Source organism: Pseudomonas nitroreducens (assembly GCF_014204515.1).
GTDB classification, from domain to species: domain Bacteria; phylum Pseudomonadota; class Gammaproteobacteria; order Pseudomonadales; family Pseudomonadaceae; genus Pseudomonas; species Pseudomonas nitritireducens_A.
In genome coordinates this window covers 55997-113175 of sequence record NZ_JACHLI010000011.1, presented here as the reverse complement: position 1 = coordinate 113175, position 57179 = coordinate 55997, and the positions used below count along the sequence as shown (strand labels likewise).

The window sequence follows — 57179 nt, the reverse complement described above, 5'->3', positions numbered from 1 at the left end:
TTTCCAGGTCGGCGCGCATAGTACTCCTTAAAAGGCGATCCTTATACGATGATGCGGTGCATGTAACCGCCAAAGGCTTGCAGGTAGCGCGGAATCGGCATCAGGAAGGCGTCGTGGCCCTGCGGTGCGTCGATTTCCAGGTAGCTGACGTTCTTCTTCGCCGCCAGCAGCGCGTCGACGATCTCCCGCGAGCGCGCCGGGGAGAAGCGCCAGTCGGTGGTGAAGGACATCAGGCAGAAGTCCGCCTTGACGTCGGCCAGGGTGCGCGCCAGATCGTCGCCGTTGGCGGCGGCCGGGTCGAAGTAGTCCAGCGCCTTGGTCATCAGCAGGTAGGTGTTGGCGTCGAAGCGGGTGGAGAATTCCTCGCCCTGGTAACGCAGGTAGCTTTCCACCTGGAACTCGACGCTGTGCAGGTCGTAGTTGAGCTTCTCCGACTTCATGTCGCGGCCGAACTTGGCGCCCATGGCGTCATCGGAGAGGTAGGTGATGTGTCCGACCATCCGCGCCAGGCGCAGGCCGCGCTTGGGAATCACGTCGTGATCCTGGAAGTGGCCGCCGTAGAACTCCGGGTCGGAGAGGATCGCCTGGCGCGCCACTTCGTTGAAGGCGATGTTCTGCGCCGACAGCTTGGGGGCGCTGGCGATGCACAGGCAATGGCGCACGCGCTCGGGGTAGCTGATGGTCCACTGCAGCGCCTGCATGCCGCCCAGGCTGCCGCCGACGATGGCGGCCCAGCTGTGGATGCCCAGGCGATCGGCCAGGCGCGCCTGGCTGTTGACCCAGTCTTCCACGGTGACCACGGGGAAGTCCGCGCCGTAGGTCTTGCCGGTTTCCGGGTTGAGGCTGGTGGGGCCGGTGGAGCCGTTGCAGCCGCCGAGGTTGTTCAGCGCGACGACGAAGAACTTGCGGGTGTCGATGGGCTTGCCCGGACCGATGCAGCTGTCCCACCAGCCCGGCTTGCGCTCATCTTCGCTGTGGTAGCCGGCGGCGTGGTGGTGGCCGGAGAGCGCGTGGCAGATCAGCACGGCGTTGCTCGCCGTGGCATTGAGCTCGCCGTAGGTCTCGATCACCAGCTGGTATTCGGGCAGGGTCTTGCCGCAGGCCAGGGGCAGCGGTTCGTTGAACTGCAGCGTCTGGGGCGAGACCAGACCGACGGAATCTTCGGGGAAGACTGTTGGCATCGACCCGGCTCATGAATAAAAAAGGACGGCCAGTCTAAAGAGCGCCGCCCCCTGCGGCAAGCGCACTCGGCAGGGGGTGGGGCAGGGGCAGGGCGGGCGTGGCGCGGGGTTCAGGCGCGCTGGGAGGTGGGCAGGGTGACGACCTTGGCCTGGCGCTGCTGCGGAGCCGGGCGGCGCAGCAGGCGGAGGATGTCGGTGGCCTCGGCGAGCTGCTGTTCCAGCTCTTCGGTGTAGCGTCCCAGCAGCAGCGAGCGCTGCCGTGCCTGCTGGGTTTCCTGGGCCAGGGCCTTGAGGCGCAGCATGTGGGTTTCCAGCATCTGCTTGTGTTCCAGGCTGTACTGCATCAGCGGCATCAGCGCATCGGCGGCCCACTGCTCGGCTTCCTCGCGCAGACGCTGGTGCAGGCCGATGACTTCCTGGGCGACGGTGGCGAAGAAGCGCCGGGTCAGCAGGCGCTGCTCGGTGAGCAGGGTCTTCAGGTGCAGGCGGAAGCGGTCGGCCTTGGCCTGCAGCTTGGCCAGCTCGCGCAGGTAGCGCTCGACGCGCAGCTGCGGGGCGTCCAGGGCGTTGAGCGGGTTTTCCTGGTTGTGCCGCTGGTAGATGGCCGCGACCATGCGGTTGGCGGTTTCCGACTCGTGCATCAGGCCGACCAGGTCGGTCTCCACGGTGCGGAAGAACTGCAGGATGGCCTGGTTGATGCCGACCGTGGTCCAGCTGCCGCGCAGCTTTTCGTGGACCTTGCGCAGGTGCTGTTCCAGACGCTCCGGGCGCACCGCATCGCGCAGCTGCTCGCCCTGGTGGCGCAGCAGGCGCTGGTTGGTCTTCAGGCTGAGCAGGCGCTTGTGGTGCAGGTTGTGGTCGTCTTTGGTGCGAGCGGTCAGCTCGAACAGCAGCTGGCCGCTGTCCTGCTGCTGGTCGTTGAGCAGCGCCTGCTGCTCCTTCACCTTCTCCAGGCGGACGCGCAGGCTGTGCTGGCTGTTGTTGACCAGGGCCAGCACGCGGCCGACCACGGCGTCCTCCAGCAGGCGCTCCTTCTGCGCGACGATGCGTTCGCAGAGCAGCGCCTCCAGCGCTTCCATCTGGCTGCGGGCGAGCAGCTCGCGGTCGCCGCGGACCTTGGCCAGCAGCGCCTGCTTGGCCGACAGCGGCAGCACGTCCTCGGGGGCGATGCCCAACTGGCGGGCGGTGGTTTCCTGGATCCGGTGGATGGCGTTCTGCACGAAGGCCTCGCCGGCCAGGTCGTCCCAGAGCACGTCGATCTTGTTCAGCACGGCGTAGAGCGAGGTGTGGCCGTCTTCGCCGAGCTGGCGCACGTGGTCCTGCCAGATGGCCATGTCGGAAGCGGTGACGCCGGTGTCGGCAGCCAGCAGGAAGAGGATCGACTGCGCGCTGGGCAGCATCGACAGGGTCAGTTCCGGCTCGCTGCCCAGGGCGTTCAGGCCGGGGGTGTCGAGGATGCGCAGGCCCTGGCGCAGCAGCGGGTGGTCGAAGTTGACCAGCGCATGGCGCCACGCCGGCACCAGCACGATACCGGGCTTGTCGGTGGCTTCGAGCATGTCCGGGTGGAAGCCCAGCTGGATCGCCTGCTCCACCGGCAGCGGCTTGGTCTTGGCGACCTGGGCGAAGGCCAGCGCCATGTTGGCCGGGTCGGAGGTGTCCAGCGGGATGTTCACCCAGTGCCGCGGAATGCGCTTGAACTGCGCCACGCTGGCCTCGGCGACGCGGGTCTCGATGGGCAGCAGGCGGATGTAGGGGCGTTCCGAGCGCGGGTCGAAGAACAGTTCGGTCGGGCACATGGTGGTGCGCCCGGCCTGGGACGGCAGCATGCGCCGGCCGTAGCCGGAGAAGAACAGGCTGTTGATCAGCTCGGTCTTGCCGCGCGAGTACTCGCCGACGAAGGCCAGGGTGATGTGGTCGACCCGCAGCAGGCGCAGGGTGCGTTCCAGGCGCTCGTCGATCTCCGGCGAATTCAGCCGGGCGCGCTCCAGCCAGCTGCGATAGCGGGTGATCTCGCGGACCAGCTCGCGCTTCCAGGTGACATAGGCATCGATCTGCTGACTGAGACGTTCCATGCTCATCCGGGCGTTCCTTGGGCTGGCGCGTCCTGCGCGGGGAATGGATGGCGTGGATTATGCGGTGGACTGTAGGAATAGCAATTGGCCTACAGCACATTCCTACATGTAAGGTCGGCCAAGGTTACCGAGCGGCTATCCCGAGGTCTGGCGGAAGTTTCGTCGGCCGGGGAATGCGCACGCGCTTCTGCCGGTTCAGTTCGCCGCTTTCCAGCTTCACCGTGCTTTTCGGCACGCCGAAGGCCTTGCCGAGGAAGGCCAGCAGGTGGGCGTTGGCCTTGCCTTCGACGGGCGGCGCGGTGAGGCGGATTTTCAGGCGCTCACCGTGCAGCCCGGCGAACTCGTCGCGGCTCGCCTTGGGCTGCAGGTGAACGTCGAGGAGCAGGTCCTCGCCGTCCCAGTGGTAGAACGGCATGCCGGTTACATGAACGGCGAGAGAATCTGCGGCATCCCGGTCATGGCGGCGAGGTTGCCGATCACCAGCATGTCGATCAGTTTCAGCGCGATGAACGCGAAGATCGGCGAGATATCCAGGCCGCCGAGGTTCGGCAGCAGCTTGCGGAACGGCGCCAGGAACGGCTCGCAGATCTGGTTCACCAGCTGGGCGCCGGGGTTGTAGCTGCCCGGAGCGACCCAGGAGAGGATCACGCTGATGATCAGGGCGAAGAAGAAGATCTTCAGGAACAGCGAGGTCACCGCGATGATCGACCACACCAGCAGCTGCAGAATGTAGCCGCCGACGCCGTAGCCCATCAGGGTCAGGGTGACGACCATGAGCAGCAGCTGGACCAGGATGGCCAGCACCAGCGAGGCGAAGTCGATGCCGCCAAAGCCGGGGATGACCCGACGCAGCGGGTTCAGCAGCGGCTTGGTGGCGCGCACGATGAACTGGCTGAGCGGGTTGTAGAAGTCGGCGCGGACCAGTTGCAGGATGAAGCGCAGCAGCACGATCAGCAGATACAGGCTGCCAAGGGTCTGGATCACATAGATGGCGGCTGTGGAAAGTCCGGTCATTGGGCGGTCCTTGGTGAACGTTGGGCGCCGGCGCGCAGGGCCGGGCGAATCGGGCGGTCGGTCAACGACGGCGCTGTAACGCCATACTGTAGGGAATTCATCGTCGCCGGTCGCCTGTAAGTGTGTTTCCTCACGTGCAAATTCAACCCCGCCTGGCCATCAGGTCGGGGCCGTTGCACGCCGGGTCGGCGCTGCGGCCAAGGCCGAGCAGGGTGAAACCGTTGCTTTGCTGGCGGATGCTGACGAAGCGCTGGTTGCCTTCGGCCAGCGGCTGCGGGCTGTCCAGCTCGATGTCCACCTGGAAGCGAGCGGGATCGGCCTTGCAGCCGCGCACCGCGGTATAGGCCAGGGTCACGCCGCTGCGCTTGTTGAGGCCGAGCAGTTCCTCGCGGGCTGCCAGGCTGGCGTCGGCGCTGGCCGGGTCGGCCCAGGCGCGGGCAAGGTCGGCGTCCACCCGCAGCCACTCATCGACGAAGCCGCGGCCATTGGACGCGGCGGGCTGGATGCGCTGGAAGCTTTCACCGTCCTGGCGATAGCGGAAGATGCCGGGCCGGGTCAGCAGGTCGCCGTCCAGGCTGCCGACCTCGGCGCGCCACTCGAAGCCGTCGGAGCGGGCCTTGAGCTGCACTTCCTGCTCGTCGCGCACGTAATCGTGCTCGGTGTGCAGCAGGGTGCGCTGGGCCTGGTCGGCGCTGGCCGGGCGCACCACTTCCACTGCCAGGTGGCTCCAGCGCGAGGTGCACCAGGGCGTGCCGTGCATCAGTGCGATGTCGCCGTTGGCCAGGCGCTGGTACCGATACAGGTCGCCGTAGGCGCCGGAGATGTCTTTGTAGGGACCGCTCTGCCAGTCCAGTGCACGGACCCAGGTGTCGCCTTCGCGGCGATAGCCGCGCAGGACGTTGTCGGTGCCGCAGGGGATGGCGAAGCCGCCGCTGACCAGCAGCAGCGGAGTAGGGCTGTCGCTCAGGCTGACGACTATCTCGTCCTGCTCGGTCGGCGGGCCGTCGCTGGCCGGCTGTGCGGCAGGCAGCAACTGCTGGCGCAGGTCGGCCTGCAGGGCCGCTGCGTCCGGCGTCGCCGGGGCGCAGGCGAGATGGGCATCGAAGGCCTCGGCCAGCGTCTGTTTATAGTGCTCGATGGCCTGGCTCAGCACCGGCGCGACGGTGTTGTCCGCATCGTTGTCGAAGCCGCTGCTCATGGCCTGCTGCAGCGTCTGGCGAGCCGCGAGTGTCGCCTCGCCGATGGTGGCGGGCACCGGGCATTGCGCGGCCTGGACGACGGCGCTGGCCAGTAGTAGGCAGGCCGCGAGGGGCAGTGCGACCTTCCCTGGTCGCGAAGTGGCGAGGGACATCGCGGTCAGCGGCCCAGCTGCTCGGCCAGTTCGGCGGAACGGTGGTCGGCAGCGCCGACTGCTTTCTCCACCAGCGCCTCGAAGCCGTTGGCCTGGAAGGTGGTGATGGCCGCTTCGGTGGTGCCCTTGGGCGAAGTCACGCGGCGGCGCAGTTCGGCCGGATCGACATCGCTGCTGATGGCCATCTGCGCCGCGCCCAGGGCGGTCTGGCGGGCCAGCTGGCCGGCGACTTCGCGGGACAGGCCGAGCTTCTCGCCGGCGGCGGTCATGGCTTCCATCAGCAGGAAGAAATAGGCCGGGCCGCTGCCGGAGACGGCGGTGACCGCCTCGATCTGGCGCTCCTCGTCCAGCCACAGGGCAATGCCCACGGCGCTCAGCAGTTGCTGCGCCTGCTCGCGCTGGGCGGCGCTGACGCTGGCGTTGGGGAACAGGCCGCTGGCGCCCAGGCCGACCAGCGCCGGGGTGTTGGGCATGCAGCGGACGATGGCGCGCGGCTGGCCGTTCACCGCGCCGAGCCAGCGTTCGAGGCTGGCGCAGGGAATGCCCGCGGCGATGGAGACGATCAGGGCGTTCTCGCTCAGGGCCGGCGCCAGGGCCAGGCAGACGTCCTTCATGACCTGCGGCTTCACCGCCAGGACCACCACGTCAGCGCCGGCCACGGCATCGGCGTTGTCGCCGACCACTTCGATGCCATGCTCGGCGGCGATCTTCACGCGCTGCTCGGCGCCCGGATCGCTGGCGCGGATGTCGCCCGCGGCGACGCCCTTGGCGCGCAGGCCGCCGATGAGACTGGCGGCCATGTTGCCGGCGCCGATGAAGGCAATGCGGGTGCTGCTCATGGGGTCTCTTCCTTTATTCATTCAGTGCGTCAGTGCGAGGCGCCGTAGTCACGGGCGCCGAACAGGGCGGTACCGATCCGCACCCAGGTGGCGCCTTCGCCGATGGCGGCTTCGAGGTCGTGGCTCATGCCCATGGACAGGGTGTCCAGGCCAAGATTCAGGGCGTGCATCAGCTCGCGCAGGCGGGCGAAGGCGGCGTGCTGCGCGGCGACGTCGTCGGTGGGCTCGGGGATCGCCATCAGGCCGCGCAGCTTCAGGTGCGGCAGTTGCGCCACCGCCTGGGCGAGGGCGGGCAGCTCCGCGGGGGAGCAGCCGGACTTGCTGTCCTCGCCGCTGACGTTCACCTGCAGCAGCACGTTGAGCGGCGGCATGGTCGCCGGGCGCTGTTCGGAGAGGCGCTGGGCGACCTTCAGCCGGTCCACCGAGTGCACCCAGTGGAAGTGCTCGGCGATCGGCCGGGTCTTGTTCGACTGGATAGGCCCGATGAAGTGCCAGGTCAGCGGCAGGTCGGCCAGCTCGACCTGCTTGAGCAGCGCTTCCTGCAGGTAGTTCTCGCCGAAATCGCTCAAGCCTTCGGCATACGCTTCGCGGATGGCGGCGGCGGGTTTGGTCTTGCTCACGGCAAGCAACTGCACCGACCCAGGCGTGCGATTTTTCGCTTGTTCCGCCTCACGGATTCGTACGCGAACCTTTGCAATATTCTCTGCTATCGTGGACATTACCGTCGCTTTTCCGCCCGGCTGCTGCGTGTTCTGCGGCATTCTACCTGCTTGCTCTTGATTGGGGAGTCCCATGGATATTACCGAGCTGCTCGCCTTCAGCGCCAAGCAGGGCGCTTCGGACCTGCACCTCTCGGCCGGCCTGCCGCCGATGATCCGCGTCGATGGCGATGTTCGCCGCATCAACCTGCCGCCGCTGGAGCACAAGCAGGTTCACGCGCTGATCTACGACATCATGAACGACAAGCAGCGCAAGGATTACGAAGAATTCCTGGAGACCGACTTCTCCTTCGAAGTCCCGGGGGTGGCGCGTTTCCGGGTCAACGCCTTCAACCAGAACCGCGGCGCCGGCGCCGTGTTCCGGACCATTCCCTCCAAGGTCCTGACCATGGAAGACCTGGGCATGGGCGAGGTGTTCAAGCGCGTCTCCGACGTGCCGCGCGGCCTGGTGCTGGTCACCGGCCCCACCGGTTCGGGCAAGTCCACCTCGCTGGCGGCGATGCTCGACTACCTGAACAACACCAAGTACAGCCACATCCTCACTGTCGAGGACCCGATCGAATTCGTCCACGAATCGAAGAAGTGCCTGGTCAACCAGCGCGAGGTGCACCGCGACACCCTGGGCTTCAACGAGGCGCTGCGCTCGGCCCTGCGTGAAGACCCGGACATCATCCTGGTCGGCGAGATGCGCGACCTGGAGACCATCCGCCTGGCGCTGACCGCCGCGGAAACCGGCCACCTGGTGTTCGGCACCCTGCACACCACCTCCGCGGCCAAGACCATCGACCGGATCGTCGACGTGTTCCCCGCCGAGGAGAAATCCATGGTCCGCTCGATGCTCTCCGAATCGCTGCAGGCGGTGATTTCCCAGACCCTGCTGAAGAAGATCGGCGGCGGCCGGGTGGCGGCCCACGAGATCATGATCGGCACCCCGGCGATCCGTAACCTGATCCGCGAGGACAAGGTGGCGCAGATGTACTCGGCGATCCAGACCGGCGGCGCGATCGGCATGCAGACCCTCGACATGTGCCTCAAGGGCCTGGTCGCCAAGGGCCTGGTGACCCGCGACTCGGCCAAGGAAAAGGCCAAGATCCCGGAAAACTTCTAACTCCACCGGGCCACCGCGGCCCGGCGCATGGAACGCGCCACACGCACTCGTTCCGTGCTTCGACAGCATCGTCGCAGTCAGCGTGAAACCCCGCGAGAACGAGCATGGAATTCGAGAAGCTGTTGCGCCTGATGGTGGAAAAGGGTGCCTCCGACCTCTTCGTCACGGCGGGCGTGCCGCCGTCGATGAAGGTCAATGGCAAGGTGCTGCCGGTGACCAAGACCGCGCTGTCGCCGGAGCAGACCCGCGAGACGGTGCTCTCGGTGATGAACGAACAGCAGCGCCGCGACTTCGCCGAGAACCACGAGTGTAACTTCGCCATCAGCGCCCGCGGCATCGGCCGTTTCCGCGTCAGCGCCTTCTACCAGCGCAACCTGGTGGGCATGGTGCTGCGTCGCATCGAGACCCACATCCCGACCATCGAAGACCTCAAGCTGCCGGAAGTCCTCAAGAAGCTGGCGATGACCAAGCGCGGCCTGGTGATCTTCGTTGGCGCCACCGGCACCGGTAAATCCACCTCGCTGGCGGCGATGATCGGCTACCGCAACAAGAACTCCACCGGCCACATCATCTCCATCGAAGACCCCATCGAGTACATCCACCAGCACCAGGGCTGCATCGTCACCCAGCGCGAGGTGGGCCTGGATACCGACAGCTTCGAAGTGGCGCTGAAGAACACTCTGCGCCAGGCGCCTGACGTGATCATGATTGGCGAGGTGCGCTCGCGCGAGACCATGGACCACGCCGTGGCCTTCGCCGAAACCGGCCACCTGTGCCTGGCGACCCTGCACGCCAACAATGCCAACCAGGCGCTGGAGCGGATCATCCACTTCTTCCCCGCCGACCGGCACGGCCAGGTGTGGATGGACCTGTCGCTCAACCTCAAGGCCATCGTCGCCCAGCAGCTGGTGCCGACCCCGGACGGCAAGGGTCGCCGCGCGGTGATCGAGGTGCTGCTGAACACCCCGCTGGCTGCCGACCTGATCCGCAAGGGCGAGGTCCACGAGCTCAAGCCGCTGATGAAGCGCTCCACCGAGCAGGGCATGCAGACCTTCGACCAGGCGCTGTACCAGCTCTACACCCAGGGCGAGATCACCTACGAAGATGCGCTGGCCTACGCCGACTCGGCGAACGACCTGCGCCTGATGATCAAGCTGGGCTCGGAAACCGACGCCGACCACCTGACCACCATGACCCAGGGCCTGACCCTGGAGCTGAGCGACGACGATCCCAACCGCCGCTTCCGCTGATCCGCGACGTCCGAGAAGCCCGCCCCGTGCGGGCTTTTCGTTTATGCTGGCTGCCACGCAACGCAACGGGAGAAAGGCATGTCCGCCAACCCTGATACCCACAGCAAGGTCATCGGCTACCTGCTGTGGATCTTCGGCTTCACCGGCTCGCACCGCTTCTATTACGGCAAGCCGATCACCGGCACCATCTGGTTCTTCACCCTCGGCCTGTTCTTCATCGGCTGGATCATCGACCTGTTCCTCATCCCCTCCATGGACGATGCCGCGGACCAGCGCTTCCGCGCCGGCGGCGTGGACTACAACGTCGCCTGGATCCTGCTGACCTTCCTCGGCGTGTTCGGCGTGCATCGCCTGTACATGGGCAAGTGGATCACCGGGCTGATCTACCTGTGCACCGGCGGACTGTTCTTCCTCGGCGTGCTCTATGACTTCTGGACGCTGAACAGCCAGATCTCCGAGCGCAACGGGCCGCAGCGGATCTGACACCCATGCATTCCCCGTAGGAGCGGACTCTGTCCGCGATGGTCTCCGGCGCGATGCGGACCTATCGCGGACGGAGTCCGCTCCTACGGCGCTCCTTCACTTCGCGCCGAATCCTCACACTCTACGAAAAGCCAAAGCCGCCGTCTTTCGTCGCGCCGCCTGGCGCGAGCTGTGCCTCGCGCCTAAGGTCAGGAGGACAGTAGCAGGCGCCGCCGGGCGATCCCCAGGGCGCCCCGAAGGAGTGGCTGCCATGAGCAACGAATCCCGCCCCGCCGTACTCGACCTGATCGGCAATACCCCCATGGTCCGCGTGACGCGCTTCGATACCGGACCCTGCACCCTGTTCCTCAAGCTCGAATCGCAGAACCCCGGCGGCTCCATCAAGGACCGCATCGGCGTCGCCATGATCGAGGCCGCCGAGCGTGACGGCCGGCTGAAACCCGGCGGCGTAATCGTCGAAGCCACCGCCGGCAACACCGGCCTGGGCCTGGCTCTGGTGGGCCGTGCCAAGGGCTACCGGGTGGTGCTGGTGGTGCCGGACAAGATGTCCACCGAGAAGGTCCTGCACCTGCGCGCCATGGGCGCCGAGGTGCACATCACCCGTTCCGACGTCGGCAAGGGCCACCCCGAGTATTACCAGGACGTCGCCGCCCGGCTGGCGAAGGACCTGCCCAACGCCTTCTTCGCCGACCAGTTCAACAACCCCGCCAACCCGCTGGCCCACGAGACCGGCACCGCCCCGGAAATCTGGGCGCAGACCGGCCATGACCTCGACGCCGTGGTGGTCGGCGTCGGCTCCGCTGGCACGCTCACTGGCCTCACGCGCTTCTTCCAGAAGGTGCAACCCGAGCTGGAGATGGTCCTCGCCGACCCGATGGGCTCGATCATGGCCGAGTACTCGCGCTCCGGCGCCATCGGCACGCCCGGTTCCTGGGCAGTGGAAGGCATCGGCGAGGACTTCGTACCGTCGATTGCCGATCTCTCCAGCGTGCGCCATGCCTATTCGATCAGTGACGAAGAGAGCTTCGCCACTGCCCGCGAACTGCTGCGCAACGAAGGCATCGCCGCCGGTTCCTCCACCGGCACCCTGCTGGCCGCCGCGCTGCGCTATTGCCGCGAGCAGACCGAACCCAAACGCGTGGTCAGCCTGGTCTGCGACACCGGCACGCGCTACCTGTCGAAGATCTACAACGACCAGTGGATGACCGACCAGGGCCTGCTGCAGCGCAAGCGCTACGACGACCTGCGCGACATCATCGCGCGGCGTTTCGAGGAGGGCCGGGTGGTCAGCGTCGGCCCCGGCGACACCCTGCTCACCGCCTTCCAGCGCATGCGTCTGGCGGACATCTCCCAGCTGCCGGTGCTCGACGGCCAGCGCCTGGTCGGGGTGATCGACGAATCCGACATCCTGCTGGGCGTGCACGACGACCCCGAACATTTCCGCCGTGAAGTCGCCAGCGCCATGAGCACCGCGCCAGAGACGCTGGCGCCGGGCGCCACTCTCAAGGAACTGGAAGCCGTGCTGGCGCGCGGCCTGGTGGCCATCATCGCTGATGCCTCGGGCTTCCATGGCCTGATCACAAGATTCGACCTGCTCAACCATTTGCGGAGGACCCTCCCATGAGCCAGCACGACGACCGCCTCGGTTTCGCCACCCGCGTGATTCACGCCGGGCAGGAACCGGACCCCTCCACCGGGGCGATCATGCCGCCGATCTACGCCAACTCCACCTACCGCCAGGACAGCCCCGGCGTACACAAGGGCCTCGACTACGGCCGCTCGCACAACCCCACGCGCTGGGCGCTGGAGCGCTGCGTGGCGGACCTCGAAGGCGGCAGCAAGGCGTTCGCCTTCGCCTCGGGCCTGGCGGCCATCTCGGCGGTGCTGGAACTGCTCGACGCCGGCTCGCACATCGTCTCCGGCAATGACCTCTACGGCGGCACCTTCCGCCTGTTCGAGCGGGTGCGCCGGCGCAGCGCCGGGCATGATTTCCACTTCGCCGACCTGGCCCAGCCCGGTGCGCTGGAGGCAGCGCTCACTGACAAGACGCGGATGGTCTGGGTGGAAACCCCGAGCAACCCGCTGCTGCGCCTGACCGACCTGGCCGCCATCGCCCGCACCTGCCGCGAGCGCGGCATCCTCTGCGTGGCCGACAACACCTTCGCCAGCCCCTACGTGCAGCGCCCGCTGGACCAGGGCTTCGACATCGTCGTGCACTCCACCACCAAGTACCTCAACGGCCACTCGGACGTCATCGGCGGCATCGCCATCGTCGGCGACAACCCCGACCTCGCCGAGCGCCTGGGCTTCCTGCAGAACTCGGTGGGCGCCATCGCCGGCCCGTTCGACGCCTTCCTCACCCTGCGCGGCGTGAAGACCCTGGCGCTGCGCATGGAGCGGCACTGCGCCAATGCCCTGGAGCTGGCGAAATGGCTGGAACAGCAGCCGCAAGTGAAGCGCGTCTATTACCCCGGTCTGCCGTCGCACCCGCAGCACGAGCTGGCGCGCACGCAGATGAAAGGCTTCGGCGGGATGATCTCGCTGGACCTGGACACCGACCTCGCCGGTTCGCGGCGCTTCCTGGAGAACGTCCAGCTGTTCGCCCTGGCCGAGAGCCTGGGCGGCGTGGAAAGCCTGATCGAACACCCGGCGATCATGACCCACGCCAGCATCCCGCCGGAAAACCGCGCAGCGCTGGGCATCGGCGATTCGCTGATTCGCCTGTCGGTGGGGGTGGAAGACGTGGAGGACCTGCGCGCTGACCTGGCCAAGGCCCTGGCGATGATCTGAGGCTGGTCCTACAAGAGTCGAAGTCGCGGCGCGGGCCTGGCAGCCGTGACTTCGTAGGATGGCGTGGAGCGAAGCGATACCCATCAATCGCGGCACCGACAGCATGGGTATCGCTGCGCTCCACCCATCCTACGTTGAAGCTCCCGGTAGGAGCGGACCTTGTTCGCGAAGTCTTGCCGACACAGCGGAGTTATCCGGCGGGCGTTAGAGGGGCTGGCGCAGGCTCCGGAGGTTGGGGCGTCCGCCGCGAAGGATTTCGCGGACAAGGTCCGCTCCTACGCTGGCCGGTTGGAGATGAAGTTCGCTGTGGGGCGATAGGAAAAGAAAAAGCCCGCCAATCGGCGGGCTTTTTCATGGGGCGGTTGAGCGTTACACCGCGTGAACGATATGCCCGTCCACCAGGGTGCAGCGCACCACGCCCGGCAGGCAGTGGCCGAGGAACGGGCAGTTCTGGCCGCGGGAGAGCCAGGTCTCGCCGGCCAGGGTCTGGCCGTCGGCTTCGAACAGCACCACGTCGGCGGCGGCGCCCACCGCCAGCTTGCCGGCCGGCAGGCGCAGGGCGGCGGCCGGGCCGCTGGAGAGGCGTGCCAGCAGGGTCGGCAGGTCGAGCAGACCGTCCTGTACCAGGGTCATGGCCAGCGGCAGCAGCAACTCGACGCTGCTGATACCCGGGTCGGTGGCGGCGAACGGGGCGTTCTTGGCGTCCTGCTCATGGGGCTGGTGGTGGCTGGCGATGGCCTGGACCACGCCGCTCTTCACCGCTTCGCGCAGGGCCTCGCGGTCCTTGTGCGAGCGCAGCGGCGGCTGCACGTGGTAGAGGCTGGAGAAGTCCGCCAGCGCTTCGTCGGTGAGGATCAGCTGGTACAGCGCTACATCGGCGGTGACCGGCAGGCCACGGGCCTGGGCCTGGGCGATCATCTCGACGCCGCGGGCGCTGGTCAGCTGGCTGAAGTGCGCGCGCACGCCGGATTGCTCGACCAGCAGCAGGTTGCGCGCCAGGGCCACGGTCTCGGCGGTTTCCGGGATGCCGGCGAGGCCGCGGAAGCTGGCGGTCGGGCCTTCGTGGGCGATGCCGCCCTCGGCGAGGTCCTGGTCCTGGGAGGTGAAGATCACGGTCAGGTCGAAGGTCGCCGCGTATTCCAGCGAGCGCAGCAGCACGCGGTTGCTCGCCATCGGCGCCAGGCCGTTGGTGAAGGCCACGCAGCCGGCATCGCGCAGGGCGACCAGTTCGGACAGCTGCTCGCCGCCCAGGCCCCTGGTCAGTGCGCCGATGGGAAAGACCTTGGCGTTGCCGGCCTCGCGGGCGCGGTCGAGGATCAGCTCGGCGACGGCGGAGGTGTCCAGCACCGGCTTGGTCTGCGGCGGGAAGCACAGGCTGGTGACGCCGCCGGCAGCGGCGGCGCGGGTTTCGCTCTCGATGCTGCCCTTGCGGCTGTAGCCCGGTTCGCGCAGGGCGACGCTCAGGTCCACCAGGCCGGGCGCGGCGATCAGGCCGGCGGCGTCGATTTCCTGGGCGGCGTGGAAGCCTTCGGGGGCCTCGCCGATGGCGATGATGCGGCCGGCCTCGATGTGCAGGTCGCAGACCTGGTCCAGGCCGCTGGCCGGGTCGATCAGGTGGGCGCCACGAATACTGACGGTCATTGCGCGTCCTCCTGTTCCAGCTGGCGTTGGGCGTTCTGGCCGCTCATGGCCATGGACAGCACGGCCATGCGGATGGCGATGCCATAGGTGACCTGGTTGAGGATCACCGACTGTTCGCCGTCGGCCACCGCGGACTCGATCTCCACGCCGCGGTTGATCGGGCCGGGGTGCATGACGATGGCGTCGGGCCTGGCCAGCTGCAGGCGCTTCTGGGTCAGGCCGTAGAGCTTGAAGAACTCGCCTTCGCTGGGCAGCAGGCCGCCGGCCATGCGCTCGCGCTGCAGGCGCAGCATGATCACCACGTCGACGTCCTTCAGGCCTTCGTTGGCGTCGGTGAACACCTTCACCCCGTACTGCTCTTCCAGGCCCACCGGCAGCAGGGTGCGCGGGGCGATGACGCGGATGTCCGGGCAACCCAGGGTCTTCAGCGCCAGCATGTCCGAGCGCGCGACCCGCGAGTGCAGGATGTCGCCGACGATGGCCACCGAGAGATTCTCGAAGCTGCCCTTGTGACGGCGGATGGTGAGCATGTCGAGCATGCCCTGGGTCGGGTGGCCGTGGCGGCCGTCGCCGCCGTTGATCACGGCGACGTTGGGGCTGACGTGCTCGGCGATGAAGTGCGCCGCGCCGGAGTCGCTGTGGCGCACGACGAACATGTCGGCGGCCATGGCCTCGAGGTTGCGCAGGGTGTCGGTGAGCGTCTCGCCCTTGCTGGTCGAGGAGGTCGACACGTTCAGCGAGATGACGTCGGCGGACAGGCGCTGGGCGGCCAGTTCGAAGGTGGTGCGGGTGCGTGTGGAGTTCTCGAAGAACACGTTGCACACGGTCTTGCCGCGCAGCAGCGGGACTTTCTTCACCGCGCGGGCGCCGACTTCGAGGAAGGAGTCGGCGGTATCGAGGATTTCAGTCAGCAGTTCGCGGGACAACCCGTCGAGCGAGAGGAAGTGGCGCAGCTGGCCCAGGTCGTTGAGCTGCAGCGGGCGCTTGGCGTCGGTCGGCATGTGGCAGGCCCTGAAAGTTGGGAGTGGAGGTCCGGGCGCGCGGGGTCACAGCGCGGTGCTGAGAAGCGTGCGCTCGAGGACGAGTGGTGCGGGACCGCGCAATTTTACCCGCTCGTTGGGTGCCAGGGACAGGGTTTCGCCGACGATATCCGGGCGAATGGGCAGCTCGCGCTTGTTCAGGTCGACCAGGCTGACCAGGGTCACGCTGGCCGGGCGGCCGTAGTCGAACAGCTCGTTGAGCGCCGCGCGTATAGTGCGTCCGCTCATCAGCACGTCGTCCACCAGGACCAAATGCTGGCCGTCGATCTCGAACGGCAGTTCCGACGGACGGACCTGCGGGTGCAGGCCGCTGCGGCTGAAATCGTCGCGGTAGAAGGAGACGTCGAGGATGCCGAGGATCTCGTCGCTGCCCAGTGCCTTGAGCAGTTCCTGGGCGACCCAGATGCCGCCGGTGTGGATGCCGACGAAGCGTGGCGCGTCGATCCCGCGCTGCGCCAGGTAGCTGCGCAGGTCGGTGGCCATGCGGGGGATGAGTTCGGCGGGGCTGGGCAGGGTCATGACGTCTCCGGTTCGGTTGGCGAAGCCACCCGGCGCGGGCGGCCATCGGGGCGGACCGTCCGCGTGGGAGTGGTCCGGCAAGCTTAGCGGCTTTGCCCGGCAGGGCTCTGCCTCAGGTCAAGCGGGGGCGTGCTCGGCCAGCCAGCCCTCCAGCAGCAGGGCGGCGGCCAGGGCGTCCACCGGGCGCTCGCGGTAACCATCGCGCTGGCCCTGGGCCAGGCGCTCGCCCTTGGCGGCGTAAGTGGTCAGGCGTTCGTCGTGGGTGTGCACCGGCAGGTTGTAGCGGCCATTGAGGCGGCGGGCGAATTTCTCGGCGCGTTCGCTCATCTCGCTGGGGGTGCCGTCCATGTTCAGCGGCAGGCCGACGACGATGGCGTCGGGCTGCCATTCCTTGATCAGGGCTTCGACGCGGTTCCAGTCCGGCACGCCGTTCTGCGCCTTGAGCACGCAGAGTTCGCGGGCCTGGCCGGTGATGGCCTGGCCGACGGCGACGCCGATCTGCTTGGTGCCGTAGTCGAATCCCAGGAGCAGGCGCAGGGGTTTGCTGCTGCTCATCAGGCGTGCCCGGCCTGGGCGGTGAGCAGGCTGAGGTTGACCCCCAGGCGCTCGGCGGCGGCCGACAGGCGCTGCTCGGCCGGCACCTCGAAGAGCACCGCCGGGTCGGCGGGGCAGGTCAGCCAGGCGTTGTCGGCCAGCTCGGCTTCCAGCTGGCCGGCTTCCCAGCCGGCGTAGCCGAGGGTGATCAGGTGCTGGGCCGGGCCGCTGCCCTCGGCGATGGCGAACAGCACGTCCTGGGAGGTGGACAGCGACAGCTCGCCCAGCTCCAGGGTGGCCTGGTAACTGCGCCCGGCGGGGTGCAGGACGAAGCCGCGGTCGGTCTGCACCGGGCCGCCGTTATAGATGGTCATGCCCTGGCAGCGTACCGGCGGCAGTTCGTCCGGGCGCAGCTGTTCGAGCACGTCGGCCAGGCTCAGGCCGCTGGGGCGGTTGATGATCAGGCCCATGGCGCCCTGCTCGTTGTGTTCCACGAGGTAGGTCACCGTCTGGGCAAAGTTGGAGTCCGCCATGTGCGGCATGGCGATCAGGAAATGGTGCTTGAGGTAGCTGGCGGCTGTGCTTTTCATGCCGGCTAGTGTCAGGCCTGGGGCGCAAAGGGACAAGACTTGAAAGTGTCACCTGACGCCACAGGCGCGCCGGCTTACTTGCTGGACAGGCGGTCGCCGCGCTCGAAGCGCCAGGTGCGGATGATTTCCAGGCGGTCGATGTCGTTCAGATCGCCGGAGAACGGCGCGAAGGGCGCGGCCAGGCGCACGATGCGCTGGGCGGCCTGGTCGAGCAGGGGCTGGCCGGAGGATTCGAGGACCTGCACTTCATACAGCGAGCCGTCGCGGTTGATCGACACCAGCAGCCGCAGGTTGCCGTAGATGCGCTGGCGACGGGCCTCGTCGGGGTAGTTGAGGTTGCCGATGCGCTCGATCTTCTTGCGCCACTCCTCTTTATACCAGGCGCCCTTGTCGCGCATGGTCGAAGCGGCGCTCAGGCGGTGGATGCGCGGGCGCTTGGCGTAGGCCTGCTGGTCGCGGGCGAGGTCGGCTTCCAGGCTGGAGATTTCCGCCGAGAGCTGGGCCGAGTCGAACTGCGGCGCCGGCTTGGCGACGGTCTCGGCCTTGGGCGTCTGCTGCTTGGTCTGCACCTTGTCCGGGCGCGGAGTGCGGGTGGCGACGGCGGCCTTGGGCGCTTCCGGGCTCTTGGCCTGGCGCGGGGTGGCCGGCGGGGCGACCTTCTTCACCTCGGTGTCCTGGAACGGCGCCTGCTCGGTGGTCTTGGGGATCGCCTTGTGTTCCAGGGTGCCGCTGCCCTGCTGGTTCATCTGCGCGAGGTAGTCGGCTTTTTCCGGCGCCTTGTCGCTCTTGAAGCTGGCCAGGGTGATTTCCAGCGTCTTGCTCAGCTGGCTGGGGCTGGGCATGGTGAAGCCCACGCCCAGCAGGAAGGCCACGTGCAGGATGGCCGCAACGAACAGGGTGAAACCCAGACGGTCCGCCGGGCGGACGCCGGAGGACACGGGGAAGTCTTGGTGGGTTGCAGCGTTCATTGCGGGTCACTGGGCCAAAGTGGGCGAGAGTCTGCCGACGAGGCTTATAAAAGTCTATGACGCACTGCGCGCCTTGAGCTTTTCATCGATGACTGCCATCAGCCTCTCACCGATGCGGGTGTCGTAGGCCGCATCGATCTCGCGGATGCAGGTCGGGCTGGTCACGTTGATCTCGGTGAGGTTCTCGCCGATCACGTCGAGGCCGACGAACAGCAGGCCGCGCTTGCGCAGCTCCGGGCCGACCTGGGCGGCGATCCAGCGGTCGCGCTCGGTCAGCGGCTGGGCCACGCCACGGCCGCCGGCGGCGAGGTTGCCGCGGGTCTCGCCCTGCGCCGGGATGCGCGCCAGGCAGTATTCCACCGGCTCGCCGTCGATCATCAGGATGCGCTTGTCGCCGTCCTTGATGGCCGGCAGGTAGCGCTGCGCCATGACCTGTTCCTGGCCGTGGCGGGTCAGGGTTTCGAGGATCACCGAGAGGTTCGGGTCGCCTTCACGGTGGCGGAAGATCATCGATCCGCCCATGCCATCCAGGGGTTTGAGAATGATGTCACGATGCTGTGATGCAAACTCGCGCAGAATGTCGGACCGGCGGCTCACCACCGTCGGCGGCGCGCATTGCGGGAACAGCGTGGCGAAGTATTTCTCGTTGCAGTCACGCAGGCTCTGCGGCTTGTTGACCACGAGGGTACCGGCGGCTTCGGCCTGCTCCAGCAGGTAGGTGGAGTAGACGAACTCGTTGTCGAAGGGCGGGTCCTTGCGCATCAGGATCACGTCCAGCTCCGACAGCGGCTGGTCGACTTCGTCCTCCAGCTCGAACCAGTGGGCCGGATCGTAGAACACCTTGAGCGGACGCATGCGGCCGCGGGCGACGTTCTCCTTCTGGTAAAGATCCTGCTGTTCCATATAGAACAGTTGCCAGCCACGGGCCTGGGCTGCCAGCAGCATCGCCAGCGAGCTGTCCTTCTTGAAGCTGATCTGCGCGATGGGGTCCATCACGATCCCGAGGCGTACGCTCATGGGATGTCCTCCTGGGGGAATCTCTGGGCTTGGGGCTGCGACGAGAAGCCGCGCCGCAAAGGCTGAAAATGGACGCTCAGGGTGGCGCTGGATGTGCGCTCGGTCAAGGAAAAAGCCTGCGCGTTCGGGGTCTTATGGCCTGATTTTGCTGGGCGTGGTAAAGATTCTGACGATTGTGGTAAAAGGTTCCCACGATTGGGTCGCAGCCCGACGGTGGCAGGGCGCTTGCGCACTGAAATAAAAAGCGGAAAAACGACTCACCGAGATGGTAAGGGCGAACATGGAACAGCATTCCGACGGTTTGAAAGTAATGGTGATCGACGATTCCAAGACGATTCGTCGCACGGCTGAAACCCTGCTGAAGAAAGTCGGCTGCGATGTCATCACGGCCATCGACGGCTTCGATGCGCTGGCCAAGATCGCCGATACCCATCCGAGCATCATCTTCGTCGACATCATGATGCCGCGCCTGGATGGCTATCAGACCTGCGCCCTGATCAAGAACAACAGTGCCTTCAAATCCACGCCGGTGATCATGCTGTCCTCCAAGGACGGTCTGTTCGACAAGGCCAAGGGTCGCATCGTCGGTTCCGATCAGTACCTCACCAAGCCTTTCAGCAAGGAAGAACTGCTCGGCGCGATCAAGACCCATGTGCCCGACTTCACCCCGGTGGAGCACGCTTCCTGAAGTCCGGCGCAAGCGCCGGTGACGCCTATTCCGTATGGGGACCACAATGGCTCGAATTCTGATTGTTGATGACTCGCCGACCGAGATGTACAAGCTGACCGCGATGCTGGAAAAGCACTCGCACCAGGTACTCAAGGCCGAAAACGGCGCCGATGGCGTGGCCCTGGCTCGCCAGGAGAAGCCCGACGTCGTCCTGATGGACATCGTCATGCCCGGCCTGAACGGCTTCCAGGCCACCCGCCAGCTGTCCAAGGACCCGGAAACCAGCGCGATTCCGGTGATCATCGTCACCACCAAGGACCAGGAGACCGACAAGGTCTGGGGCAAGCGCCAGGGCGCTCGCGACTACCTGACCAAGCCGGTGGACGAAGAGACGCTGCTCAAGACCATCCAATCGGTGCTGGCCGGCTGATCCAGCCCGACCACACGTACTGCACATAATTATTAGAGAAGGCCAGGGCCGGCATGGCGGAAGTCCAGAGTCCTTTCGAGGTTCTCGTCCAGATCGATCAGCGCTGTCGCCAGCTGGCCGCGGGTCTGCCCGCCCAGCGCGAGGTGGTGCAGAGCTGGAACGGCATCGGCTTTCGCATGGCTGGGCGCCTGTTCGTGGCACCCATGGGGGAGGTCGGCGAGGTTCTTCACGAGCCGCGCTACACACTGCTGCCCGGCGTCCGTGACTGGGTGAAGGGGGTAGCCAACGTGCGCGGCCGCCTGTTGCCGATCATGGACCTGTGCGGCTTCCTCGGCGCGGAGCTTTCGCCCCTGCGCAAACAGCGGCGCGTGCTCGTCGTGGAACACCAGGAAGTCTTCGCCGGCCTCATCGTCGATGAGGTATTCGGCATGCAGCACTTTCCGGTGGACACCTTCTCCGAGCAGCTGCCGCCGCTGGAAGCGGTCCTGCAACCCTTTATCCATGGCGTCTTCCACCGGGAGCAACCCTGGCTCGTGTTCAGCCCGCATGCGCTGGCTCAGCACCCCGGGCTCCTGGACGTCGCCAGCTAGAGTTTGACCGGTTGGGCCGGCATTGCCGGCCCTTGTTGTGACATGGAATTCGTAATCGTGGTGGGTCCAGGCGGGGGCCGAATATGAAAAATATAAAGGCAGGCAGTCTTTTCTCGGGTGCGCGTAGCAGCTCGCTGATCCTCGGACTCTTCGCAGTCCTGGTGGTGGCGATCGTTCTGCTGTTCGCCAACTTCGCATACCTGAACAAGCAGGCGGACCACGACAAACAGTACATCGGCCATGCCGGCGAACTGCGCGTGCTGTCCCAGCGTATCGCCAAGAACGCCACGGAAGCCGCGGCGGGCAAGGCGGAGGCGTTCAAGCTGCTGAAAGAGGCGCGCAACGACTTCGAGAAACGCTGGAACATCCTGACCAAGGGTGACGAAAGCACCGGCCTGCCGCCCAGCCCCGATTCGGTACAGCCGCAGATGGCGGACGTGCAGAAGGACTGGGACACCCTTCGCAAGAACGCCGACTCCATCCTCGCCAGCGAACAGACCGTCCTGTCCCTGCACCAGGTGGCCGCGACCCTCGCCGAGACCATCCCGCAGCTGCAGGTGGAGTACGAAGAGGTCGTCGACATCCTGCTGGAGAACGGCGCCCCGGCCGACCAGGTCGCGGTAGCCCAGCGCCAGTCGCTGCTGGCCGAACGTATCCTCGGCTCGGTGAACAAGGTGCTCGCCGGTGACGAGAACTCCGTGCAGGCCGCCGACAGCTTCGGCCGTGACGCCAGCCTGTTCGGCCGCGTGCTCAAGGGCATGAAGGACGGCAACGCGGCGATGAGCATCTCCAAGGTGACCAACGCCGAAGCGGTGGATCGCCTCAACGAGATCGCCGAGCTCTTCGAATTCGTCTCCGGCTCGGTGGACGAGATCCTCGAGACCTCGCCGGAACTGTTCCAGGTCCGGGAAGCCGCCAACACCATCTTCGGCGGTTCGCAGGTCCTGCTGGACAAGGCTTCCAGCCTCGCCGCCGGCTTCGAGAACCTGGCCGAGGGCCGGGTGTTCAACCAGGTCGCCAGCGTCGCCCTGGGTATCATCGTGCTGGGCGCGATCATCCTCATCGGTCTGGTGATGGTGCGTGAAACCAACCGCCGACTGGCCGAGACCGCCGAGAAGAACGAACGCAACCAGGCGGCGATTCTGCGACTGCTCGACGAGATCGCCGACCTCGCCGACGGTGACCTGACGGTGGCCGCGACGGTAACCGAGGACTTCACCGGTGCCATCGCCGACTCCATCAACTACTCCATCGACCAGCTCCGCGAGCTGGTGGAAACCATCAACCTGACCGCCGTGCAGGTGGCCGCCGCCGCCCAGGAAACCCAGGCCACCGCCATGCACCTGGCCGAGGCTTCCGAGCACCAGGCCCAGGAAATCGCCGGCGCCTCCGCGGCGATCAACGAAATGGCCGTGTCCATTGACCAGGTATCGGCGAACGCCTCCGAGTCCTCGGCGGTAGCGGAACGTTCCGTAGCCATCGCCAACAAGGGCAACGAAGTGGTGCACAACACCATCACCGGCATGGACAACATCCGTGAGCAGATCCAGGACACCTCCAAGCGGATCAAGCGCCTGGGTGAATCGTCCCAGGAGATCGGTGACATCGTAAGCCTGATCAACGACATTGCCGACCAGACCAACATCCTCGCCCTGAACGCCGCGATCCAGGCGTCCATGGCCGGTGATGCGGGCCGTGGCTTCGCCGTGGTAGCGGACGAAGTACAGCGCCTGGCGGAACGTTCCTCGGCGGCGACCAAGCAGATCGAGGCGCTGGTGAAGACCATTCAGACCGACACCAACGAAGCGGTGATCTCGATGGAACAGACCACCTCCGAGGTGGTGCGCGGTGCGCGCCTGGCGCAGGACGCCGGTGTGTCCCTGGAAGAGATCGAGAAGGTATCCAAGACCCTGGCTGCGTTGATCCAGAACATCTCCAACGCCGCCCGTCAGCAGGCCTCCTCCGCCGGCCACATTTCCAACACCATGAACGTGATCCAGGAGATCACCTCGCAGACCTCCGCCGGTACCACCGCCACCGCGCGCAGCATTGGCAACCTGGCCAAGATGGCCGGCGAGATGCGCCATTCCGTATCCGGCTTCAAACTGCCGGACACCGCCGAACAGGCCTGAGCAGAGGAGGTGCGCTGCTCTTAGCCGGGTAGCGCACGACAATCTTGAGCGAGGGGCGCGACATGCAGGCAAGTGGCGTCTGGTCGTTGCAGCCGTTGGCCGACATGTCGGCCGCGGACTTCCGCGACTGGCAGGCACTGTTGGAAGACCGCACCGGCGTCGTGGTCAACGAGCAACGCCGTGCCTTCCTGCAGACCAGCCTGGGCGCGCGGATGCGCGAACTGGGCATCGCCGACTACGGCACCTATTACCGCCAGGTCACCGATGGCCCGCGCGGCGCCGTGGAATGGTCGAACCTGCTGGACCGCCTCACCGTTCAGGAAACCCGTTTCTTTCGCCACAAGGCGTCCTTCGACGCGCTGGAGCGCTACCTGCGCCAGCGCCTGGAGGAGGTCGGCCCGAACCGGCCGCTGGCCTTGTGGAGCGTCGGCTGTTCCAGCGGCGAGGAGCCCTACTCCCTCGCCATGGTGACCGCCAGGGTACTGGAAGACGCAGGTCTGCCGCCGTTGTTCGGCGTGACCGGCACCGACATCAGCCTCAATGCCCTGAACCGGGCGCGCGAGGCGAGCTACGCGGCACGCAAGCTGGAAGACATCGCCCCGGAACTGGTCACGCGCTACTTCAGCGCGCAGGATGACGGTCGATACGCAGTGATACCCGATCTCGCCGGGCGCGTCTGTTGCACCCGGCTGAATGTGCTGGAACTGGCCAAGGCGCCAATGTCCGGCATGGACGTGATTTTTTGCCAGAACCTGCTGATCTATTTCCGCCGCTGGCGGCGGCGGGACATCCTCAACCGCCTGGCCGAACGCCTGGCGCCGGGGGGACTGCTGGTGATCGGCGTGGGCGAGGTGGCCGACTGGCAGCACCCGCTCCTCGAACCGGTCGCCGATGAGCGCGTTCTGGCTTTTACCCGGAAGGGATGACACAGACACATGAGTGGAGTGGCTATGGGTGATCGGCACGATTATGTCGCCCTGGAATGGGTAAAAGGCGAGATTGCCGAAACGCTCAAGCAGGCGCGGCAGGCCCTCGAATCCTACGTCGAGAATCCCCAGGACCCGACGCGGATGGGCTTTTGCCTGGCCTACGTCCACCAGGTGCGCGGCACCCTGCAGATGGTGGAGTTCTACGGCGCGGCCCTGCTCGCCGAGGAAATGGAGTACCTGGCCCAGGCGCTGATCGACGGCAAGGTCTCCAGCCAGAGCGAAGCGCTGGAAGTGCTGATGCAGGCCATCCTGCAGCTGCCGGCCTACCTGGAGCGCATCCAGAGCGCCCGCCGCGACCTGCCGCTGGTGGTGTTGCCGCTGCTCAATGACCTGCGTACCGCCCGCGGCGAGAAGCTGCTGTCGGAAACCAGCCTGTTCTCCCCCGACCTCTCCCAGACCTCCCCGGTGCTGCCGGTGGACGCCCTGGCGCGGCTGCGCACCGCCGAACTGCCGGCGCTGCTGCGCAAGTTGCGGCAGATGCTGCAGGTCGCCCTGGTCGGGGTCATCCGCAACCAGGACCTGCCGACCAACCTGGGCTACCTGGCGCGTGTCTTCGCCCGCCTGGAGTCGCTGTGCAAGGACGCCCCGCTGGGCCGTCTGTGGGTGATCGCCTCGGCGATGATCGAAGGCCTGGCCAACGGCAGCATCGCCAACGGCACCTCGGTGCGTAACCTGCTGCGCCAGGTCGACCGCGAGTTCAAGCGCCTGGTCGACGAAGGCGCCGACGCCATGAACCAGCCGGCGCCGGACGAACTGATCAAGAACCTGCTGTTCTACGTGGCCAAGGCCTCCGACCAGTCGCCGCGCGTGCGTGCGGTGAAGGACGAGTACCGCCTGGACGACGCCCTGCCGGGCGCCGCCCTGGTGGACGAGGAGCGCGCCCGTCTTGCCGGCCCCGATCGCGACGCCATGCGCTCGGTCGTCGGCGCGCTGTGCGAGGAACTGGTGCGGGTCAAGGACAGCCTCGACCTGTTCGTGCGCAGCGACCGCAGCGGCGTCAGCGAACTGGGCAGCCTGCTGGCACCGCTCAAGCAGATCGCCGACACCCTCGCCGTGCTGGGCTTCGGCCAGCCGCGCAAGGTCATCCTCGACCAGATCGATGTGGTCAGCGCGCTCGCCCACGGCCAGCGCGAGCCCAACGACGCCACCCTGATGGATGTCGCCGGGGCGCTGCTGTATGTCGAAGCCACCCTCGCCGGCATGGTCGGCCCGAGCGAAGAGCCGGGCAGCGAAGAGAACGTCCTGCCGACCACCGACGTCGAGCAGATCCACCAGGTGGTGATCAAGGAAGCGCGCAACGGCCTGGAACTGGCCAAGGACGCGATCATCGAGTTCATCGCCTCGCAGTGGAACCACGAGCACCTGGCCCGCGTGCCGGAGCTGCTGACCCAGGTTCGCGGCGGCCTGGCGATGATCTCCCAGGAACGTGCAGCGAAACTGCTGGAAAACTGCAATCGCTACATCCAGGAACAACTGCTGGTGCGCCAGGCTGTGCCGGACTGGCACAGCCTGGACACCCTGGCCGACGCCATCACCAGCGTCGAGTACTACCTCGAACGCCTGTCCGAGGACCACAGCACCCAAGGCGACGTGATCCTCGACGTCGCCGAGGAAAGCCTGGACAGCCTGGGCTACTCGCTCAAGCCGCGTCCGTCGATCCTCGATGCCGAGCCGCAAGCCCATGTGCCGGCCCCGCTGGACAACCCGCTGGACGAGATCGACGTGCTGGCCGCCGAGCCGCTGGCCGAGCCGACCGCCGCGGTGCCGGTGGAAGACGTGCCCGAACTGGCTGCGCCGGTGGAAATCGCTGACAGCCTCGAACCTGCTGCCATTGAGGAACTCCAGGCCGAGCTTGCCCAGTCCGAAGCGGCTGAAAGCGAAGCGCTGGACGCCGGGCTGGCCGAACCCGCTGCGCCTCAATCCGACGAATTCATCCTCGACCTCGCCGACCTCGATACACCCAAGGCCGCCGACAGCGAAGACAGCTTCACCTTCGAAACCCTGGAGCCGCTGGTCGAGCCGACCGCGCCGCAGGAGTCCTTCGAACTGCCGAGCGACCTCGACGCCAACGCCGAGGCAGAAGTGCAGCCCAGCGCCGAGGCCGAGCAGAACTTCAGCTTCGAACCCCTGGAGCTGGACAGCGGCCTGCCTGCCACCGAGCCAAGCGCCGACCTGGGCGCCTGGACTCTCGACGATATCGAGCCGCTGGCTGCCGCTCCGCTCGCAGCCGAACTGGCCGATCTGGCCGCGCCCGCCGCGACCCTGGAGCCGGAAAGCCTCAGCTGGGACATCGAGCTGGAGCCGGCCGCGCCGATCACCGACACCACCCTGGCCGACGAAGGCTGGTCGCTGGACGACAGCCACAAGGCCGAGAGCATCGAGTTCAGCCTCGACTCCCTGGGCGACGCAGCCGCCCCGGCGCCGGTCGATGAGCTGACCTGGAGCCTGGACGACGCCGCTCCGCTGGCCGAGGCGCCCGCCCTCGACGAGCCCACCGAGGCCGGCACCGCCGCGGTTGCCGGGCAGCCCTGGGAAAACCTGGACCTCGCCAGCCCGCTGAGCGAAGCGCCGGCCGCCCCGCAGGCACTCGACGATTTCACCGCTCCAGCCACCCTGGAGGCCGCTCCGGCCCCGGTGGACGAACTGGCCTGGGACATGGAAGCGCTCACCCCGGCCGGCGACCAGCCCGCCGAGGAAGACTGGTTCAGCATCGACCTGAGCCAGCCGGCCGCCGACTCCCCTGCGCCTTCGCTGGAGCTGGACGAACACTTCGCCAGCCTCGAACCCGCACCGCTCACCACCCTGGAGTCGCTGGACGACCTCAGCCTCGACGCCCAGCCGGTGAGCGATGAGCTGCCCGTGGCGGAAGCCGAACTGGTCAGCGACGACAACTGGACCCTGGGCGAGCTGAGCGAGCCGAGCGCGCTGGACGCTGGCGTCGACCTCAGTCTCGATGCCCCGCTGGAGCCGCTGGCCGAGGCTCCCGCCCTGCCGGCAGAAGCCTGGAGCGACGCGAACATCGCCGCGCTGGACCTGCCGGAAGTCGAGCTGCCCAGCCCGCCGGCCGAGCCCGAGCCGGTTGCCGAGGCAGCGGCCAAGCCGTTGTCCCTGGCCGAAGTCATGGCCGCCCCGGTGCAGGCGATCAACCCGCCGGCCCAGGACGTACCGCCCAGCCTGCTGCCGCCGCCCGCCGACGAAGAGCCGATCGACGAAGAACTTCGCGAGGTCTTCATCGAGGAAGCCGGCGAAGTGCTGGAAGCTATCGGCGAGCACCTGCCGACCTGGCTGGCCAACACCGATGACCGTGACTCGCTGACCGAGATCCGCCGCGCCTTCCATACCCTCAAGGGCAGTGGCCGGATGGTCCGCGCGCTGGTCATCGGCGAGCTGGCCTGGTCCATCGAGAACCTGCTCAATCGCGTGCTCGACCGCAGCATCGCCGCCTCGCCGGCCGTGCTGCAGGTGGTGCAGGACGTGGTCGCGCTGATGCCCGAGCTGGTCGAGGAATACGCCGCCAGCGCCCAGCGCCAGCGCGACGACGTCGACCGTCTGGCCGCCACCGCCCATGCCCTGGCCAAGGGCCAGCCGGTGCCGCCGCCCGGTGGCGGGTTGCCGGAAGCCGAGCTCGCGGCGCAGGACCAGGACATCACCCCGGAACTGGCCGATGTCCAGGCGATTGCCGCGCAAGCGGCCGATGAAGGCCTCGACGACAGCCTCGATCCGCAGTTGCTGGAGATCTTCCGCAACGAGGCCGAAGCTCACCTGGAAACCCTGGTCGGCTTCCTCGCCGACTGCGCGCAGCAGCTGCCGCAGCCGGTGACCGATGACCTGCAGCGTGCCCTGCATACGCTCAAGGGCAGCGCGCACATGGCCGGCATCCTGCCGATCGCCGAAATCGCCACGCCGCTGGAGCGGCTGGTGAAGGAATTCAAGACCAACCTGCTGCAGGTCGACCTGCGCGAGGCCGAGCTGCTGCATGCTGCCGAAGGCCTGTTCCGCGTCGGCCTCGACCAACTGGTGCAGGGCCGTCCGCTGGCGCCCATCGAGGGCAGCCCGGAGCTGCTGGCGCGCATCGCGCAGATCCACCAGGAGCGCCTGGAGGCTGCCGAGGCCAAGCGTCGCGGCGAAAGCGGCGAAGGCAGTGGCAACGACCCGCACCTGATCGGCATGTTCCTCGCCGAGGGCATGGACATCCTGCTCGACGCCGAGGACCTGCTGCGCCGCTGGCGCGAACACCCGCAGGAGCGCCAGGAGCTGGGCGCCCTGCATGACGAGCTGGAAACCCTCAGCCGCGGCGCACAGATGGCCGAGCTGCCGCAGATGGCGGAACTCGCCGATGCCCTGCTGGCGGTCTATGGCGCCGTGCGCCAGGGTCGCCTGGAGACCGGCGAAGCCTTCTTCAGCGCCGCCGAGACCGCCCACGAGGCGCTGATCGGCATGATGGACCAGGTGGCGGCCGCGCTGCAGGTGAGTGCCCGTCCGGAACAGGTTGAAGCACTGCATCGCCTGCTCGACGCACCGGCCCCCGAACTGGCCGCGGAAGAGGCGCCGGATGCGCTGGACGTCGAATTCGTCGACCTGGAAAACCTGACCGCCGAAGATTTCCCGGCCGAGGACGACGAGTTCCTCCTCGACAGCCGCCCGGTGGACGACGACAACCTGCCCGACGGCCTGAGCTGGTCGCCGCGCAATGACAACGATGGTGCCCCGCGCGGCGCCGCCGACGATGACGACGATGACGTCATCACCGCCGAGACCCCGCACGCCCATCCCGCGCCGCAAGCGCCGCGGGCACTGGACGAGGAAATGGTGGCGATCTTCCTCGAAGAGGCGGTGGACATCCTGGACAACGCCGGCCAAGCGCTGGAGCAGTGGCTGGCCTCGCCGGCGGGACTGGCTGCGCTCTCGACCCTGCAGCGCGACCTGCACACCCTCAAGGGTGGCGCGCGCATGGCGGAAATCCGCGAGATCGGCGACCTTTCCCACGAACTCGAATCGCTCTATGAAGGCCTGCTGGACCACCGCTTCCAGCACAGCCAGCCGCTGGGCGAGCTGTTGCGCACCTGCCATGACCGCCTGGCCACCCAGCTCGACCAGCTGCAGGCCGGCCAGCCGCTGACCGATCCGGCCGACCTGGTGCAGACCATCCGCACCTTCCGCCAGAACCCGGCTGCCGGCCTCGCCGCGCCGCAGGCCCTGGCCGCACAGCCGGAGCAGGAGGCGGTTGCTGAAGAGGAGGCCGTCGAGCAGTTGCAGGTCAGCGAAGTACTCATCGAACTGGAGCTGCCCGCCGAGGCCGCGCCGGAGGCAGACGCCGCCGAAGAGAGCGGTGTTGCCGATCTCGAGGCCATCGACCTCGAGCGCATCGACCTCGACAGCGCAGACGTCGGAAGCATCGACCTCGACAGCCTCGATGCAGAAGATGCCGCCACCCCGGTGGCGGCCGAGCCGGAGCCGCAGGCACCGACAGAAGACCTCGAACTGCAGGCCTTCCTCGAACAGGCCGAAGCCGAGGTCGCCGAGCAGCAGTCCAGCGAAGCCGAGGCCATCGAGCCGGCCGCTGCCGCTGCTGACGCCACGGGCGTGCAGGACAGCGAGTACGAGCTGGACGCCGACCGCGACCAGGAACTGGTGGAAATCTTCCTCGAAGAGGGCTTCGACATCCTCGAAAGCTCCTCCGCCGCCCTGCATCGCTGGATGGAAAACCCCGACAACAGCGTCGCCCTGGAGGCACTGCAGCGGGACCTGCACACCCTCAAGGGCGGCGCGCGGATGGCCGAGATCCGCCCCATCGGCGACCTCGCCCACGAACTGGAATTCCTCTACGAAGGCCTCTGCGGTGGGCGCCTGCGCGCCAGTCCGACGCTCTTCCAGCTGCTCCAGCGTTGCCACGACCGGCTCGCCGAGATGCTCGAAGCCGTCCAGCAGCATCGTCGGGTGCCGGGAGGTGAATCGCTGATCGACGCGATCCGCCGATTTCGCGCCAACCCCGAAGAACAACTGAGCATCCCCAGCAGCGTCAGCCTGCAGGCGATCAGCTCCAGCCAGTCCGCGGCGGAAGGCCCGGAAGCCGACATCCTGGATATCTTCCTGGAAGAGGCCGACGACCTGCTCGAAGGCATGGAACAGGCCCTGGGCCGCTGGGACGCCGAACGCGAGAACGGCGCGCTGGACGAACTGCTGCGCATCCTCCACACCCTCAAGGGCGGTGCGCGCCTGGCTGGCCAGTCGAGCCTGGGCGATCTCGCCCACGACCTCGAACAGCACCTGGGCGAAGCCCAGCAGCAGGGCGCGCCCTGGCCGGAAAGCCTGTTGCTGGACGTGCAGTCCGGCTTCGAAGGCCTGCAGGCCGAGGTCGACCAGCTGCGCCTGCACCTGGGCGAAGTCGAGGTTGCCGAGTTGGACAGCGAGCCGGAGCCGCTGCCGGTCGAAGAGCCGGCCCCGCCGAGTCTGCCGGCGCTGCCCGAAGCCATCATGGCCGCCGCCACGCCGCAGCGCGTCGATGCGCCGGTGGTGCTGCCGTTTGTCCGCCGCGCCCAGGAAGCCGCCCAGGAAGCCGCTGCGCGCCGCGCGCCGCAGGAACTGGTGAAGGTGCCCGCGCAACTGCTCGAAGGCCTGGTCAACCTCGCCGGTGAGACCTCGATCTTCCGCGGTCGCGTCGAGCAGCAGGTGAGCGACGTCGGTTCGACCCTGGGCGAGATGGACGCCACCATCGAGCGGGTTCGCGACCAGCTGCGCCGCCTCGATACCGAGACCCAGGCGCAGATTCTCTCGCGCCACCAGGCCGACGCCGAACGCGCCGGCTACGAAGAGTTCGACCCGCTGGAAATGGACCGCTACTCGCAGCTGCAGCAGCTCTCCCGTGCACTGTTCGAGTCTGCGTCCGACCTGTTCGACCTCAAGGAAACCCTGGCCGCCAAGAACCGCGACGCCGAGACCCTGCTGCTGCAACAGGCACGGGTCAACACCGAGCTGCAGGAAGGCCTGATGCGCACCCGCATGGTGCCCTTCGACCGCCTGGTGCCGCGTCTGCGCCGCATCGTCCGCCAGGTGGCGAGCGAGCTGGGCAAGCAGGTGGAATTCGTGGTCAGCAACGCCGAAGGCGAGATGGACCGCACCGTGCTCGAACGCATCGTCGCGCCGCTGGAACACATGCTGCGCAACGCCGTCGACCATGGCATCGAGTCCGGTGACGCGCGCCGCAGCGCCGGCAAGCCGGAGCAGGGCACCATCCGCCTGACCCTGGGCCGCGAGGGTGGCGACATCCTCCTGACCCTGGCCGACGACGGTGCCGGCATCCGCCTGGAAGCGGTGCGGCGCAAGGCCATCGAGCGCGGCCTGATGGCCGAGGACAGCGAGCTGAACGACCACGAGGTGCTGCAGTTCATCCTCGAGGCCGGCTTCAGTACCGCCGAGAAGGTCACGCAGATTTCCGGCCGTGGCGTGGGCATGGACGTGGTGAACTCCGAGGTGAAACAGCTCGGCGGTTCCATGAGCATTCACTCTGCCGTCGGCGAAGGCACCCGCTTCGATATCCGCCTGCCGTTCACCGTGTCGGTGAACCGCGCGCTGATGGTGCTTTCCGGCGAGGACCTGTACGCCCTGCCGCTGAACACCATCGAGGGCATCGTGCGGGTTTCGCCCTACGAGCTGGAAGCGCTCTACGAGCAGGCCGCCGCCGACGAATCCGGCGCCGCGCCGCGCTTCGAGTACGCCGGCCAGAGCTATGAACTGAAATACCTCGGCGATCTGCTCAACAACGGCCAGCATCCCAAGCTGGTCGGCCAGTCGCTGCCGTTGCCGGTGATCCTGGTGCGCTCGGCGGACCACGCCGTGGCGGTGCAGGTGGATGCCCTGGCCGGCTCGCGCGAGATCGTGGTGAAGAGCCTCGGTGCGCAGTTCGCCGGCGTCAGCGGCATCTCCGGCGCGACCATCCTGGGTGACGGCCGCGTGGTGGTGATTCTCGACCTGCTGGCGACCATCCGCGTGCTCCACGCCCAGCTCGTCCAGCACGCCCCGCGCCGCCAGCTGGCCGGCCCGAGCGTGGCGGAGCTCGAGCACCAGCGGCCGACCCTGGTCATGGTGGTGGACGACTCGGTCACCGTGCGCAAGGTCACCAGCCGCCTGCTGGAGCGCAACGGCATGAACGTGCTCACCGCCAAGGACGGGGTGGACGCCATCGCCCAGCTGCAGGAGCACAAGCCCGATATCATGCTGCTGGACATCGAGATGCCGCGCATGGACGGTTTCGAGGTGGCCACCCTGGTGCGCCACGACGAACAGCTGAAGGACCTGCCGATCATCATGATTACCTCCCGTACCGGCGAGAAGCACCGCGACCGCGCCCTGGCCATCGGCGTCAACCAGTACCTGGGCAAGCCGTACCAGGAATCCGAGCTGCTGGAGAGCATCCAGCAGCTGGTGAAATCCCATGTCTGAGCAGAGCACGCCGCGTATCGCGGTAATCGCCGACACCTCGCTGCAGCGCCATGTGCTGGCCCAGGCCCTGGCCGGCCATGGCTACCAGGTGGTGCTCAACGCCGACCCGGCGCGCCTGGAAAGCGAGCAGCTGGACGCCTGCGACACCGACCTGTGGCTGGTGGACCTGGCCCAGCAGGAAGACTCGCCGCTGGTGGACAACCTGCTGGAACAGTCGCGGGTGCCCGTGCTGTTCGGCGAAGGCCATGCCCCGGAGCGTCACTCCGAACACTACCCGCGCTGGGAACGGCGGCTGGTGTCCAAGCTGCGCAAGCTGGTGGGCGACCCCAGCGCCGGCGTCGGCCGCAGCCTCGCCGCGCTGCTCGACGAAGCGCAGCGCCCGACCCGCGTGGCGTTGCCTGACGATCTCGCCGCTTCACCGCTCAAGGCCGGCGAGCCGGCCGCGCAGGTCTGGCTGCTGGCCGCCTCCCTGGGTGGCCCGGCGGCGGTGAAGACCTTCCTCGATGCGCTGCCCGGCGGCCTGCCGGTGGGCTTCCTGTATGCCCAGCACATCGATGCATCCTTCGAAGCCAACCTGCCGCAGGCCGTCGGCCGTCACAGCCAGTGGCACGTCAACAGCGTGCGCGATGGCGACCCGGTGCGCTGCGGCGAAGTGGTGGTAGTGCCGATCAGCCGCGAGCTGGGCTTCGACGATTCGGCGCGGATGCACGTGCAGGATCGTGGCTGGCCCGAGCCCTACAGCCCGTCCATCGACCAGATGATGCTCAACCTCGCCCAGCAGTATGGCGAGCGTTGTGGCGTGATCGTCTTCAGCGGCATGTGCAGCGACGGCAGCGCCGCCGCGGCCTACGTGCGCCGCCAGGGCGCGCCGATCTGGACCCAGCGCGCCGACAGCTGCGCCTGCTCGAGCATGCCCGACAGCCTGCGCGAAGGCGGCTACAGCACCCTCTCCGGCGACCCGCGCGAGCTCGCGGCGGCGCTGGTCAACCACCTTGCCGAGCAATGCGTCGGCGCAGTCACGCAGTGAGATAACGCCCCATGAGTGATCTCCCCGTCGCCAATGCCGGCGTTGCTTCCACCACGGCGGCCAACGCCGCTCCCAGCAGCCTGACCGCGCTGCTGGTGCCGCTGGCCGACCGCAACCTGCTGCTGCCCAACGTGGCGGTGGCCGAGCTGATCACCTACCGCGCCCCGCACCCGGTGGACGGCCTGCCGTCCTGGTACCTGGGCCAGGTGGCCTGGCGCGACCTGCGCCTGCCGCTGCTGTCGTTCGAAGCGGCCTCCGACGGCCAGGCCGAAGTCAGCCCCGGTGCGCGGGTTATCGTGGTCAACGCCCTGGGCGGGCGGCCCAATGTGAAATTCTTCGCGCTGCTGGTGCAGGGCATCCCGCGTTCGGTGAAGGTCGGCAGCGACCTCAAGCGCGCCGACGTGCCGCTGGCGCCGCTGGAACTGGACGCCGTGGACCTGGGCGACGCCCAGGCACGCATCCCCGACCTGGCCGCGCTGGAGCAGAAGCTCGCCGATTCCGGCCTGATCTGATTCGCTGTACCGGCGCCGGGCCTGGCAGGCCGGCGCCTTCGCCCTGGCTGTTGAGATTCCCATGACCCTGTTCTTCGCCGCCCTGCTGTTCGGCATCGTCTTCTGCCTGTCTCCCGGTGCGGTGCTCGCCGAAACACTGCGCCGTGGCCTCAAGGGCGGCTTCCGCCCGGCGCTGCTGGTGCAGTTCGGCTCACTGATCGGTGACGCGGTGTGGGCATTGATCGGCCTCACCGGGCTGGCGCTGTTGTTCGGTCATGAAACCCTGCGCCTGCCGCTGACCCTGGCCAGTGCCGCCTACCTGGCCTGGCTGGGCGTGCAGAGCCTGCGCGATGCCCGTGCGGTCGGCGTGGTGGAGGAGGGCGAGCCCGGCGATCACCACGCCGGGGCCTTCGCCTCCGGGGCCATGCTGTCGCTGTCGAACCCGAAGAACATCGTCTACTGGGGCGCCCTGGGCGGCGCCATGGCAGGGCTGGTCAACGGTGTCCCGACGTTGGCGGATTCCCTGGTGTTCTTCGCCGGCTTCATGACCGCTTCGGTGCTCTGCTGCTTCCTCTGCGCGGCGCTGGTGGACTGGCTGCGGCGCAACGCTTCGCCACGTTGGCACCGGGTCAGCCATGTGCTGTGCGGCGTGGTCCTGCTGGTGCTGGCGGGGTTGGCGCTGCGCGGGATCTGAGCGGCGGCGTCCGGGCGGTTCGCGAGCAAGCTCGCTCCTACAAAGAGCGCTCCGTGCTTTCCGGCTGCTGTAGGAGCGAGCTTGCTCGCGAACCTGCCGGGCATCGGCGCTGCCGGTTTTCCCTCACCCCAGCCCTCTCCCTCGGGGAGAGGGAGCTGACCGTGCCAGCTGACACTCTGGTTTCCAGTTGCTGCGAACGGTCCGCTCTCCCTCGGGAAAGGCTAGGGGCTTCCAACCCCGCGCACCGAACTGGACCTGAGCGTAGGGCGCATAACGCGCCAGCGTTATCCGCCACGGAGTATCTGGCGGATAACCTGTTCCAGGTTATGCGCCCTACGACTCCGTTAGAAATCGCCCCAGAGCTGCTGCGCCACGCTCAGCGCCACTACCGGAGCGGTCTCGGTGCGCAGCACGCGTGGCCCCAGTCGGGCGGCGTGGAAGCCGGCGTTCTTGGCCTGCTCCACTTCCGCTTCGCTCAAGCCGCCTTCCGGGCCGATCAGGAAGGCCAGGCTCTGCGGCTTGTCGTGGCTGGTCAGCGGCTCGGCCACCGGGTGCAGCACCAGCTTGAGCTGGGCCTCGCAGCTTTCCAGCCAGTCGGCGAGGGTGACCGGTGGGTTGAGCAACGGCAGCACCGAGCGCCCGCACTGCTCGCAGGCGCTGATCGCTACCTGACGCCAGTGGGCCATGCGCTTGTCGGCGCGTTCGTCCTTCAGGCGCACTTCGCAGCGCTCGCTGACGATCGGGGTGATCTCGCTGGCGCCCAGTTCGGTGGCTTTCTGGATCGCCCAGTCCATGCGCTCGCCGCGGGACAGGCCCTGGCCCAGGTGCACGCGCAGCGGCGATTCGGCCTGGCCGTCGAAGGCTTCGCGCAGTTCCACGCGGACGTTCTTCTTGCCCACCTCGATCAGCTCGCCGAGGTATTCGCGGCCCGAGCCGTCGAACAACTGCACGGCGTCGCCGGCGCCATGGCGCAGCACGCGGCCGATGTAGTGGGCCTGGGCTTCGGGCAGCTCGTGCTGGCCGAGGGAGAGCGGGGCGTCGATGAAGAAGCGGGAGAGGCGCATTTTCTTGGGCTTCAGGCTACAGGCGGCAGGCTACAGGCCGGGTAGTGTATCGCCTGCAGCCTGTCGCCTGAAGCCTGCCGCCGCTGTCAGCCCGGATCGCGGTGCTCGGGGAAGCGCTCGCTGACCGCCACGCTGACGCTGTCGCGGGTGGCGATGTCGATGCCTTCGCTGGCCACTTCGGCGAGGAAGTCGATCTGCTCGGGGGTGATGATGTACGGCGGCAGGAAGTACACCACGCTGCCCAGCGGGCGCAGCAGCGCGCCGCGCTCCAGGCCGTGCTGGAAGACCTTGAGGCCGCGGCGTTCCTGCCAGGGGTAGGCGGTTTTCGTCGCCTTGTCCTGGACCATCTCGATGGCGAGGATCATGCCGGTCTGGCGGATTTCCGAGACGTGCGGATGGTCGGCCAGGTGCGCGGTGGCGCTGGCCATCTTCGCCGCCAGGGCCTTGTTGGCCTCGATGACGTTGTCCTGCTCGAAGATGTCCAGGGTCGCCAGGGCGGCGGCGCAGGCCAGCGGGTTGCCGGTGTAGGTGTGCGAGTGGAGGAAGGCACGCAGGGTGGCGTAGTCGTCGTAGAACGCCTGGTAGACCTTGTCGGTGGTGAGCACCGCGGACATTGCCAGGTAGCCGCCGGTGAGGGCCTTGGACAGCACCAGGAAGTCCGGGGTGATGTCGGCCTGCTCGCAGGCGAACATTGTCCCGGTGCGGCCGAAGCCGACGGCGATCTCGTCGTGGATCAGGTGCACGCCGTAGCGGTCGCAGGCTTCGCGCAGCAGCCTGAGGTAGATCGGGTGGTACATGCGCATGCCGCCGGCGCCCTGTACCAGTGGTTCGACGATCACCGCGGCGACTTCCTTGTGGTGCTGCTCCAGGGCCTGCTCCATGGCGGCGAACATCGTCCGCGAGTGCTCTTCCCAGCTCACGCCCTCGGGGCGCAGGTAGCAGTCGGGGGTCGGCACCTTGATGGTGTCCATCAGCAGCGACTTGTAGGTCTCGGTGAACAGCGCGACGTCGCCCACCGACATCGCTGCCACGGTTTCGCCGTGGTAGCTGTTGGTCAGGGTGATGAAGCGCTTCTTCTCCGGCTGGCCGAGGTTCTGCCAGTAGTGGTAGCTCATCTTCAGCGCCACTTCGATGCCGGCCGAGCCGCTGTCGGCGTAGAACACCCGCGAGAATCCGGCGGGCGCCAGGCGCAGCAGGCGTTCGGACAGCTCGATCACCGGCTGATGGCTGAAGCCGGCGAGGATCACGTGCTCCAGCTGGTCCACCTGGTCCTTGATGCGCTGGTTGATGCGCGGGTTGGCGTGGCCGAAGACGTTGACCCACCAGGAGCTGACGGCATCGAGGTAGCGCTTGCCTTCGAAGTCCTCCAGCCAGATGCCCTCGCCGCGGCGGATCGGGATCACCGGCAGGCGCTCGTGGTCTTTCATCTGGGTGCAGGGGTGCCACAGCACCTGGAGATCGCGCTGCATCCACTCGGCATTCAGGCCCATGGGCTGCTCCTTTATCTGGCGGCTCGTCTTGGGGGCGACTTGCCCGGGTCGGGCAAGCCTATGCAATGCATCTGAGATGAACAAGGACACGTCCTACGACACATGCCGTAGGCAGCCGACCAAGACGGCTATTCGGCTTTCGGGCGCTCACGTATGCTTCGCGCCTTTGCACCGATTCGGGGAAGTCTGGCGATGAAAATGGGATGGCTGCGCGCTGCCGCGTTGCTTGCTCTGGGGGTGTTCAGCGTGGTGGCGCTGGGCAAGGACAAACAGCCGACGGCCATCGTGGTCGGTGGCGGACTCGCCGGCCTCTCCGCGGCCTACGAGCTGCAGCAGGCGGGCTGGCAGGTCACCCTGCTGGAAGCCAAGCCGCAGGTGGGCGGCCGTTCGGGCCTGGCCACCAGCGAGTGGATCGGCAACAAGAAGGTCCAGCCGACCCTCAACGGCTATCTGGATACCCTGAAGGTCAATTCGGTGCCGGCGCCGGAATTCGTCCGCACCCCCAGCTACCTGATCGACGGCGTCTACTACAGCAGCGCCGACCTGAAGACGAAGATGCCGGCCGTCGCGGCCGATCTGGATCGCTTCGAGAAGTCGCTGAACGAGCTGTCCGCCTCCATCGACGACCCGCTCAATCCGCTGGCTACCAAGACCCTGTTCGCCCTCGACCAGCTCACCGCCGCGCGCTGGCTGGACAAGCTGAACCTGTCCCCGACCGCGCGCCTGCTGGTCAACCAGCGCATCCGCTCGCACTACGACGAGCCGTCGCGCCTGTCGCTGCTCTACCTCGCCCAGCAGGGCCGGGTGTACCGCGGCGTCGATGACCGCGACCTGCGCGCCTCCCGTCTGCCCGGCGGCAGCCAGGTGCTGGCCCAGGCCTTCGTCAAGCAGATCAAGACCATCAAGACCAACGCCAAGGTCACCTCGATCAGCCAGGACAAGGACGGCGTGACCGTCAAGGTCGGCGCCACCGGCTACACCGCCGACTACCTGGTGCTCGCCGTGCCGCTGCGCGCGCTGGGCGGCATCACCCTGACCCCGAGCCTGAACGAGAAGCAGCAGGCTGCGCTCAAGGCCACCAACTACGGTTGGCGCGATCAGATCCTGATGAAGTTCAAGCGCCCGGTGTGGGACGACAAGACCCGCCTCTCCGGCGAGATCTACAGCGACCAGGGCCTGGGCATGATCTGGGTCGAGCCCGCGGCCAAGGGCGGCGTCAACGTGCTGATCAACCTCTCCGGCGACAACGCCCGGGTGATGCAGGCCTTCGGCGACCGCCAGCTCTCCGAGCAGGTGCTGATCCGCATGAACAAGTACTACCCGAAGATGCGCGGCGCCTACGACGGCTATGAAATGCGGCGCTACAGCACCGACGCCGGCACCGGCGGTTCCTACCTGGCCTACGGTCCGGGCCAGATCAGCCGCTTCTGGCGCGTCTGGGAGACCCCGGTGTCCCGCGTCGCCTTCGCCGGCGAGCACACCGATGCGCTCTATCCGGGCACCATCGAGGGCGCCCTGCGCAGCGGCAAGCGCGCCGCCAGCCAGGTCCGCGACCTGTACGCCGGCAAGACGCCGGTGCTCGAAGGCAAGGCGATGGTCGCCGACAGCAAGCCGGCCGCCACCGAGCAGCCGGCCGAGAAGGGCGAGAAGAAGGGCATCATGTCCTGGCTGCCGTTCTGACCTGAGTCGCTTCAACGACAATGCCGGCGAAAGCCGGCATTGTCGTTTCCGGGCTCTGGAACGGACGTTTCAGCGCGGACCTATCTTGTCAGTCGATGTTTCAAAGCAGATTTTTCTGCTTTTATTCGATGGATTTGCCGCTAGGCTTGAGACTCTGTTTTTTCAAGGACGTGATCGATGCAATGGCGTAATTCCCCCGCTCGCTACGGACTGGTCAGCCTGTTCCTGCACTGGGGCAGTGCGCTGGTGGTCTTCGGCCTGTTCGGCCTGGGCCTGTGGATGCGCGAGCTGGACTACTACGACACCTGGTACCACCGCGCCCCGGAAATCCACAAGAGCATCGGCATCCTCCTGGCCATTGCCCTGATCGTGCGCGTGCTCTGGCGCTTCATCAGCCCGGCGCCGTCGACCCCGCCCAACCACGGCAACCTGACCCGCCTGGCCACCAAGCTCGGCCACCTGGCGCTCTATGGCCTGCTGTTCGCCGTGATCATCGCCGGCTACCTGATCTCCACCGCCGAGGGCAAACCCATCAGCGTGTTCGGCTGGTTCGACGTGCCCGCCACCCTCAGCGGCATCACCGATCAGGCCGACATCGCCGGCGCGATCCATCTCTATCTGGCCTGGACCCTGGTGGTGCTGGCCGTGCTGCACGCCCTGGCGGCGTTCAAACACCATTTCTTCGACCGCGATGCGACCCTGGTGCGCATGCTCGGTCGTGCCGCGAAATAACACCTCACCCCAAAGGGAGATTGCTTCCATGCTGAAGAAGACGTTCGCCGCTCTGGCGCTGGGTACCGCACTGTTCTCCGCTGGCCAGGCCATGGCCGCGGACTACAAGATCGACAAGGAAGGCCAGCACGCCTTCATCGAGTTCCGCATCAAGCACCTGGGCTACAGCTGGCTGTACGGCCGCTTCGACGATTTCGACGGTACCTTCACCTTCGACGAGAAGAACCCGTCCGCCGACAAGGTCAAGGTGACCATCAACACCAACAGCGTGAACTCCAACCACGCCGAGCGTGACAAGCACCTGCGCAGCGCGGACTTCCTCAACGTCTCGAAGAACCCCACCGCGACCTTCGAGTCCACCGCCGTCAAGGCCGATGGCAAGAATGCCGAGATCACCGGCAACCTGACCCTGAACGGCGTGACCAAGCCGGTCACCCTCAAGGCCGAACTGGTCGGCCAGGGCGATGACCCGTGGGGCGGCTACCGTGCAGGCTTCCTGGGTACTACCACCCTGAAGCTGAAAGACTTCAACATCCAGCGCGACCTCGGCCCGGCTTCCCAGGAAGTCGAGCTGACCCTGTCGGTCGAAGGGGTGCGTCAGTAAGACGCAGGAATGCGAAAACGCCGGCGAATGCCGGCGTTTTCGTTTGTGGCGTCAGTCGCCGTGCTCCTGCAGGCACTGCCGCAGGAGCTGGGTGAGGGTGCGCTGCTCGTCGTCGTCCAGCGGCGCGAACAGACTGTCATGGGTGCGTGCGAGGATGGCCTGGGTGCGCTGGTCGACGCGCCTGCCGGCGTCGGTGAGGAACAGCTGGAAGCTGCGCTGATCGCCGGGGTTGCGCTCGCGGCGGACCAGGCCGAGGGTCTCCATCTCGCGGATCTTGCGGGTCACCAGGGCCTTGTCGCGACACATCTTGCGGCTCAGGCTCTGCAGGCTCTGGCCGGCATCGGCGCCGATCAGTTCGAGCAGGCGGATGTCCGGTGGGGCGAGGTCGATGCCCTCGGCGCACAGCCCGTCCAGGAGGCTTTCGCGCATATGGTCGAAAACCTTCATCAGGGTCTGCGGCAGGTCGGGATTCACGCTGTGGGTCATCGGCTCGGTCACGGTAAGTCTTGTGTAAATCAGGTTGATCGGCTCAACCATTTTTTCGTATTTTAGTTGATGTTATCAACTTTGTTCGTCAACGCGACTGCCTTGCGGGAAACCTACTGCGAATTCAGCTTTACGCTAAATCGTTTCAGTAGTTTTCCCTCAGGGCTTTCGGACGTTTACAAACACAGCTGAATGTAAGTATTTTTGCCAGCTTTTCCGGACCGGCAAGCCCACAGCCAACCCGGATGCTTTGCTCACGAGGATAACGATATGCAACGAAAGCCAGCCATGCGCGCCCTGGTTCCGGCCCTGCTCGTCGCCATGGCCACTCTTGCCGGCTGCGACAAGGCCCAGCCTCCGCAGGAGAAGCAGATCCCCGAAGTCGGTGTGGTGACCCTGCAACCGCAGGAGGTGACCCTGAGCACCGAACTGCCCGGCCGCACCACTGCGTATCGCATCGCCGAGGTTCGCCCGCAGGTGAACGGCATCATCCTCAAGCGCCTGTTCAAGGAAGGCAGCGACGTCAAGGAAGGCCAGCAGCTGTACCAGATCGACCCGGCCACCTATGACGCCACCCTGCAGAGTGCCCAGGCCAACCTGGTCTCCACCCAGCAGCAGGCCGAGCGCTACAAGGAACTGGTGAAGGACGAGGCGGTGAGCAAGCAGCAATACGCCGACGCCCAGGCCGCCTACCTGCAGGCCAAGGCCACTGCTGACAGCGCCAAGATCAACGTGCGCTACACCAAGGTTTATTCGCCGATCTCCGGCCGCATCGGCCGCTCCAGCGTCACCGAAGGCGCCCTGGTGCAGAACGGCCAGAGCACCGCGCTGGCCACCGTGCAGCAGCTGGACCCGATCTACGTCGACGTCACCCAGTCCTCCACCGCGCTGATCCGCCTGCGCCGCGAGCTGGCTGCCGGCCAGCTGGAGAAGGCCGGCGACAACGCCGCCAAGGTCAAGCTGTACCTGGAAGACGGCTCCGAATACCCCATCGAGGGCAAGCTGGAGTTCTCCGAGGTCTCGGTTGACCAGGGCACCGGTTCGGTAACCGTGCGCGCCATCTTCCCCAACCCGAACAAGGAGCTGCTGCCGGGCATGTTCGTCCATGCGCAGCTGGAAGAGGGCATCAAGAAGCAGGCCATCCTCGCGCCGCAACAGGGCGTCACCCGTGACTTCCGTGGCATGGCCACGGCCCTGGTGCTCAATGCCGAGAACAAGGTCGAGCTGCGCACCATCAAGGCCGAACGCACCGTCGGCGCCTACTGGCTGGTCAGCGATGGCCTGAAGCCCGGCGAGCGCCTGATCACCGAAGGCCTGCAATACGTCCAGCCGGGCGCCCAGGCCAAGGCCGTACCCGCGAAGAACGTGGCACCCGCCGCCGGTGCCGCGGAGAAACCCGCCGCCGAACAGCCGGCCAAGCAGGGTTAATCAAGGGGATTCGTCATGTCGAAGTTTTTCATTGACCGGCCCATCTTCGCCTGGGTGATCGCTCTGGTGATCATGCTGGCGGGCGGTCTGTCGATCCTCAAGCTGCCGGTGAACCAGTACCCGGCCATTGCGCCGCCGGCCATCGCCATCCAGGTGAGCTACCCGGGCGCCTCCGCCGAAACGGTGCAGGACACCGTGGTCCAGGTGATCGAGCAGCAGATGAACGGTCTCGACCATCTGCGCTACATCTCCTCGGAGTCCAACTCCGACGGCAGCATGACCATCACCGTGACCTTCGACCAGGGCACCAGCCCTGACATCGCCCAGGTCCAGGTGCAGAACAAGCTGCAGCTGGCCACCCCGCTCCTGCCGCAGGAAGTGCAGCAGCAGGGCATCCGCGTGACCAAGGCGGTGAAGAACTTCCTGATGGTGGTCGGCGTCGTCTCCGAAGACGGCAGCATGACCAAGGAAGACCTGTCGAACTACATCGTCTCCAACATCCAGGACCCGCTGTCGCGGACCGCCGGTGTGGGCGACTTCCAGGTGTTCGGTTCGCAGTACGCCATGCGTATCTGGCTCGACCCGGCCAAGCTCAACAGCTTCCAGATGACCCCGGGCGACGTGAAGACGGCGATCCAGGCGCAGAACGTGCAGATTTCCTCCGGCCAGCTGGGCGGCCTGCCCGCGGTCAAGGGTCAGCAGCTCAATGCCACGATCATCGGCAAGACCCGCCTGCAGAGCGCCGAGCAGTTCAAGGAAATCCTCCTCAAGGTCAACGCCGACGGCTCCCAGGTTCGCCTGAAGGATGTCGCCGACGTCGCCCTGGGCGGCCAGGACTACAGCATCAACGCCCAGTTCAACGGTAAGCCGGCCTCGGGTATCGCGATCAAGCTGGCCACCGGTGCCAACGCGCTGGATACCGCCAAGTCGATCCGCGCCACCCTGGCCACGCTGGAGCCGTTCTTCCCGCAGGGCATGAAGATCGTCTACCCGTACGACACCACCCCGGTGGTCTCCGCTTCCATCCATGAAGTGGTGAAGACCCTCGGCGAAGCGATCCTGCTGGTGTTCCTGGTGATGTACCTGTTCCTGCAGAACTTCCGCGCCACGCTGATCCCGACGATCGCCGTGCCGGTAGTGCTGCTGGGTACCTTCGGCGTGCTCGCCGCCTTCGGCTTCTCGATCAACACCCTGACCATGTTCGGCATGGTGCTGGCGATCGGCTTGCTGGTGGACGACGCCATCGTCGTGGTGGAAAACGTCGAGCGGGTGATGGCCGAGGAAGGTCTGTCGCCCCGCGAGGCGGCGCGCAAGTCCATGGGCCAGATCCAGGGCGCGCTGGTGGGTATCGCCATGGTGCTGTCGGCGGTGTTCCTGCCGATGGCCTTCTTCGGCGGCTCCACCGGGGTGATCTACCGGCAGTTCTCCATCACCATCGTCTCGGCCATGGCCCTGTCGGTGCTGGTGGCCCTGGTACTGACCCCGGCGCTCTGCGCCACCATGCTCAAGCCCATCGAGAAGGGCGACCACGGCGAACACAAGCGCGGCTTCTTCGGCTGGTTCAACCGTGCGTTCCTCTCCACCACCCATGGCTACGAGCGCGGCGTCACCTCGATCCTCAAGCACCGCGTGCCGTACCTGCTGATGTACGTGCTGATCCTCGGCGGCATGGTGTTCCTGTTCACCCGCATCCCCACTGCGTTCCTCCCCGACGAGGACCAGGGCGTGCTGTTCGCCCAGGTGCAGACCCCGGCCGGTTCTTCCGCCGAGCGCACCCAGGTGGTGGTGGACTCCATGCGCGAGTACCTGCTGGAGAAGGAAAGCAGCTCGGTGGCCTCGGTGTTCACCGTGACCGGCTTCAACTTCGCCGGCCGCGGCCAGAGCTCGGGCATGGCGTTCATCATGCTCAAGCCCTGGGAAGAGCGCCCTGGCGCGGACAACAGCGTGTTCGCGCTGGCCCAGCGCGCGCAGATGCACTTCTTCAGCTTCAAGGATGCGATGGTGTTCGCCTTCGCCCCGCCGGCGGTACTCGAACTGGGTAACGCCGTGGGCTTCGACATCTTCCTCCAGGACCAGGCCGGCGTCGGCCACGAAGTGCTGATGAACGCGCGCAACCAGTTCCTCGGCCTGGCCTCGCAGAACCCGGCGCTGCAACGCGTGCGTCCCAACGGCCTGAACGACGAGCCGCAGTACAAGCTGCTGATCGACGACGAGAAGGCCAGCGCGCTGGGCGTGTCCCTGGCGGACATCAACAGCACCGTGTCCATCGCCTGGGGCTCGAACTACGTCAACGACTTCATCGACCGCGGTCGGGTGAAGAAGGTCTACCTGCAAGGCCGCCCGAACGCGCGGATGAGCCCGGAAGACCTGGACAAGTGGTACGTGCGCAACAGCTCCGGCGAGATGGTGCCGTTCAGCGCCTTCGCCACCGGCGAATGGGGTTATGGCTCGCCGAAGCTGGCGCGCTACAACGGCGTGCCGGCCATGGAAGTCCTCGGTGAACCGGCCCCCGGCCGCTCCACCGGTGAGGCCATGGCGGCGGTCGAGGACATCGTCAAGCAACTGCCCAAGGGCGTTGGCTACTCCTGGACCGGTCTGTCCTACGAGGAACGTCTGTCCGGCTCGCAGGCTCCCGCGCTCTACGCGCTGTCGCTGATCGTGGTGTTCCTCTGCCTGGCGGCGCTGTACGAGAGCTGGTCGATTCCGTTCTCGGTGATGCTGGTGGTGCCGCTGGGCGTCATCGGTGCGCTGCTGGCGACGTCCATGCGCGGCCTGTCCAACGACGTGTTCTTCCAGGTGGGCCTGTTGACCACCATCGGCCTGTCGGCGAAGAACGCGATCCTCATCGTGGAATTCGCCAAGGAGCTGCACGAGCGAGAGGGCAAGCCCATCGTCGAGGCGGCCATCGAGGCCTGCCGGATGCGTCTGCGCCCGATCGTCATGACCTCCCTGGCCTTCGTCCTCGGCGTGCTGCCGCTGGCGATCTCCACCGGCGCAGGCTCGGGTAGCCAGCATGCGATCGGTACCGGCGTGATCGGCGGCATGGTCACCGCGACCATCCTGGCGATCTTCTGGGTACCGCTGTTCTATGTGGTGGTCAGTACCCTGTTCAAGGACAAGCTGTCCAAGGAACAGGCTGCCACCGAGAAGGGGCATTGATATGAGAAAGTCCTACCTGTCCCTGGCGGTAGCTGCCTTCGTGCTTTCCGGCTGCTCGCTGATCCCCGACTACGAGCGCCCCGAGGCGCCCGTGGCCGCGGCCTACCCCCAGGGTGATGCCTATGCGGCGGCGCAACCGGCCAACGCCGGCGCCGACATCGGCTGGCGCGAGTTCTTCAAGGACCCGCAGCTGCAGCGACTGGTCGAAGTGTCGCTGGAAAACAACCGTGACCTGCGCGTCGCCGCGCTGAACATCGAGGCCTACCGGGCGCAGTACCGCATCCAGCGGGCCGACCTGTTCCCGGCGGTGGATGCCAGCTTCGACGGCTCGCGCCAGCGCATTCCGGCCGACCTGTCGCAGACCGGCAGCTCGATGATCAGCAGCCAGTACGGCGCGACCCTGGGCGTCACCGCCTGGGAAGTCGACCTGTTCGGCCGCCTGCGCGCCCTGCGTGACCAGGCGCTGGAGCAGTACTTCGCCACCGAAGAGGCGCAGCGCAGCACCCAGACCAGCCTGGTGGCCAACGTCGCCAACGCCTACCTGACGCTGCGTGCCGACCAGGCCCTGCTGCAACTGACCCGCGATACCCTGGGCACCTACCAGAAGAGCTACGACCTGACCAAGCGCAGCTACGACGTCGGTGTCGCCTCGGCGCTGGACCTGCGCCAGGCGCAGACCTCGGTGGAAAGCGCCCGGGCCACCCAGGCGCAGTACACCCGCCTGGTCGCCCAGGATCAGAACGCCCTGGTGCTGCTGCTGGGCTCCGGCTTGCCGGCAGACCTGCCGCAAGGCCGCGGCCTGGGTGACGAACTGCTGGCCAGCGTACCGGCGGGCCTGCCCTCCGACCTGCTGCAGCGCCGTCCGGACATCCTCCAGGCGGAGCACCAGCTCAAGGCCGCCAACGCCAACATCGGCGCGGCGCGGGCAGCGTTCTTCCCGAGCATCAGCCTGACCGCCAATGCCGGCACCCTCAGCCCGGACCTCGGCGGCCTGTTCGACGGCGGCTCCGGCACCTGGCTGTTCAAGCCCTCGATCAGCCTGCCGATCTTCAACGCCGGCGCGCTGCGCGCGAGCCTGGACCTGGCCAAGGTGCAGAAGGACATCAACGTCGCGCAGTACGAGAAGGCCATCCAGACCGCCTTCTCCGAAGTCGCCGACGGTCTCGCCGCGCGCGGTACCTTCAACGAGCAGCTGCAGGCGCAGCGCGCGCTGGTGGACGCCAGCAGCGAGTACTACCGCCTGGCCGACAAGCGCTACCGCACCGGTGTGGATAACTACCTCACCCTGCTCGACGCGCAGCGCTCGCTGTTCAGTGCCCAGCAGCAGCTGATCACCGACCGCCTCAACCAGCTCACCAGTGAGGTCAACCTGTACAAGGCCCTCGGCGGCGGCTGGCAGGCCACGGCGGCGCAGGCCAAGCCGATCTCCGGCGAGGCGCCCAAGGGCTGATCTTCAGCCCCTGGAAACGACAACGCCGCCCTTCGGGGCGGCGTTTTTATTGGTGGGATTGGCGCGAGCGGTGGCCAATCGCGGACGGAGTCCGCTCCTACGCCACGTCGTGCGCGAACGTAGGGCATGCCTCATGAGCACGATCGCGGGAATGGGCTGCACCTTTCCGGAGTTTTTCGCGCTCGGGTCGGTCAACCCTCTCCCCAGCCCTCTCCCTGAAGGGAGAGGGAGCTGTCCGTGCCGGCTGACGCCGTGGTTTCAGCCGGTGCCGATACAGTCCCCTCTCCCTTCAGGGAGAGGGTTAGGGAGAGGGCAATCCTCTGCACGGAGTAACAAACGGAAAAGTTTTTTCAGCAACGTATGGCGGCGGATAACGCCGGGGGCGTTATGCGCCCTACAGGTTGATCCGGTGTTCGGGGCGGTTCTACAGGTAAGCACCGGGGCTGCGCCCCGCCGGCTGGATCTGGTTGTCCGCCAGCCAGTCCTGCGCGCACTCGCGCAGGCGTTCGCCCTGGTAGACGTACCAGGCCTGCAGCAGTTCGGGATAGCCCATCAGCACGTGGCGGAAGGCCTTGAATGGCTTGCGCCCTTCGATGGCGTTGGCCAGGGCGGAGTAGGCGTGGGGCTCGGGGACTTCGCGGAGGAAGTCGCGCATCAGTTCCAGCGACTGGCCGCTGCTCAGCGGTTCGATGGGCAGCAGGCGCTCCGGCTCGCGCTGCAGCAGTTCGGCCAGCTCCGGGTCGGGATCCTCGATGGGAATCAGCAGCACCTGGCCGCTGAACAGGTCGAGGTAGTGATCGATGCCCTGGGTATCCAGCGCGAAGGCCAGTTCGTCGAGGTCGATGGTCAGCGGGCGCATGGTCACTCTCCCTATATGGCGAGTGATCGATCCTACGCCATGCGCATGACAGCTGTCCTGCCCTTGTCGGCCGGTGCGGGCGCACCGACCGACTCAGGTATCACAGGCGGAAACGCCCCACCTGCAGTTGCAGCTCATTGCCCAGGCGCGCCAGTTCGGTGCTGGAGCTGGCGGTCTGCTCGCTGGCGGCGGCGGACTGGTCGGCGATCTCGCGGACCTGCACCACGCTGCGGTTGATCTCCTCGGCGACGCTGCTCTGCTGTTCGGCGGCCGAGGCGATCTGCAGGTTCATGCCCTGGATATCGGCCACGGTGCGGGCGATCACGCCCAGCGCCTCGCCGGCGCGGCGGGTCAGTTCCACCGAGCTGCCGGTCAGCCGGCGGCTGTCGTCCATTCGCGTCACCGCTTCCTGGGCGCTGCGCTGGAGGGCGGCGATCAGGGTCTCGATTTCCGCCGTGGACGACTGCGTGCGCTGGGCCAGGCCGCGGACCTCGTCGGCCACCACGGCGAAGCCACGCCCGGCTTCGCCGGCACGGGCCGCCTCGATGGCGGCGTTGAGCGCCAGCAGGTTGGTCTGTTCGGCCACCGACTTGATCACATCGAGCACGCTACCGATCTGCTCGCTTTCCTGGCGCAGCGATTCCATGGCCTCGGCGGAGCGATCCACCTCGCTGGCCAGGCGGTCGATCTGCTTCACCGCATCCTGCACCACCTGGTCGCCCTGGCGCGCCTGTTGGTCGGCCTGCTGAGCAGCGGCCGAGGCCTGCTCGGCGTTGCGCGCGACTTCCTGCACGGTGGCGGCCATCTCGTGGATGGCGCTGGCGACCTGCTCGGTCTCCACCCGCTGGCTGTTGACCCCGGCGCGGGTCTGCTCGGTGACCGCGGACAGCTCGTCGGCCGCGGTAGCCAGCTGGCTGACGCTGCCGCCGATATGCCCCAGCAACTGTGCCAGGCTCTCGCGCATGCGCAGCATGACCCGCTGCAACTGGCCGAGTTCATCGCTGCGCTGCAGGTTGAGGTCGCGCGACAGGCCCTGGGACAGGTCGCCATCGGCAATGCGTTCGGCCAGCTCCAGGGCCTCGTGCAGCGGGCGGACGATCTGCCGGTTGATCGCCCAGCCCGACAGCAGGCCGAAGGCCAGGGCGAGCACGGCGATCAGAATCTGCCGGGTCTTGGCCGCGGCTGTTTCGGCGTCGTTGCGCGCCAGGGTGTCGTCGTACAGGTGGTCGCTGGCCGAGAGCAGCGCTTCGCTGGCGCCGTTGAGGTCTTTGCGTGCCTGCTGGGTGGTGTTCACGCCGTCGCGGAAGTGCTCGATGCCGCTGCGATAGTTCTGCAGGTCCTGCAGTGCGCTGCCCAGGCCGTCGGTGGCGATGGCCGGCAGTTGGCTCTGCAGGGCGGAGCCGCTGTCGCGCAGCTTGTCGAACGCGGCGAAAGCCGCCTGTTCGGCGCTGGGCGATTGTTCGAAGACATAGCCGCGTACCTGGTAGCGCACCACCAGCAACTCCTGGTGCAGCTGGCCGACGGCCTGGGCGCCGTGCAGCAGCTGGGCGTCGCCGGGTTGCTCGGCGAGCAGCTCGAAGAGTTGCTTGTCCAGCGCTTCGAAGGCCTGCAGGGCACTCTGTGCGCTGCCCACCAGGGTGGCGCGGGCCTGGGTACGCTGATCGACGGCGCGGGTCAGGGCGCTGAAGGCTTCGCGGTACTCGCTGACGGCCTGGCGTGCCGCCTGCAGCTGCCTGACGTCGACGTCGCTGCCCTTGAGGCGCTGCTCGATCAGCTCCAGCATCTTCGTGCTGTGCTGCTCCACCTTCCCGGCCTGGCTGCGGTCGCCGCCCAGCTCGAACTGCAGGCGGGCGAGGTTGGCCTGCTGGCTGAGGTCGTTGAGCTCGGTGATGGTCGCCAGCTGCGCGCCGCGCTCGGCCTGGTTGTCCAGGCTGCGCAGGCCGCCGAGCAGCACCAGCAGGGTGAGGAAGAGGAGAATGCCGAAGCCCACCACCAGCTTCAGGCTGACGTTCAGGCGTCCCAGCTGTACTACTAGCCAATCGTACATGTCGAATACTCCAGGCAGGCGTCGCCACGGGATCGACGGCCCGTGGCTGGCAACAACAGAAAAGGCAAAGGCGAGGCGGATTTGTCGGGACGCATCTTCGTGCGTCAGAGGCTATCGGCGAGCGTTTGAGAAACTGAAGGTGGGAATTCGTCGCGGTAATTTTGGCGAGCGCGGGCTCTTGTAGGAGCGAGCTTGCTCGCGAACAGGCCCCGCTGCGGAGTCTGTGCTTCGTGGGATGGCGTGGAGCGCAGCGATACCCATCAACTCCGTGCGCCGACAGCATGGGTATCGCTGCGCTCCACCCATCCTACAAGAGCCGGCATGCTGACCTGCGCCACATAAAAAAGGCCCGCATTGCGCGGGCCTTTTCATTGCGGGGCGAATCAGACGCGGAAGCGGCTGACCAGCATCTGCAGCTCGTTGCCCAGGCGCGCCAGTTCGACGCTGGAGGCGGCGGTTTCCTCGCTGGCGGCGGCGGTCTGCTCGGAGATGTCGCGCACGTTCATCACGCTGCGGTTGATCTCCTCGGCCACGGCGCTCTGCTGCTCGGAAGCGGCGGCGATCTGCTGGTTCATCGCCTGGATGGTCGACACGGTGCGGGTGATGGCGCCCAGGCGCTCGCCGGCGCGACGGGTCAGGTCGACCGTGCTGACGGTCAGGTCACGGCTGGTCTCCATCATCTGCACGGCCTGCTGGGTGCCGCTCTGCAGGCCGGCGATCAGTTCCTCGATCTCCTCGGTGGAGGACTGGGTGCGCTGCGCCAGGCCGCGCACCTCGTCGGCCACCACGGCGAAGCCACGGCCGGCGTCGCCCGCGCGGGCGGCTTCGATGGCGGCGTTGAGCGCCAGCAGGTTGGTCTGCTCGGCCACGGCCTTGATCACGTCCAGCACGCTGCCGATCTTCTCGCTTTCGCGCTTGAGCTTGAGCACCGACTCGTTGGTGCGGCCGACTTCGCCAGCCAGGCGGTCCATCTGCGTCACCGCTTCGGTGACCGCGCCTTCGCCGTCGCGGGCCTGACGGTCGGCGGCGGAGGCGGCCTCGGAGGCTTCCTCGGCGTTGCGCGCGACTTCCTGCACGGTGGCGGCCATCTCGTTCATGGCGGTGGCGACCTGGTCGGTCTCGACTTTCTGGTTGTTCACCCCGGCGCTGGTCTGCTCGGTGACCGCGGACAGCTCCTCGGCGGCGCTGGCGATCTGCGTCACGCCGTCGTGGATACGGCTGATCAGCTCGCGCAGGGACAGGTTCATGCGCTGCATGCTCTTCTGCAACTGGCCCAGTTCGTCATGACGGTTGGTCGGGATGTCGCGGCTGAGGTCGCCGTCGGCGATGCGTTCGGCATGGCCCAGCACGTCGCGCAGCGGATTGACGATCTGCCCGGTGATGATCCAGGCGGCGATGCTGCCCAGCACCAGGGCGATCAGCGCGGCGAGGCTGAGCAGGGTCTTGGCCTGGGCGACACCGGCGTCGCGCTTGGCGGTCTGGGTGGCGGTCAGCTCGTTGCTGAGCTTCTCGATCTGCTGGCCGGAATCGCGCATGCGGTCGCGGGCGGCCTGGCTGTCGTTGACCTCGTTGCGGTAGTTGGTCAGCGCGTTGCGGTAGGTTTCCAGCGCATCGAGGGTGGCGCGGAACTCGCCGCTCAGTTCGGCCGGGGAGGTGCTCATGTCGCTCTTCACGCCGTCGATCAGTTGCTGCAGGGCGGCGAACGCCGGTTGCTCAAGGTTCTGTGCATCGGTGCTGGTGTAGGCCATCACCTGCAGGCGCGCCTGCATCACCGCGCGGCCGAGGCCGGAGAGGTCCTGCAGGTGCTGCAGGCTCTCGGCGCTGCCACCGCTGACCAGCTTGCCCTCGGCCTTCTGCAGGCCCTCGCTGACGGCGCCGGCGGACTTGATCAGCACCTGCTTGGCAGCATCGCGCTCGTCGAAGGATTTGAGCAGCTGGTCGTAGAGGCGGCGGTACTCCACCGACAGCTCGTGCTGCTGGTCGATGACGCGGCGGTCTTCCTCCTCGGTGAAGTGCGCTCTCAGCGACTGGTGACGCTGGTCCAGCTTGCTCAGCGCATCGAGCACCGCCTTGGCGTCCTCCGGCGCGCGGGTGGACTGGAATTTCAGGCGGGCGATGCGCAGGTCCTTGGCGATCGCGATCAGCTCGGAAATCTCGCCGAGCTTGTCGCCGCGGCTGATCACGTTGCTCAGGTTGATCCAGCCGGTGAGGGCGATCAACAGGGTGAGGAGTAGGACCAGGCCGAAGCCCGAGGCGAGTTTGAGTTTGACACTGAGGTTGCTGAACCAGCGAAACATGAAGGCGGCGCTCCAGGATTGATCAGGGCCGGTACGCATGGCTGAGCGGGAAATGCGCAGAGTGGGGGACGACCGGTAACGCAGATATCGGCGTTCTGTCCTGGAACTAGAGTGATGGCACTTTGTTTTTTTGACTGGCGGTTCACGCTGGAGGCCGCGTGGTCATTGGGCTGCAGTGATTTCGAGTTAGAACAGCCGTGCCAGAAGTGCGGTCACCGCGGTCTCGACGCGCAGGATCCGTTCGCCCAGCTGCACGGGGTTCAGCCCGGCTTCGCGCAGCTTGTCGACCTCATAGGGAATCCAGCCGCCTTCCGGGCCGATGGCCAGGGTCACCGGCTCGCTCAGCGCGCGTGGGCAGTCCGGCCAGGGGCCGGGGTGGCCGATCAGGCCGAGGCTGCCGGCGGCCAGCGCCGGCAGGCGGTCCTCGACGAAGGGCTTGAAGCGCTTCTCGATGATCACCTCGGGCAACACCGTATCGCGGGCCTGTTCCAGGCCGAGGATCAGTTGCTCGCGCACGGCCTCGGGGTCGAGGAAGGGCGTCTGCCAGAAACTCTTTTCCACCCGGTAGCTGTTGAGCAGCACCAGCCGTGGCACGCCCATGGCGGCGACGGTCTGCAGCACGCGGCGGAGCATCTTCGGGCGGGGCAGGGCGAGCAGCAGGGTGAGCGGCAGCTTGGCCGGCGGGGGCTGGTCGAAGCTGACCTGCAGCTCGGCCTCGTTGGCTTCCAGGCGTAGCAGGCGGCCTTCGCCCATCAGTCCGCCGAGGCGGCCGACGCGCAGGCGGTCGCCGTTTTCGGCGCGGTGGACTTCCTGCAGGTGGGTGAGGCGGCGGTCGCGCAGGATCACGCGGTCCGCCGCAACGAAGTCGGCGTCGTCCAGCAGCAGCAGGTTCACGGACGGGTGGCCGGCGGCTGGTCGCCCTTGGACTCTTCTTCCTCGTCTTCCGCGCCGCGCTTGCGGATCAGGTGGCTGAACAGCACGCCAGCCTCGAACAGCAGCCACATCGGCACTGCCAGCAGGGTCTGCGACAGCGGGTCCGGCGGGGTGAGGATCATGCCGACGACGAAGCAGCCGATGATGACGTAGGGACGGATCTTCTTCAGGTAGGCCACGTCGACCACGCCGATCCACACCAGCAGCACGGTGGCCACGGGAATCTCGAAGGCCACGCCGAAGGCGAACAGCAGGGTGAGGAAGTCCAGGTAGCTGTTGATGTCGGTCATCGGCGTCACGCCTTCCGGGGCCTGGCCGAGGAAGAAGTGGAACATCAACGGGAACACCAGGAAGTAGGCGAAGGCCATGCCGGCGTAGAACAGCACGATGCTGGAGGCCAGCAGCGGCAGGGCGACGCGCTTCTCGTGCTTGTACAGGCCCGGCGCGATGAAGCCCCAGACCTGGGCCAGGATGATCGGCATGGCGATCAGCACGGCGACGATCATGGTCAGCTTCAGCGGCGCGAGGAAGGCCGACGCCGGGTCAATGGCGATCATCGTCGCGCCTTCGGGCAGGAAGCGCCGCAGCGGCTCGGAAGCCAGCGCGTAGATCTTCTGCGAGAAGTACAGCAGGCCGATGAAGATCACGAAGATCGCCACCACGCAGCGCAGCAGGCGCGTGCGCAGCTCGGTCAGGTGCGAGACCAGGGGCATTTCCTGGTCATGTTCGGGCTGGTCGGGTTTTTCGGCGCTCATGGGTTACGCGGCGTCTCGGACGGAGCGGACGGCGGGCTCGGCGGCTCCGTCGGGCCCGCTTGCGGGGCCTGGGGGGCAGCGCTCGGCTCGGCCGGTGCGGCGGGTGCCGCTTGCGGGGCAGGCGCAAGACCGGCGCCCGGCAGGCTGTTCAGGCGGCTGTTGGGCGCGATGGTATTCGGCGCGATGCTCGGCGCCGCAGGCGGTTCGACGGGCGTGCCCTGAGCGGCGGGCTGGTCCGTCGGCTGCTGCGGGGTGAAGGCATCGCGGGCCTGATCCTGCAGGTCGGTCAGCGGCGCCATCAGCTTCTTGGCTTCCTGTTCCATCTGCAGGATGTGCTCGTTGTGCAGCTGGCGGCGGATTTCGTCCGCGCCCAGCTCACGCTCCACTTCCGTCTTGATGGCGTTGAAGCTGCGCTTGAGCCGGCCGATCCACAGGCCGGCGGTGCGCGCGGCACCGGGCAGGCGATCGGGGCCGAGCACCAGCAGGGCGACGAGGCCCACCAGCAGCAGTTCGCTGAAGCTGATACCGAACATGAATCAGTCCTTGCGCGCCGGCTCTTCGACCTTCTGCGCCTGGGCGTCGATGGTGTGCGGCTGGTTCAGCGGCGGCGTCCCGGCGGCGTTGGGGGCGTTCGGGTCCTTCTTCTCGTCTTCCTCGGTGTTCATCGCCTTCTTGAAGCCCTTGATGGCTTCGCCGACGTCCGAACCGAGGTTCTTCAGGCGCTTGGTGCCGAACACCAGGACCACGACGATCAGGATGACGACCCAGTGTTTCCAGTCAAAGATGCCCATCTTGTTCTCCTAGGATTGTTCGTGTCAGGCCGACGGCTGGCGCGCAGCCTTCTCGTCGTGCCCGGAAAGGCCGAAGCGGCGATCCAGCTCGTCCAGTACCGCCTGCGGGTGCTGGCCGAGGGCGGCGAGCATCACCAGCGAGTGGAACCAGAGGTCGGCCGTTTCGTAGATCAGGTCCGTGCAGTCGCCGCTTACGGCGGCGTCCTTGGCGGCGAGAATGGTTTCCACCGATTCCTCGCCGACTTTCTCCAGAATCTTGTTCAGGCCCTTGTGGTACAGGCTGGCCACGTAGGAGCTGTCCGCCGCGGCATTCTTGCGCGCTTCGAGGACTTGCGCCAGACGGGCGAGGGTATCAGTGCTCATGGGGTTTTCCTGTACCTACGTGGGAGTAGATGGCATCGGGGTCCTTGAGCACCGGGTCGACGGTCTGCCAGGCGCCGTTCTCGAACACCCGGTAGAAGCAGCTCTCGCGGCCGGTATGGCAGGCGATGCCGCCCAGCTGCTCGACCATCAGGATCACCACGTCGGCGTCGCAGTCCAGGCGCAGTTCGTGCAGCTTCTGCACATGGCCGGAGTCCTCGCCCTTGCGCCAGAGCTTGCCGCGCGAGCGCGACCAGTAGATGGCGCGGTTCTCGGCGGCGGTGAGGGCCAGGGCCTCGCGGTTCATCCAGGCCATCATCAGCACGCGGCCGGTGCGATGGTCCTGGGCGATCGCCGGCACCAGTCCATCGGCATTCCAGTTGATTTCGTCCAGCCAGTCTTTCATCTCGGGTTCCGTACAGCGGGCACGTCGGGTGCCCGGAGCCACTGTCTACAACGGTTTAGTGTGCCAGCCGGGGCGGCGACTGGCTATCGGCGCAGAATCAGATACAGACCACCGGCCAGCATCGCCCACGCCGGCCAGGCCGCGAGGCTGTGGGTGGCGAGGCCGGTCTCGGCGGCGCCGGCGACCAGCACCGCGCCGATCAGCCGCGCCGGCCAGGCGCTGGCCATGCCGGGCTGGGCGCCGGTGAGGCGCGCTTCGGCCTGCGGCTCGCGGGACAGGCGCTCCAGGGTGTCGCGGGTCATCTGCGCCAGGTGCGGAATCTGCTCGATGTGTTGCTGAGCGTTGCGCAGCAGGGTGCCGGGGCTGACGCGCTCGCGCATCCAGCGCTCGAGGAAGGGCTGGGCGGTGGTCCACAGGTCCAGCTCCGGGTAGAGCTGGCGGCCCAGGCCTTCGATGTTCAGCAGGGTCTTCTGCAGCAGCACCAGCTGCGGCTGCACTTCCATGTTGAAGCGTCGTGCGGTCTGGAACAGGCGCAGCAGCACCTGGCCGAAGGAGATGTCCTTGAGCGGCTTCTCGAAGATCGGCTCGCAGACGGTGCGGATCGCCGCTTCGAAATCATTCACCTTGGTCTCGGCCGGCACCCAGCCCGAGTCGATGTGCAGCTGGGCGACCTTGCGGTAGTCGCGCTTGAAGAAGGCGATCAGGTTGCGCGCCAGGTAGTCCTGGTCCTCGTCGGTGAGGCTGCCGACGATGCCGCAGTCCACCGCGATGTACTGCGGGCTCCACGGCGTGCGGGTGCTGACGAAGATGTTGCCCGGGTGCATGTCGGCGTGGAAGAAGCTGTCGCGGAACACCTGGGTGAAGAAGATTTCCACGCCACGCTCGGCCAGCGCCTTGAAGTCGGTGCGCTGGTCGCGCAGGGTCTCGAGATCGGTGACCGGGATGCCGTAGATGCGCTCCATCACCAGCACCTTGGGGCGGCACCAATCCCAGTAGACCTGGGGCACGTAGAGCAGCGGCGAGCCTTCGAAGTTGCGCCGCAGCTGCGAGGAGTTGGCCGCTTCGCGTAGCAGGTCCAGCTCGTCGTAGATGGTCTTTTCGTAGTCGCTGACCACTTCCGCCGGGTGCAGGCGGCGGGCGTCGGCGGAGATGCGCTCGGCGGTGCGGGCGAGAATGTGCAGCCAGGCGATGTCGGAGCGGATCACCGGCTCCAGGTTCGGCCGGATGACCTTCACCACCACTTCTTCGCCGCTCTTGAGCTGTGCGGTGTGCACTTGCGCCACCGAGGCGGAGGCCAGCGGTTCACGCTCGAAGCGGGAGAACACCTGCTCGATCTTCGCCCCCAGCTGCTGCTCGATGAGCGCCACGGCCTGTTCCGGCGGGAAGGGCGGCACCTTGTCCTGGAGGAAGGCCAGTTCCAGGGCGATGTCGTCGGGCAGCAGGTCGCGGCGGGTGGAGAGGATCTGGCCGAACTTGATGAAGATCGGTCCGAGGTCCTCCAGCGCCAGCCGGATGCGCGCGCCACGGCTGAGCTCCAGCGGCTTGCGCGGCAGCCAGCGCCAGGGCAGCAGGCCGCCGAGCAGGCGCAGCCACCAGGGCAGGAAGGGCAGTTCGAGGACCATGTCGTCCAGGCGGTAGCGGATGGCTACGCGCTGGATGCGCAGCAGGCGGCGGAAGGCGAGCAGCTTCATGCGTCAGGCTTGATCTTCTGGGTCAGGCGGGTGATCCGCGCGTCGAGGCGGTCGAGGGACATCTTCAGCTGGTCGAGCTCGGCGAAGCGCGCTTCGGCTTCGTGCTGGCCGACCAGCGTGCGGCTTTCCTCGGCCAGATAATCGGCGAGGCTCAGGCGCAGGCTTTCCAGGCTGTCGCCGGCCCAGGCCATGCCGCCGCGCAGGCGCGCGCCGAGCAGGTGCGCGGGCACCGGGCCGAGCCAGCGGGCGACTTCGTATTCCCAGTCCAGCTCCAGGCTCTGGAGGATATCGGCCAGCTCCAGCAGCATCGCGCTGTCGCCGCCCATGGTCACTTCCGGGCTGTGCAGGACGCGGGTCTTGTCCTTGGCC

At 67.0% G+C, this 57179-nt stretch carries 49 protein-coding genes and 1 pseudogene (2 of these 50 running past the window's edge); 20 read left to right on the top strand and 30 right to left on the bottom strand.

Annotated elements, in window-relative coordinates:
* The 8 genes from metW to HNP46_RS15610 all read right to left on the bottom strand — a co-directional run.
* Positions 1-19, bottom strand: the 5' end (the start) of a protein-coding gene (gene metW, locus HNP46_RS15645; RefSeq protein WP_184590481.1) for a methionine biosynthesis protein MetW. 602 nt of this gene lie to the left of the window's left edge; the window shows 19 of its 621 coding nt (coding positions 1-19); the start codon lies at positions 17-19; the stop codon falls past the left edge of the window.
* A 22-nt stretch (positions 20-41) separates the two neighbouring features.
* Positions 42-1181 (bottom strand): homoserine O-succinyltransferase MetX, encoded by a 1140-nt coding sequence (gene metX / locus HNP46_RS15640; RefSeq protein ID WP_184590479.1) that lies wholly within the window; start codon positions 1179-1181, stop codon positions 42-44.
* Between the two features lie 110 nt (positions 1182-1291).
* Complete coding sequence (locus tag HNP46_RS15635) at positions 1292-3259, bottom strand: dynamin-like GTPase family protein (RefSeq protein WP_184590477.1); 1968 nt, start codon at positions 3257-3259, stop codon at positions 1292-1294.
* A 118-nt stretch (positions 3260-3377) separates the two neighbouring features.
* Positions 3378-3668 carry a DUF167 domain-containing protein gene (locus HNP46_RS15630; protein ID WP_184590474.1) on the bottom strand — a complete coding sequence of 97 codons (291 nt, stop codon included), beginning with the start codon at positions 3666-3668 and terminating at the stop codon, positions 3378-3380.
* Positions 3669-3673: 5 nt separating this feature from the next.
* The gene (locus HNP46_RS15625; RefSeq protein WP_184590472.1) at positions 3674-4267 is read right to left on the bottom strand and encodes a YggT family protein; all 594 of its coding nucleotides are present in this window, start codon (positions 4265-4267) and stop codon (positions 3674-3676) included.
* 142 nt (positions 4268-4409) lie between these two features.
* Positions 4410-5618: a hypothetical protein gene (locus tag HNP46_RS15620; protein ID WP_184590469.1), complete on the bottom strand. Its 1209-nt coding sequence runs from the start codon at positions 5616-5618 to the stop codon at positions 4410-4412.
* A 5-nt stretch (positions 5619-5623) separates the two neighbouring features.
* Positions 5624-6457, bottom strand: a complete 834-nt coding sequence (gene proC / locus HNP46_RS15615) for a pyrroline-5-carboxylate reductase (protein WP_184590460.1) — start codon at positions 6455-6457, stop codon at positions 5624-5626.
* A 29-nt stretch (positions 6458-6486) separates the two neighbouring features.
* Positions 6487-7176 carry a YggS family pyridoxal phosphate-dependent enzyme gene (locus tag HNP46_RS15610; protein ID WP_184590458.1) on the bottom strand — a complete coding sequence of 230 codons (690 nt, stop codon included), beginning with the start codon at positions 7174-7176 and terminating at the stop codon, positions 6487-6489.
* Positions 7177-7249: 73 nt separating this feature from the next.
* Between HNP46_RS15610 and pilT the strand changes: the two genes are divergently transcribed.
* From pilT to HNP46_RS15585, 5 genes are all read left to right on the top strand, one after another.
* Positions 7250-8284 (top strand): type IV pilus twitching motility protein PilT, encoded by a 1035-nt coding sequence (pilT, locus tag HNP46_RS15605; RefSeq protein WP_184590456.1) that lies wholly within the window; start codon positions 7250-7252, stop codon positions 8282-8284.
* A gap of 104 nt (positions 8285-8388) precedes the next feature.
* Positions 8389-9534 carry a type IV pilus ATPase PilU gene (gene pilU / locus HNP46_RS15600; protein WP_184590454.1) on the top strand — a complete coding sequence of 382 codons (1146 nt, stop codon included), beginning with the start codon at positions 8389-8391 and terminating at the stop codon, positions 9532-9534.
* Between the two features lie 78 nt (positions 9535-9612).
* A complete protein-coding gene (locus HNP46_RS15595) occupies positions 9613-10017 on the top strand; it encodes an NINE protein (RefSeq protein WP_184590452.1) in 405 nt (134 codons plus the stop codon).
* 250 nt (positions 10018-10267) lie between these two features.
* A complete protein-coding gene (locus tag HNP46_RS15590; protein ID WP_184590450.1) occupies positions 10268-11641 on the top strand; it encodes a pyridoxal-phosphate dependent enzyme in 1374 nt (457 codons plus the stop codon).
* Complete coding sequence (locus HNP46_RS15585) at positions 11638-12807, top strand: trans-sulfuration enzyme family protein (protein WP_184590448.1); 1170 nt, start codon at positions 11638-11640, stop codon at positions 12805-12807. Before HNP46_RS15590 ends, HNP46_RS15585 begins: the two co-directional genes overlap by 4 nt.
* A gap of 369 nt (positions 12808-13176) precedes the next feature.
* Here HNP46_RS15585 and HNP46_RS15580 read toward each other — a convergent pair whose 3' ends face one another.
* The 7 genes from HNP46_RS15580 to gshB form a co-directional block, all read right to left on the bottom strand.
* Positions 13177-14448 (bottom strand): dihydroorotase, encoded by a 1272-nt coding sequence (locus HNP46_RS15580; RefSeq protein ID WP_184590447.1) that lies wholly within the window; start codon positions 14446-14448, stop codon positions 13177-13179.
* Entirely contained in the window at positions 14445-15449 is a 1005-nt protein-coding gene (locus tag HNP46_RS15575; protein ID WP_184590445.1) for an aspartate carbamoyltransferase catalytic subunit, read from the bottom strand. Before HNP46_RS15575 ends, HNP46_RS15580 begins: the two co-directional genes overlap by 4 nt.
* Positions 15450-15494: 45 nt before the next feature.
* Positions 15495-16007: a bifunctional pyr operon transcriptional regulator/uracil phosphoribosyltransferase PyrR gene (gene pyrR, locus HNP46_RS15570; protein WP_184590443.1), complete on the bottom strand. Its 513-nt coding sequence runs from the start codon at positions 16005-16007 to the stop codon at positions 15495-15497.
* Between the two features lie 117 nt (positions 16008-16124).
* The gene (ruvX, locus tag HNP46_RS15565; protein ID WP_184590441.1) at positions 16125-16562 is read right to left on the bottom strand and encodes a Holliday junction resolvase RuvX; all 438 of its coding nucleotides are present in this window, start codon (positions 16560-16562) and stop codon (positions 16125-16127) included.
* The gene (locus HNP46_RS15560) at positions 16562-17131 is read right to left on the bottom strand and encodes a YqgE/AlgH family protein (protein ID WP_184590439.1); all 570 of its coding nucleotides are present in this window, start codon (positions 17129-17131) and stop codon (positions 16562-16564) included. The genes ruvX and HNP46_RS15560 overlap by 1 nt, the downstream gene beginning before the upstream one ends.
* Positions 17132-17205: 74 nt before the next feature.
* Positions 17206-18099 (bottom strand): energy transducer TonB, encoded by an 894-nt coding sequence (locus HNP46_RS15555; protein ID WP_184590437.1) that lies wholly within the window; start codon positions 18097-18099, stop codon positions 17206-17208.
* A gap of 54 nt (positions 18100-18153) precedes the next feature.
* Entirely contained in the window at positions 18154-19116 is a 963-nt protein-coding gene (gene gshB, locus HNP46_RS15550; RefSeq protein ID WP_184590435.1) for a glutathione synthase, read from the bottom strand.
* Between the two features lie 280 nt (positions 19117-19396).
* On the opposite strand from gshB, the gene pilG reads away from it, so the two are divergent.
* The 9 genes from pilG to HNP46_RS15505 all read left to right on the top strand — a co-directional run bounded on the left by pilG (position 19397) and on the right by HNP46_RS15505 (position 34578).
* Positions 19397-19804, top strand: coding sequence for a twitching motility response regulator PilG (pilG, locus tag HNP46_RS15545; RefSeq protein WP_015475142.1), 408 nt, complete (start codon positions 19397-19399; stop codon positions 19802-19804).
* Positions 19805-19850: 46 nt separating this feature from the next.
* Positions 19851-20216, top strand: a complete 366-nt coding sequence (pilH, locus tag HNP46_RS15540) for a twitching motility response regulator PilH (protein ID WP_184590433.1) — start codon at positions 19851-19853, stop codon at positions 20214-20216.
* 53 nt (positions 20217-20269) lie between these two features.
* Positions 20270-20806 carry a chemotaxis protein CheW gene (locus tag HNP46_RS15535; protein WP_184590431.1) on the top strand — a complete coding sequence of 179 codons (537 nt, stop codon included), beginning with the start codon at positions 20270-20272 and terminating at the stop codon, positions 20804-20806.
* 83 nt (positions 20807-20889) lie between these two features.
* Complete coding sequence (locus HNP46_RS15530) at positions 20890-22938, top strand: methyl-accepting chemotaxis protein (RefSeq protein WP_184590429.1); 2049 nt, start codon at positions 20890-20892, stop codon at positions 22936-22938.
* 62 nt (positions 22939-23000) lie between these two features.
* On the top strand, positions 23001-23864 hold the full coding sequence (locus HNP46_RS15525; protein WP_184590427.1) for a protein-glutamate O-methyltransferase: 864 nt from the start codon (positions 23001-23003) through the stop codon (positions 23862-23864).
* A 24-nt stretch (positions 23865-23888) separates the two neighbouring features.
* Entirely contained in the window at positions 23889-32366 is an 8478-nt protein-coding gene (locus HNP46_RS15520) for an Hpt domain-containing protein (protein WP_184590425.1), read from the top strand.
* Entirely contained in the window at positions 32359-33393 is a 1035-nt protein-coding gene (locus HNP46_RS15515) for a chemotaxis protein CheB (RefSeq protein ID WP_184590423.1), read from the top strand. Before HNP46_RS15520 ends, HNP46_RS15515 begins: the two co-directional genes overlap by 8 nt.
* A gap of 11 nt (positions 33394-33404) precedes the next feature.
* Positions 33405-33905: a chemotaxis protein CheW gene (locus HNP46_RS15510; protein WP_184590422.1), complete on the top strand. Its 501-nt coding sequence runs from the start codon at positions 33405-33407 to the stop codon at positions 33903-33905.
* A 61-nt stretch (positions 33906-33966) separates the two neighbouring features.
* A complete protein-coding gene (locus HNP46_RS15505; RefSeq protein WP_184590420.1) occupies positions 33967-34578 on the top strand; it encodes a LysE family translocator in 612 nt (203 codons plus the stop codon).
* A 344-nt stretch (positions 34579-34922) separates the two neighbouring features.
* On the opposite strand, the gene HNP46_RS15500 is transcribed toward HNP46_RS15505, so the two are convergent.
* Entirely contained in the window at positions 34923-35642 is a 720-nt protein-coding gene (locus HNP46_RS15500) for a 16S rRNA (uracil(1498)-N(3))-methyltransferase (protein ID WP_184590418.1), read from the bottom strand.
* 86 nt (positions 35643-35728) lie between these two features.
* The gene (locus HNP46_RS15495) at positions 35729-37132 is read right to left on the bottom strand and encodes an adenosylmethionine--8-amino-7-oxononanoate transaminase (protein WP_184590416.1); all 1404 of its coding nucleotides are present in this window, start codon (positions 37130-37132) and stop codon (positions 35729-35731) included.
* 192 nt (positions 37133-37324) lie between these two features.
* Here HNP46_RS15495 and HNP46_RS15490 point away from each other — a divergent pair, with 192 nt between their 5' ends.
* The 3 genes from HNP46_RS15490 to HNP46_RS15480 all read left to right on the top strand — a co-directional run bounded on the left by HNP46_RS15490 (position 37325) and on the right by HNP46_RS15480 (position 40148).
* Complete coding sequence (locus HNP46_RS15490; protein WP_184590414.1) at positions 37325-38812, top strand: flavin monoamine oxidase family protein; 1488 nt, start codon at positions 37325-37327, stop codon at positions 38810-38812.
* A 177-nt stretch (positions 38813-38989) separates the two neighbouring features.
* Positions 38990-39544, top strand: coding sequence for a cytochrome b (locus HNP46_RS15485; protein ID WP_184590412.1), 555 nt, complete (start codon positions 38990-38992; stop codon positions 39542-39544).
* 28 nt (positions 39545-39572) lie between these two features.
* The gene (locus HNP46_RS15480; RefSeq protein ID WP_184590410.1) at positions 39573-40148 is read left to right on the top strand and encodes a YceI family protein; all 576 of its coding nucleotides are present in this window, start codon (positions 39573-39575) and stop codon (positions 40146-40148) included.
* 51 nt (positions 40149-40199) lie between these two features.
* Here HNP46_RS15480 and HNP46_RS15475 read toward each other — a convergent pair whose 3' ends face one another.
* On the bottom strand, positions 40200-40634 hold the full coding sequence (locus HNP46_RS15475; RefSeq protein WP_184590644.1) for a MarR family winged helix-turn-helix transcriptional regulator: 435 nt from the start codon (positions 40632-40634) through the stop codon (positions 40200-40202).
* Between the two features lie 270 nt (positions 40635-40904).
* Here HNP46_RS15475 and mexA point away from each other — a divergent pair, with 270 nt between their 5' ends.
* The 3 genes from mexA to HNP46_RS15460 are packed head-to-tail and all read left to right on the top strand — an operon-like array spanning position 40905 to position 46671.
* The gene (mexA, locus tag HNP46_RS15470) at positions 40905-42062 is read left to right on the top strand and encodes a multidrug efflux RND transporter periplasmic adaptor subunit MexA (protein WP_184590408.1); all 1158 of its coding nucleotides are present in this window, start codon (positions 40905-40907) and stop codon (positions 42060-42062) included.
* A 15-nt stretch (positions 42063-42077) separates the two neighbouring features.
* A complete protein-coding gene (locus tag HNP46_RS15465; RefSeq protein ID WP_184590406.1) occupies positions 42078-45221 on the top strand; it encodes an efflux RND transporter permease subunit in 3144 nt (1047 codons plus the stop codon).
* Position 45222: 1 nt separating this feature from the next.
* Positions 45223-46671: an AdeC/AdeK/OprM family multidrug efflux complex outer membrane factor gene (locus HNP46_RS15460; protein WP_184590404.1), complete on the top strand. Its 1449-nt coding sequence runs from the start codon at positions 45223-45225 to the stop codon at positions 46669-46671.
* A 424-nt stretch (positions 46672-47095) separates the two neighbouring features.
* Here the strand turns inward: HNP46_RS15460 and HNP46_RS15455 are convergent, their stop codons facing one another.
* The 12 genes and pseudogenes from HNP46_RS15455 to HNP46_RS15405 all read right to left on the bottom strand — a co-directional run.
* Positions 47096-47530 carry a UPF0158 family protein gene (locus HNP46_RS15455; protein WP_184590402.1) on the bottom strand — a complete coding sequence of 145 codons (435 nt, stop codon included), beginning with the start codon at positions 47528-47530 and terminating at the stop codon, positions 47096-47098.
* A gap of 100 nt (positions 47531-47630) precedes the next feature.
* Positions 47631-49577 carry a methyl-accepting chemotaxis protein gene (locus HNP46_RS15450; protein ID WP_184590400.1) on the bottom strand — a complete coding sequence of 649 codons (1947 nt, stop codon included), beginning with the start codon at positions 49575-49577 and terminating at the stop codon, positions 47631-47633.
* 383 nt (positions 49578-49960) lie between these two features.
* The gene (locus HNP46_RS36205; protein WP_409372441.1) at positions 49961-50674 is read right to left on the bottom strand and encodes a methyl-accepting chemotaxis protein; all 714 of its coding nucleotides are present in this window, start codon (positions 50672-50674) and stop codon (positions 49961-49963) included.
* A 159-nt stretch (positions 50675-50833) separates the two neighbouring features.
* Positions 50834-51874 (bottom strand): annotated as a pseudogene (locus tag HNP46_RS36200) (methyl-accepting chemotaxis protein); the annotation flags it as partial.
* A gap of 186 nt (positions 51875-52060) precedes the next feature.
* Positions 52061-52768, bottom strand: coding sequence for a 16S rRNA (uracil(1498)-N(3))-methyltransferase (locus HNP46_RS15440; RefSeq protein WP_184590396.1), 708 nt, complete (start codon positions 52766-52768; stop codon positions 52061-52063).
* The gene (gene tatC / locus HNP46_RS15435; protein ID WP_184590394.1) at positions 52765-53562 is read right to left on the bottom strand and encodes a twin-arginine translocase subunit TatC; all 798 of its coding nucleotides are present in this window, start codon (positions 53560-53562) and stop codon (positions 52765-52767) included. The genes HNP46_RS15440 and tatC overlap by 4 nt, the downstream gene beginning before the upstream one ends.
* Positions 53559-54095 carry a Sec-independent protein translocase protein TatB gene (gene tatB / locus HNP46_RS15430; protein ID WP_184590392.1) on the bottom strand — a complete coding sequence of 179 codons (537 nt, stop codon included), beginning with the start codon at positions 54093-54095 and terminating at the stop codon, positions 53559-53561. The genes tatC and tatB overlap by 4 nt, the downstream gene beginning before the upstream one ends.
* A gap of 3 nt (positions 54096-54098) precedes the next feature.
* Positions 54099-54353 (bottom strand): twin-arginine translocase TatA/TatE family subunit, encoded by a 255-nt coding sequence (locus HNP46_RS15425; RefSeq protein WP_184590391.1) that lies wholly within the window; start codon positions 54351-54353, stop codon positions 54099-54101.
* A gap of 24 nt (positions 54354-54377) precedes the next feature.
* A complete protein-coding gene (locus HNP46_RS15420; RefSeq protein WP_184590389.1) occupies positions 54378-54716 on the bottom strand; it encodes a phosphoribosyl-ATP diphosphatase in 339 nt (112 codons plus the stop codon).
* A complete protein-coding gene (gene hisI, locus HNP46_RS15415; RefSeq protein WP_184590387.1) occupies positions 54706-55119 on the bottom strand; it encodes a phosphoribosyl-AMP cyclohydrolase in 414 nt (137 codons plus the stop codon). The genes HNP46_RS15420 and hisI overlap by 11 nt, the downstream gene beginning before the upstream one ends.
* Before the next feature lie 83 nt (positions 55120-55202).
* Complete coding sequence (gene ubiB, locus HNP46_RS15410; protein WP_184590385.1) at positions 55203-56810, bottom strand: ubiquinone biosynthesis regulatory protein kinase UbiB; 1608 nt, start codon at positions 56808-56810, stop codon at positions 55203-55205.
* Positions 56807-57179, bottom strand: partial view of a ubiquinone biosynthesis accessory factor UbiJ gene (locus tag HNP46_RS15405; protein WP_184590642.1) — the 3' portion only. Its footprint extends 254 nt past the window's final position; the window shows 373 of its 627 coding nt (coding positions 255-627); the start codon falls outside the window, past its right edge; its stop codon occupies positions 56807-56809. Before HNP46_RS15405 ends, ubiB begins: the two co-directional genes overlap by 4 nt.

Bases quoted from the DNA above. Each gene is read 5' to 3' on its own strand.
- HNP46_RS15535 (WP_184590431.1), top strand. From the start codon at position 20,270: ATGGCGGAAGTCCAGAGTCCTTTCGAGGTTCTCGTCCAGATCGATCAG.
- HNP46_RS15630 (WP_184590474.1), bottom strand. From the start codon at position 3,668: ATGCCGTTCTACCACTGGGACGGCGAGGACCTGCTCCTCGACGTTCAC.
- proC (WP_184590460.1), bottom strand. From the start codon at position 6,457: ATGAGCAGCACCCGCATTGCCTTCATCGGCGCCGGCAACATGGCCGCC.
- HNP46_RS15595 (WP_184590452.1), top strand. From the start codon at position 9,613: ATGTCCGCCAACCCTGATACCCACAGCAAGGTCATCGGCTACCTGCTG.
- HNP46_RS15475 (WP_184590644.1), bottom strand. From the start codon at position 40,634: ATGACCCACAGCGTGAATCCCGACCTGCCGCAGACCCTGATGAAGGTT.
- ruvX (WP_184590441.1), bottom strand. From the start codon at position 16,562: ATGAGCAGCAGCAAACCCCTGCGCCTGCTCCTGGGATTCGACTACGGC.
- HNP46_RS15635 (WP_184590477.1), bottom strand. From the start codon at position 3,259: ATGAGCATGGAACGTCTCAGTCAGCAGATCGATGCCTATGTCACCTGG.
- HNP46_RS15515 (WP_184590423.1), top strand. From the start codon at position 32,359: ATGTCTGAGCAGAGCACGCCGCGTATCGCGGTAATCGCCGACACCTCG.
- HNP46_RS15480 (WP_184590410.1), top strand. From the start codon at position 39,573: ATGCTGAAGAAGACGTTCGCCGCTCTGGCGCTGGGTACCGCACTGTTC.
- HNP46_RS15420 (WP_184590389.1), bottom strand. From the start codon at position 54,716: ATGAGCACTGATACCCTCGCCCGTCTGGCGCAAGTCCTCGAAGCGCGC.
- HNP46_RS15450 (WP_184590400.1), bottom strand. From the start codon at position 49,577: ATGTACGATTGGCTAGTAGTACAGCTGGGACGCCTGAACGTCAGCCTG.
- HNP46_RS15465 (WP_184590406.1), top strand. From the start codon at position 42,078: ATGTCGAAGTTTTTCATTGACCGGCCCATCTTCGCCTGGGTGATCGCT.
- pilH (WP_184590433.1), top strand. From the start codon at position 19,851: ATGGCTCGAATTCTGATTGTTGATGACTCGCCGACCGAGATGTACAAG.
- HNP46_RS15530 (WP_184590429.1), top strand. From the start codon at position 20,890: ATGAAAAATATAAAGGCAGGCAGTCTTTTCTCGGGTGCGCGTAGCAGC.
- HNP46_RS15620 (WP_184590469.1), bottom strand. From the start codon at position 5,618: ATGTCCCTCGCCACTTCGCGACCAGGGAAGGTCGCACTGCCCCTCGCG.
- ubiB (WP_184590385.1), bottom strand. From the start codon at position 56,810: ATGAAGCTGCTCGCCTTCCGCCGCCTGCTGCGCATCCAGCGCGTAGCC.
- HNP46_RS15575 (WP_184590445.1), bottom strand. From the start codon at position 15,449: ATGCCGACCGACGCCAAGCGCCCGCTGCAGCTCAACGACCTGGGCCAG.
- HNP46_RS15625 (WP_184590472.1), bottom strand. From the start codon at position 4,267: ATGACCGGACTTTCCACAGCCGCCATCTATGTGATCCAGACCCTTGGC.
- hisI (WP_184590387.1), bottom strand. From the start codon at position 55,119: ATGAAAGACTGGCTGGACGAAATCAACTGGAATGCCGATGGACTGGTG.
- mexA (WP_184590408.1), top strand. From the start codon at position 40,905: ATGCAACGAAAGCCAGCCATGCGCGCCCTGGTTCCGGCCCTGCTCGTC.
- HNP46_RS15425 (WP_184590391.1), bottom strand. From the start codon at position 54,353: ATGGGCATCTTTGACTGGAAACACTGGGTCGTCATCCTGATCGTCGTG.
- pilU (WP_184590454.1), top strand. From the start codon at position 8,389: ATGGAATTCGAGAAGCTGTTGCGCCTGATGGTGGAAAAGGGTGCCTCC.
- HNP46_RS15580 (WP_184590447.1), bottom strand. From the start codon at position 14,448: ATGACCGTCAGTATTCGTGGCGCCCACCTGATCGACCCGGCCAGCGGC.
- HNP46_RS15585 (WP_184590448.1), top strand. From the start codon at position 11,638: ATGAGCCAGCACGACGACCGCCTCGGTTTCGCCACCCGCGTGATTCAC.
- pilG (WP_015475142.1), top strand. From the start codon at position 19,397: ATGGAACAGCATTCCGACGGTTTGAAAGTAATGGTGATCGACGATTCC.
- HNP46_RS15460 (WP_184590404.1), top strand. From the start codon at position 45,223: ATGAGAAAGTCCTACCTGTCCCTGGCGGTAGCTGCCTTCGTGCTTTCC.
- HNP46_RS15555 (WP_184590437.1), bottom strand. From the start codon at position 18,099: ATGAACGCTGCAACCCACCAAGACTTCCCCGTGTCCTCCGGCGTCCGC.
- tatB (WP_184590392.1), bottom strand. From the start codon at position 54,095: ATGTTCGGTATCAGCTTCAGCGAACTGCTGCTGGTGGGCCTCGTCGCC.
- HNP46_RS36205 (WP_409372441.1), bottom strand. From the start codon at position 50,674: ATGAACGAGATGGCCGCCACCGTGCAGGAAGTCGCGCGCAACGCCGAG.
- HNP46_RS15510 (WP_184590422.1), top strand. From the start codon at position 33,405: ATGAGTGATCTCCCCGTCGCCAATGCCGGCGTTGCTTCCACCACGGCG.
- HNP46_RS15455 (WP_184590402.1), bottom strand. From the start codon at position 47,530: ATGCGCCCGCTGACCATCGACCTCGACGAACTGGCCTTCGCGCTGGAT.
- HNP46_RS15610 (WP_184590458.1), bottom strand. From the start codon at position 7,176: ATGTCCACGATAGCAGAGAATATTGCAAAGGTTCGCGTACGAATCCGT.
- HNP46_RS15495 (WP_184590416.1), bottom strand. From the start codon at position 37,132: ATGGGCCTGAATGCCGAGTGGATGCAGCGCGATCTCCAGGTGCTGTGG.
- HNP46_RS15520 (WP_184590425.1), top strand. From the start codon at position 23,889: ATGGGTGATCGGCACGATTATGTCGCCCTGGAATGGGTAAAAGGCGAG.
- HNP46_RS15490 (WP_184590414.1), top strand. From the start codon at position 37,325: ATGAAAATGGGATGGCTGCGCGCTGCCGCGTTGCTTGCTCTGGGGGTG.
- gshB (WP_184590435.1), bottom strand. From the start codon at position 19,116: ATGAGCGTACGCCTCGGGATCGTGATGGACCCCATCGCGCAGATCAGC.
- pyrR (WP_184590443.1), bottom strand. From the start codon at position 16,007: ATGACCCTGCCCAGCCCCGCCGAACTCATCCCCCGCATGGCCACCGAC.
- tatC (WP_184590394.1), bottom strand. From the start codon at position 53,562: ATGAGCGCCGAAAAACCCGACCAGCCCGAACATGACCAGGAAATGCCC.
- HNP46_RS15590 (WP_184590450.1), top strand. From the start codon at position 10,268: ATGAGCAACGAATCCCGCCCCGCCGTACTCGACCTGATCGGCAATACC.
- HNP46_RS15525 (WP_184590427.1), top strand. From the start codon at position 23,001: ATGCAGGCAAGTGGCGTCTGGTCGTTGCAGCCGTTGGCCGACATGTCG.
- HNP46_RS15505 (WP_184590420.1), top strand. From the start codon at position 33,967: ATGACCCTGTTCTTCGCCGCCCTGCTGTTCGGCATCGTCTTCTGCCTG.
- HNP46_RS15500 (WP_184590418.1), bottom strand. From the start codon at position 35,642: ATGCGCCTCTCCCGCTTCTTCATCGACGCCCCGCTCTCCCTCGGCCAG.
- metX (WP_184590479.1), bottom strand. From the start codon at position 1,181: ATGCCAACAGTCTTCCCCGAAGATTCCGTCGGTCTGGTCTCGCCCCAG.
- HNP46_RS15485 (WP_184590412.1), top strand. From the start codon at position 38,990: ATGCAATGGCGTAATTCCCCCGCTCGCTACGGACTGGTCAGCCTGTTC.
- HNP46_RS15560 (WP_184590439.1), bottom strand. From the start codon at position 17,131: ATGAAAAGCACAGCCGCCAGCTACCTCAAGCACCATTTCCTGATCGCC.
- pilT (WP_184590456.1), top strand. From the start codon at position 7,250: ATGGATATTACCGAGCTGCTCGCCTTCAGCGCCAAGCAGGGCGCTTCG.